This is a genomic window from Streptomyces canus (assembly GCF_001514145.1).
Classification (GTDB): Bacteria; Actinomycetota; Actinomycetes; order Streptomycetales; family Streptomycetaceae; genus Streptomyces; species Streptomyces canus.
Window position 1 is genome coordinate 1 of sequence record NZ_KQ948660.1, and the last position, 57,671, is coordinate 57,671.

Below are 57,671 nucleotides of genomic sequence, written 5' to 3' on the forward strand. Positions count from 1 at the left end.
GGCGCTCCCAACATTATCAGAACTTTCAGACCGGACTGACCGGCCATCTGTTTCCGAATTTCATCGGGAAGGGGCTTCTCTGAAATCGAGATTTCCAGAAGCAGACAGACACTCACTGCTACCGAGCGGGATGGACCCAGCTCCAGGCAACTGTTCGAATCTACCTCCCCACACGCTCCGTGTCAACGGCTCCTGTGGGGCGAAGGAGACAGTAGCAGTTCAGCAGGGTCCCCTGCACATCAGGCGGCGGTAGGGACAGTGGCGCTGCGTTCAGCAGCCTCGACGTCGCCCGTGTCACCCGCACGCGCCGCTCGTCCGCCCAGGACGAAGACGTAGGCGAGGAAGGCCAGCTCGGCAACGACCCCGATGGTGATGCGAGCCCAAGTGGGCAGGCCCGAGGGGGTGACGAAGCCTTCTATGGCGCCGGAGATGAACAGGATCAGCGCGAGGCCTATCGCCATGCCCACCGCAGCTCTGCCCTCCTCCGCAAGCGCCGTGCGCCGGGAGCGAGGGCCGGGATCGATCAGGGTCCAGCCGAGACGCAGGCCTGTGCCGGCCGCGACGAAGACCGCCGTGAGTTCGAGGAGGCCGTGCGGGAGCACGAGGCCGAGGAAGGTGTCGAGACGGCCGACCGAAGACATCAGGCCCATGCCGATGCCGAGGTTGAGCATGTTCTGGAACAGGATCCAGAGGACCGGGAGGCCCAGGAAGATCCCCAGGACCAGGCACATGGCGGCTGCCTGGGCGTTGTTCGTCCAGACCTGGGCGGCGAAGGACGCCGCGGGATGGCTCGAGTAGTACGTCTCGTACTGGCCGCCTGGGCGGGTGAGCTCGCGCAGTTCACTGGGGGCCGCGATGGAGGACTGCACCTCGGGGTGGGTGCCGATCCACCAGCCCAGGAGGGCTGCCACGACGGTGGACAGCAGCGCGGTGGGCACCCACCAGTGCCGCGATCGATAGACGGCAGCGGGGAAGCCGTAGGCGAGGAAGCGTGTGACATCGCGCCAGGAGGCGCGGCGGGTTCCTGTGACGGCACTACGCGCGCGTGCCACGAGTTGGCTGAGCCGGCCGGTGAGCTGCGGGTCGGGGGCGCTGGACTGGATCAGCGAGAGGTGGGTGGCGGTGCGCTGGTAGAGGGCGACGAGTTCGTCCGCTTCGGCGCCGTTGAGGCGGCGCTGGCGCCGGAGCAGGGCGTCGAGGCGGTCCCATTCGGCACGGTGGGCGGTGACGAAGACGTCGAGGTCCATCGGTTTGCCTGCTCCTAGGCTGATCGTCGGCGGTCCGTCATGAGTGTCAGCTTGTCGTACTGCGACGCGATGCGCCCTCAGCTTGGCAGACTGGCCGTTGACCAGTCGGGTCAGGGGAAGGACAGCAGGCGTGAGTGAGCTCGTGACGGGCGAGGCGGTGGCGCTTGAGCTGCGCCCTGCGAGGCTGCCCAGCAGGGCGTTGGCCGTGCTGATCGATCTGATCGTGGCCGTGGTCGTGTACATCGCCGTGACCGTCGCCCTGGTGGCCGCTTCCGCTTCTTTGGACGACGCGGCTCAGGTGGCGCTCTCTATCGCCGCGTTCCTGCTCGTACTGGTGGGCGGTCCGATCGCGGTCGAGACGCTCAGCCATGGGCGGTCGCTGGGGAAGCTCGCTGTGGGGCTTCGGGTGGTCCGGGACGACGGCGGGCCCATCCGCTTCCGGCATGCGCTGGTGCGGGGCGCGATCGGTGTGATCGAGATTCTCATGACGTTCGGGGTCGTGGCCTGTATCGCCTCGCTCGTGTCGGCGCGGGGGCGTCGGCTCGGCGACGTGTTCGCGGGGACGCTGGTCGTGCGGGAGCGGATTCCGGTGGGGCCCAGCGGATTCCTGCCGCCGCCTCCGCCCTGGCTGGCCGGCCGGTTCTCCGGGCTCGACCTCTCGGCGGTTCCCGATGGCCTGTGGCTTGCCATCCGTCAGTACCTGACGCGGATGCACCAACTCGACCCGCAGGTTGGCTGGGCCATGGCCGAGCGGCTGGCGTCCGATCTCGCGGCGCATACGGGAACTCCCGCGCCGCAGGACGTGCCGCCGGGCGCGTATCTGGCGGCGGTGGTGCAGGAACGGCAGGCCCGCGAGGCCCGGCGGGCCTACGGCAGCGCCACGACGGCGACCGGGCCGTCTCCTGCGTCGAGGCCGCCCGGCCCTGTGGTCGGACCGCAGGGCGGTTACCCGTATCCCGGGGCGCACGCTGCTCCGTTGGCTCCTCAGCCGCCTGTCCCCTACGACGTCGAGGCGGCTCCGGGCGTGGCGCGCCCTGGGGTTCCGGTGGATGGAGTCTCGTCCGAGAAGTCCTCCGAGGGGCCCCGGCCCGCCGTGCCGCCGGAGGGCAGGCCCGCGTCCGGGTTCGTTCCGCCGGCGTGATTCCGCGGGTCATCGGGCGCCGCTGATGTCAGGTGCGGGAGCGGACACCCGCTGAAGTCTGAGGTCGCTTCAGTCCAGTGGCGGTGCCGGGAACGTCGACGGCGGTGATTCGAGGTCCTCCAGCTCGATCCCCGGGGCCGCGAGGACCACGTCGCCGGCGATGTGCACGGTGTGCTGTTCGCCCGTGTCCAAGGCTGTGACCTGGTATTCCTCCACGGCCAGCGGGCCGTTGTCAGTGGCGTGTGTTTCTCTTTTCAGCAAGGTCCAGGACTGGTCCACGGTGCGCGGGGCGAGGACGGGGTCCGTGAAGGCCACGAGGCGTACGCGGGTTGCTGATGCGGAGGGGGTGAGGCGCAGGAGACGGGTGGTGGCGACCAGGAACGCGGGGGATGTGCCGGTGAAGGCATGGGCGGCGACATTGCCTTCCGTGGCGTGGGCCCCGGTGGGGTCTGTGCGGACCCAGGTGACGCCGTCGAGCGCGGCACCGCGCACCTGCCAGCTCCCGGCGTGCAGTTCGAGGCGGAGAGGGCGGCCGAGTTCGTCGAGGGTGAGGTCGACCGAACCGCTGTGATCACCCGCGGGGGTGGTCAGTTGGGAGACGTAGCGCCAGCCGGACGGGCCGGGGGCGCACTGGAAGTGTTCTTCTGCGAGGGGGGTGTGATCGTGCGGATCGTGGAGCGAATAACGGCCGCGGGGCATGGGGGTCCTGGGTTCTGACGGGCTGTTCCGGCCTGACGGTCACACGGCGAGGGTCACAAGGCCAAAGGGGCAGGCCCCCGACACGGGGGTGCGGGGGCCTGCCTCGGAGGGTCTGCTGCTGTGCCGTACGGCTCAGTAGCGGTAGTGGTCCGACTTGTACGGGCCGTCGACCTCGACGCCGATGTACGCCGCCTGCTCGGGGCGCAGCTGGGTCAGCTTCACGCCGAGCGCGTCCAGGTGGAGGCGAGCGACCTTCTCGTCAAGGTGCTTGGGCAGCACGTAGACGTCGGTCGGGTACTCGTCGGGCTTGGTGAACAGCTCGATCTGGGCCAGGGTCTGGTCCGCGAAGGAGTTGGACATCACGAACGACGGGTGGCCGGTGGCGTTGCCCAGGTTCAGCAGACGGCCCTCGGACAGCACGATGAGCACCTTGCCGTCGGGGAACTTCCAAGTGTGGACCTGCGGCTTGACCTCGTCCTTGACGATGCCGGGGATCTTGGCGAGGCCGGCCATGTCGATCTCGTTGTCGAAGTGACCGATGTTGCCGACGATCGCCTGGTGCTTCATCTTGGCCATGTCCGAGGCCATGATGATGTCCTTGTTGCCCGTCGTGGTGACGAAGATGTCGGCCTTGTCGACGACCTCGTCGAGGGTCGTGACCTGGTAGCCGTCCATCGCCGCCTGCAGAGCGCAGATCGGGTCGATCTCGGTGACGATGACGCGGGCGCCCTGGCCGCGCAGGGACTCCGCGCAGCCCTTGCCCACGTCGCCGTAGCCCAGGACGACCGCGGTCTTGCCGCCGATGAGGACGTCGGTGGCGCGGTTGATGCCGTCGATCAGGGAGTGGCGGCAGCCGTACTTGTTGTCGAACTTCGACTTGGTGACGGCGTCGTTCACGTTGATCGCCGGGAACAGGAGGGCCCCGTCGCGATGCATCTCGTACAGGCGGTGGACGCCTGTCGTGGTCTCCTCGGTCACGCCGCGGATCTCGGAGGCCAGCTGGGTCCACTTCTGCGAGCCGTCCGTGATGGTGCGGTGCAGGAGTTCGAGGACGCAGCGGTGCTCGTCGGACTCGGCGGTGTCGACGGAGGGAACCTTGCCGGCCTTCTCGTACTCGACGCCCTTGTGGACGAGGAGGGTGGCGTCACCGCCGTCGTCCAGGATCATGTTCGGGCCGCCGGTGGGGGTGTTCGGCCAGGTCAGGGCCTGCTCCGTGCACCACCAGTACTCCTCCAGGGTCTCGCCCTTCCAGGCGAAGACCGGGACGCCCTGGGGGTTGTCCACGGTGCCGTTCGGGCCGACGGCGATGGCGGCGGCCGCGTGGTCCTGGGTGGAGAAGATGTTGCAGGACGCCCAGCGGACCTCGGCGCCCAGGGCGACGAGGGTCTCGATGAGGACGGCGGTCTGCACGGTCATGTGCAGGGACCCGGTGACGCGGGCGCCGGCGAGCGGCTGCGTCTCGGCGTACTCCTTGCGGATCGCCATCAGGCCGGGCATCTCGTGCTCGGCGAGGGTGATCTCCTTGCGGCCGAACTCGGCCAGGGAGAGGTCGGCGACTTTGAAGTCCTGTCGGTTGTCGACAGTCGTCATTACGAGCTGCTCCTCGGGGTTGGGGCGCGGTAGTACTGCTGGTCTGCGCGGCGGCGGACACAGGGGTGCCCGAAGAGGACACAGGCATGCCCGGTGCGCGCAGCGCAGTCCGTCGGAGGCCCTCTCTCCCTCGGCCGGCCCGCGTGCGGACCGCCCGACCGCCATCAGCAGCGACGTCTGGCTCCGTCCCAAGCTACACCGGTCGGCCGGGGCACCCCAGTCCGCCTCCGCATACATCAGGCCGATCATGGGCGGCCGCCCGGGACATCGGCGAGGTGCCGTCAGTCGTCCTGACAGTGTGCCGTGACTGCTTCCTGGGTGGTCTGGGCAGGTGAGGGAGGATGCGAAGAGATCGGAAGACCTGATCGATCTTGCGGGGCGTCCGGGACGGCGTTTCCGCGTGACAAAGGCGTGAGGAGATCGATGTGACCAGTCCGGCCGGACCTCCCCCCACGGGCGGCGGCAGCGAGCAGCAGCGGTTGAAGCTGCTCGCGGTGACCGCGTGCCCGACCGGCATCGCCCATACGTATATGGCCGCGGAGAAGCTCGCGCAGGCCGCCGCGAGCCGTGGCATCGACATGAAGGTGGAGACCCAGGGCTCGATCGGGGCTGAAAACGTCCTCGATGACAACGATGTCAATAGTGCGGACGGCGTCATCGTCGCCGCAGACAAGGACGTGGACCTGAGCCGTTTCGTGGGCAAGCGCGTTCTGACCGTGGGGGTGGCGGAAGGGATCCATCACCCCGAGCAGTTGATCGAACGGGTGCGGTCCGCGCCGGTGCACACAGCGGGCGCCACCCCGGCCGCATCGGCATCGGGCGGCGGCAAAGAGCGGAGCGTCGCATACAAGGCGCTGATGAACGGGGTCAGTTACATGATCCCGTTCGTGGTGGTCGGCGGGCTGCTGATCGCGATCTCGCTCTCGCTCGGCGGTCACACCGACCCGTCCGGCGGCCTGGTCATCCCGAAGGACTCCTTCTGGATGGACGTCAACAACATCGGTGTCATCGGCTTCACGCTGATGGTGCCGATCTTGTCCGGATACATCGCCTACGCCATCGGGGACCGGCCCGCCCTCGTGCCTGGCATGATCGGTGGCTGGATCGCGAACACGGGTGACCTGTACGACTCGAAGGCGGGCGCCGGGTTCATCGGGGCGATCGTGACCGGGTTCCTCGCCGGGTATCTGGTGCTGTGGATCAAGAAGGTCAAGGTCCCGAAGTTCGTGCAGCCGATCATGCCGATCATCGTGATCCCCATCGTGGCGACCACGGCGCTGGGGCTGTTCTTCATCTACGTCATCGGGAAGCCGATCTCCTGGGTGTTCGAGCACCTCACCGACTGGCTCAGCGGAATGACGGGCACGAGCGCGATCCTGCTGGGCGCGATTCTGGGGCTGATGATCGCGTTCGACATGGGCGGGCCGGTCAACAAGACGGCCTTCCTGTTCGGCACGGGGCTGATCGCGACCGGCAACCAGACGGTCATAGGGATGTGTGCGGCCGCGATCCCGGTCATGCCGCTCGGGCAGGGACTGGCGACCTTGATACGGAAGCGGCTCTACAGCGAGCAGGAGCGGGAGACCGGTCTGGCCGCACTGTTCATGGGCTGTTTCGGCATCTCCGAGGGTGCGATCCCCTTCGCCGCGGCCCGGCCAGCACAGGTGATTCCGGCCAACATGCTCGGCGGAGCGGTGGCCGGCGCGATCGCCGGTGTCGCCGGGGTCGAGGACGCGGTGCCGCACGGCGGGCCGATCGTCGCGGTGTTGGGCGCGGTGAGCGGGGTGCCGATGTTCTTCGTGGCCGTGTTGATCGGCACCGCGGTCACCGCCCTGACGACGGTCACGTTGGTCGACGTCAGCGAGCGGAGGCGCAAGGGTGCGGCGCCGGTGCCCGGACTGGGCGTGGTCGGGCCGCTCGAGCCCGCGCTGGTCGGGGTGGGCTCCGGTGCGGCGGCCGGTGGAGCCGCCGGTGCCGTGGTGGCGCAGCGGATGGTGGCCTCGCCGAGCGCGCCCGCCGCGGAGGCGGCACCGACCGGGACGCCGAACGTCGGGGGCACCGGCGCCGACAAAAGGGCCACCGCCGACGCTGACACCAAACCCGGCGCCACCCCCACCGCCGAAGCCGACGGCGAAGTCCTCTCCGGCTATCTCACCGAACGGACCGTGAAGGTCGCCCTCGACGCCCATGACAAGGAGGCCGCCGTCCGGGAGATGGCCGAGCTGCTCGCCCGGACCGGCAAGGTGGCCGACCTGGACGAACTGGTCGCCACCGCCTTGCGGCGGGAGGAGCAGGGAACCACCGGGCTCGGGGAGGAGATCGCGATTCCGCATGCCAAGACGGATGCGGTGACCGCGCCTGTCGTCGGGTTCGCGCGGTCCGCAGAGGGTGTCGAGTGGGGTTCGCTGGACGGTACGAAGGCCAGGCTGATCTTCATGATCTCCGTGCCGGAGGCAGCCGCGGGCGATGAACACCTACGGATCCTGGCGCTGCTGTCGCGCAAGTTGATGGACCCCGGGTTCCGGGAGCGACTCATCGCGGCGCCGGACGAGGGGGCGGTACTGGAGGTGCTGAGCGAGGTGCAGTAGCTGCCGGAGCCCCGAGAACCGACGGGGCCCGCCGAGAGAGTCGGCGGGCCCCGTCCTCGTACAGCACTGAAGCCGTAACGCGGCAGACCTCAGTGGCCGGGCGTCGGCTGCTGTGCCGGTCCGCCGGGGGTCGCCTCCCGGTCGGCGCCCTTGGCGGCCTCGGTCTCGCTGTAGATGTCCGGCTCCAGGTAGATGACGCGGGCGATCGGGACGGCCTCGCGGATGCGCGACTCGGCGGCGTTGATCGCGGAGGCGACCTCGGCGGCCGTGTCGTCGTGCTGGACGGCGATCTTGGCGGCGATGAGCAGCTCCTCGGGGCCGAGGTGGAGCGTGCGCATGTGGATGATGCCGGTGACGGTGTGGCCGTCGACGATCGCGGCCTCGATCTTCTGGACCGCCTCGATGCCGGCGGCCTCGCCGAGCAGCAGGGACTTGGTCTCCGCCGCCAGGACGAGGGCGATCAGGATGAGCAGGATGCCGATGCAGAGGGTGCCGATGCCGTCCCAGACGCCGTCGCCGGTGAGCAGGGCCAGGCCGACGCCGCCGAGGGCGAGGACCAGGCCGACGAGTGCGCCGAAGTCCTCCAGGAGGACGACCGGGAGCTCGGGTGCCTTGGCGCGGCGCACGAACTCCTTCCAGGAGAGGTTGCCGCGCAGCGGGTTGGACTCCCTGATGGCCGTCCGGAAGGAGAAGCCCTCGGCGATGATCGCGAAGACGAGGACGCCCACCGGCCAGTACCAGTGCTCGATCTCGTGCGGGTGCTTGATCTTCTCGTAGCCCTCGTAGACGGCGAACATGCCGCCGACCGAGAAGAGGACGATCGAGACCAGGAAGGCGTAGATGTAACGCTCGCGGCCGTACCCGAAGGGGTGTTGCGGGGTGGCCTCGCGCTGGGCCTTCTTGCCGCCGACCAGCAGCAGGAACTGGTTTCCGGAGTCGGCGAGGGAGTGCACGCCCTCGGCGAGCATCGACGAGGAGCCGCTGAACGCGAACGCCACGAACTTCGATGCCGCGATCGCGAGGTTGGCGCCGAGTGCCGCCACGATCGCCTTGGTTCCGCCTGACGCGCTCATCTGCTCGCGTTGTCCCTTCGCCTCAAGTGCCTTTACGCCCGTCCAGGCCTTTGCTCGTCCTTTGCCGGGGCCATTCTTGCAGCCCCGCCCGGCACGGACGTCTCAGCCGTCCACAGGCCCGGTCATACGATCACACGTCACGGTCACACGATCACCGTTGCCCGGAAGACCGTGCCCGTGCCGGCCACCTCGGCCCTCTCGCCCGCCGGTACGAACACCGACTGGCCGGGGCCCAGTTCGTGTTCCCCGGCTCGCACGGAACCTGCCGTGCAGAGCAGGATCTGTGGCGTCGGGCGGGTCAGGTCGTGAGTGGCGCCGCCTTCGGGAAGGACGTAGCGGGAGAGCCGGAACTCGTCGATGGGGGTCTCGTAGACCTCCTCGCCGTCGGGGGACGCTTCGGGGCGCAGGACGCCCGGGTCGGCGGCTTCGAAGCGGACGATGCGCAGGAGTTCGGGGACGTCGACGTGCTTGGGGGTCAGGCCGCAGCGCAGGACGTTGTCGGAGTTGGCCATGATCTCGACGCCGAGGCCGCTCAGGTAGGCGTGCGGGATGCCCGCGCCGAGGAACAGGGCCTCGCCGGGCTGGAGTCGGACGTGGTTGAGGAGCATCGCGGCGATGACGCCCGGGTCGCCGGGGTAGTGGTGGGCGATGTCGGCGTACGGGGCGTGGTCGCCGCCGAGGCGGGCGCAGGCGGCCGCGGCCTCGGTGACCGTGTGGGCCATCTCCGCGCGGTCGGCGGTCAGGACGGCCGTCAGGACCTCCCGCAGGGCCGCCTCCTCGGGGCGGGCGTGCAGGAGGTCGACGTACGGCTTGAGGGAGTCGACGCCGAGCGCGTCGAGCAGTTCGGCCGCGCGCGCGGGTTCGCGGAAGCCGCACAGGCCGTCGAACTCGGTGAGGGCGCAGATCAGTTCGGGCTTGTGGTTGGCGTCCTTATAGTTGCGGTGGCCGGCGTCCACGGGGATGCCGCGGCGCTCCTCGTCGTCGTAGCCCTCTTTCGCCTGGGCGAGGTCGGGGTGTACCTGGAGGGAGAGCGGGGCGCCCGCGGCGAGGATCTTGAGCAGGAAGGGCAGCCGGGGGCCGAACTTGGCGACGGCCTCGGCACCGAGTTCCTTCGCCGGGTCCGCGGCGATGACCTCGACGAGCGTGCCCCGGCCGGTGCGTGAGGGGGCTCCCGGGTGGGCGCCCATCCACATCTCCGCCTGCGGTTCACCGGTCGGCCGGACGCCGAGGAGTTCGGGGATGGCGGTGGGGGAACCCCAGGCGTAGGGGCGGATGGTGTTGTCGAGGCGGTCCATCAGGCTCTTTCCGTACGTACGACTTTCAGGGCGTCCTGGGCAACGTCAGGCCCCCGAGGCGAGCGCCAGGTAAACGGCGGCGAAATCCGTGACGGCGATCAGTTCCGCGAGGGTCTCGATCTCGCCGCCGGACTCCGGTTCCAGCTCGCTGATCGGCGTGTCGTGGTTGAGGGCCAGGTCACGGGCGGCCGGAGCGGCGCTGAGACCGCCGATCGGACGGTCGCGAAGGAGCACCACGCGCGCGTGCAGCGCGGGAGCTTCCTCGACGCGGTCGCGGAAGAAGTCGTCCGGGTCGGCGCTGGCGGCCAGCGGCCCGGCGAGCAGCGTGCTGTGCGCGGCGAGGGCCTCGGGCAGTTCGGAGACCACGGCGGGGCGTCCGGAGAGCTCGGCGAGAGCGGCGGCGAAACGGCGGCCCGCGGGCCCTGCGGAGGTGCCCTCGGTCCAGATCACCGGGAGCGCGTCGGCGAGTTCGGCGGCGAGGGTCTTGGCCGCGTTGCTGTAGGTCGCGATGGCGGGGCCGCAGCGCTCGGCGATGTGGTCGAGGCGGTCGGCGATCTTCTCGAGCGTTTCAGGCGGGGCGGTGAGCAGGCCGGTGCGGTCGAGGATCGCGAGGAGCGGCGTGAGCAGGGCCCACAGGACGCCGGGGGCGGATGCGGTGAGGGGGGTGGCCTGCTCGTAAGGGGCCGTGGCCATGGGCACGAACAGGCCGTGCGCGCCCTCGACCGCCTCGCTGAGCGGGGTGCGGGCGGGCGCCACCGCGACGACCGTGCAGCCGCGGCGATAGGCCTGGTCGGCGAGCAGGGACAGGCCTGGTTCGGTGCCGTCGGGGGTGGCGATCAGAAGCAGGTCGACCGAGCCCGCCCAACCGGGGAGTTCCCAGCGCAGGGCGCCCGCGGCGGGGGCGACTCCGGTGGGGGCGAGGCGGGTGACGGGGCTGCCGGCGCCGGCGAGTGTGCCGAGGAGGTCGGCGGCGCAGGTGGCGGCGGCGCCGGGCCCTGCGATGAGGACGGCACGGGGGCGGCCGTCGGGCTTGAGGTCGTTCACCCCCGCTTCGGCTGCGTGCCGGGCTGCTGTGCGGACGCGGGCGCCGGCCTCTGCGGCGCCGCGGAGCAGGCCTCGGCGGTCGGCCTCCGAGAGGGCCTCGGGGGTGTCTAGCAGCGATTCGTCGAGCATGGGGCGGCAGCCTCCGATCGCCGGGTCTCCGGGGACGCCGGGTTGTCGCTTCGCCGGGTCGTCGGTCGCGCGGGCCGGGACACCGGTGGTCGCTGTGTCGTTGTCGCTCTTACGGCAGCTGGGGCGCTGTCTCGCCTACGGCGGCAGCGGGGCGCTCACGCGGGGCGGCGGGCCTCATCGACGAGGAGGACGGGGATGCCGTCGCGGACCGGGTATGCCAGGCCGCAGTCCTGGCCGGTGCAGATCAGCTCGGTGTCCTGCTCCTTGAGGGGGGCGTGACAGGCCGGGCAGGCGAGGATCTCCAGGAGGCCGGCTTCGAGCGGCATGGGGGTTCCCTTCGGGGGCGTTACGGCTGCATGTGCGGATGTGCCTGGTCAGGGTACCGCCGGGGAGAGGGGGGCGCCGGGGTTGGGGCGAGTCGCGGTTTTCGGCCCAACCCCGCGTCCCGTCAGGCTCTGATGATCGCCAGTACCTCGTCGCGTATCTTCGCCGTCGTCGCCTCGTCCCTCGCCTCCGCGTTGAGGCGCAGGAGGGGTTCCGTGTTGGAGGGGCGGACGTTGAACCACCAGTCGGACGTGGTGACTGTGAGGCCGTCGAGCTCGTCGAGTTGTACGCCCTCCCGGCCCTCGTAGGCCGCCTTGATCGCGGCCAGGCGGTCCGTCTGGTCGGCGACCGTGGAGTTGATCTCGCCGGAGCCGACGTAACGGTCGTACTGGGCAACCAGGGACGAGAGCGGGCCTTCCTGGCCGCCCAGTGCGGCGAGGACGTGGAGGGCCGCCAGCATGCCCGTGTCCGCGTTCCAGAAGTCCTTGAAGTAGTAGTGCGCCGAGTGCTCGCCGCCGAAGATCGCGCCGGTCCTCGCCATCTCGGCCTTGATGAAGGAGTGGCCCACGCGCGTGCGTACCGGTGTGCCGCCGTTCTCCTTGACGACCTCCGGGACCGACCAGGACGTGATCAGGTTGTGGATGACCGTGCCCTTGCCGCCGTGCCGGGCGAGCTCGCGGGAGGCCACCAGGGCGGTGATGGCGGACGGGGAGACCGGGTTTCCGCGCTCGTCGACGACGAAGCAGCGGTCGGCGTCGCCGTCGAAGGCTATGCCGAGGTCGGCCCCCTCCTCGCGGACCCGCTTCTGGAGGTCGACGATGTTCGCCGGGTCGAGGGGGTTGGCCTCGTGGTTCGGGAACGTGCCGTCCAGTTCGAAGTACATCGGGACGACGTCCAGAGGCAGGCCCGCGAACACCGTCGGGACGGTGTGGCCGCCCATGCCGTTGCCCGCGTCCACGACGACCTTCAGGGGGCGGATGGAGGTCAGGTCGACGAGGGAGCGCAGGTGGGCCGCGTAGTCGTCCAGCGTGTCCCGCTGCGTGATCGTGCCGGTCCCCGCGGCCGCTTCCGGGGCGCCCGCCTCGCTCCACCGCTCGACCAGTTCGCGGATCTCGGCGAGGCCGGTGTCCTGGCCGACCGGGGCCGCGCCGGCCCGGGACATCTTGATGCCGTTGTACTGGGCGGGGTTGTGGGAGGCCGTGAACATCGCGCCCGGAAGGTTCAGCGCGCCGGAGGCGTAGTACAGCTGGTCGGTCGAGCAGAGGCCGATCTCGGTGACGTCCACGCCGCGGGCGGCCGCTCCGCGCGCGAAGGCCCGCGACAGTCCCGGGGACGTGGGCCGCATGTCGTGGCCGGTCACGATCGCGCTCGCCCCGGTCACCTGGACGAAGGCGGCGCCGAAAAGCTCGGCCAGCTTCTCGTCCCACTGGTCGGGAACGACCCCGCGCACGTCGTACGCCTTCACGAGCTGTGACAGATCAGCCACGGCCAACCCTTCTGAAAGTCCTGTCGGTCACCACAAACTACCCGTAGCCACTGACAGTGGGTGGTGCGGGAGCCGAGCCGTTACCTGAGGTCAGACGGCGCTGAGGGCGTCAGGGCAGCATCCAGCCCAGCACCGGTGAGCTCTGTCCGACCACGATCAGGCACATCACCAGCAGCAGTCCGAGACTCCAGGGCAGCACCTTGCGCAGCAGGTCCCCCTCGCGGCCCGCGAGCCCGACGGCCGCGCAGGCGATGGTGAGGTTCTGCGGCGAGAGCATCTTGCCGAGCACCCCGCCCGAGCTGTTGGCGGCGGCCAGCAGCTCCGGGGAGAGCCCGGACTCCCGCGCGGCGGTCACCTGCAACGCCCCGAACAGCGCGTTGGCCGAGGTGTCAGAACCGGAGACGGCCACTCCGAACCAGCCCAGTACCGGTGACAGGAAGGCCAGTCCGGCGCCCGCGGCCGCCACGAAGTGGCCGATGGTGGCGGCCTGTCCGGAGAGGTTCATGACATACGCGAGCGCCGGCACGGACGTCACGGTCAGGATCGCGAACCTCAACTCATGGACGGTCGCCACCCATTCACGGACCGCCACGCGCGCGTGCACGCCGAGCACGAGGGCCGTCAGGATCCCCGCGAGCAGCACGAGGGTGCCACCGGTGGAGACGATCGGCCAGGTGAAGAGGTTGCCGCCGACCGGATCCCCGTCGGGATTCAGGACGTTGAGGAAGGGCCAGTCGTACGTCCGGGTCGCTTTCGCCAGCCAGTCCTTGACGGCCGGGATCTGGGCGACGGAGAAGATCACGACGATCAGCGCGTACGGGGCGTAGGCGCGCAGGACTTCACCGCGCGGGTCCGCCTCGTCGAGGTCCTCGCTGCGCGCGCCGGTCAGCACGGACGCGCGTACGGACTCGTCGGCCGGTACGCGCGCGTGCGGTACGGCGACCAGGGCACCCGCTCCGGCCAAGGCGGCCCCGATGTCGGCGAGTTGCGCGGAGACGTAGTTGGAGGCCGCGAACTGGGCGACGGCGAAGGCGATTCCGCAGACCAGGGCGGGTACCCAGGTCTCGCGCAGGCCCCGTTTGCCGTCGACCAGGAAGACCAGCACCAGGGGCACCACGAGGGCCAGCAAGGGCGTCTGACGGCCCACCACGGACGCCACGTTGTCCAACGGCAGCCCGGTGACCTGCGCGAGGGTCACGACCGGTGTGCCCATCGCGCCGAAGGCCACCGGGGCGGTGTTGGCGACCAGCGCGACAACCGCCGCGCGCACCGGGTCGAAGCCGAGGGCGACGAGCATGACCGAGCAGATCGCGACCGGTGCGCCGAACCCGGCGAGGGCCTCCAGGAGCGCGCCGAAGCAGAAGGCGACGACGAGGGCCTGGATGCGGACGGTCATCCGGTACACCCACAGGGCGTTGACGACGATCCACAGGATGGGGAAGAGCCCGAAGGCGGCCCCCTGTGCGGCGCTGGAGACGGTCTGGCCCAGCGGCATGCGTAGCGAGCCAGGTGACCAGAGCGGCCGCCAGAAGGCCGGTGAGGCCCGCCAGGTGCGCCTTCATGCGGACGCCGCCGAGCAGGACGAGGACGATCACCAGGGGCAGAGCCGCCACCAGGGCGGACAGCCCGAGCGAGTCGGCTACGGGGTCGAGTTCCTGGACGTACACGGGCGCCTCCCCGATTCCGTCACGTGGAAAGCGATTTCTCACTGCGCCGCACGGAATGGTCGTGTTCGCGCCAAGTCCACGTCAATGGGCGTGCGTCACCGAGCGAAGAGAGCGCCGAACGCGCCCAGAAGACGGGTCAGTTGTCGGGAGAGCGCAGGACCCGCAGATGGCCGCGGCGCGCGACCTCCATCGGGTCGGCCGCGCGAGCTCCGCCACCGGCTTGGCCGGCACGCTCCTGCGGACGGGCCGCCTCGCGCACGGCGTTGGCAAGCGCTTCCAGGTCGTCCCCGCTGGGCCGGGCCGGGGCCGAGGCGTCGAGGAGCCTGACGACCTCCCAGCCGCGCGGGGCGGTGAGGCGCTCGGAGTGCTCGGCGCACAGGTCGTAGCAGTGGGGTTCGGCGTAGGTGGCGAGCGGGCCGAGGACCGCGGTCGAGTCGGCGTAGACGTACGTCAGCGTCGCGACGGCGGGACGGCCGCAAGCGGTGCGCGAACAGCGACGTACAGGGCTCACGACGTTGGACGGTACCGCACTCTTGAACGGGCCGCGACGACTCTCCCCCAGGTCACCCCACCGTGTCGTGCTGTGAAACGCCCCACACGGCACTTCCGTCACACCGCGATGACCTGCATGGACACCCGCTTTCGAGGGGCCGAACACACCTGAAACCGATCATCAGTTGGTACAAACCATGTCAATTGCCTTGAGATCGACGGTCTCGCAGAGCTACGGATTCGAGCCCAACCTTGGCTGGAATGGTCAACTGCCGACATGCCGTACGAGGTGGCCGTACGTCGTTTCGGGCCGCTTCCGGGGTACCGCGTGGGCGGCGGGCGCGGGGGTGCGGCGAGGATTACCCTTCACCAGTGATGGACAACCCTGTACCGCCCCGCGCCACCGGCCCCGGGCCCCGCCGCCGTGATCGCCACGGACGGGGCATGCGCGGCCCGATCGCCCCGCCGCAGGTGCCGCTCGCCGCGAGTCGAGCCGAGGCGTTCGCGGATCTGGTGCAGGACTCCGTGGAGCGCCTGGAGCGGCGCTGGCCGCAGCTCGCCGAGATCGATTTCCTGGTCCTGGAGGTGCCTCGGCTGGACGGACAGTCCTGGAACGACGAGGCGGTGCCGCTCGGCGGGACGATTCCGGCGCGTGAGGGACGCCCCGCGCGCGTGGTCGTCTACCGGCGGCCGGTGGAGATCCGCACCAAGGGGCGCGACGAGCGGGCGGCGCTGGTCCACGAGATCGTCGTGGAGCAGGTGGCCGAGCTGCTGGGGCTCACTCCGGAGACGGTGGATCCGCGGTACGGCGAGGACTGAACCGCCCGCGGATCACCCCGGGCTACTTCTGCAGCACCGACAGGTCCTGGTCCGCCTCCGGCACCGCCACCATGCCCCGGTCGTCCGGGAGCGCCTGGATGGTGAAGCCCGGCACTCCGTCGGCGTTGGCCGCCAAGGTGCGGGCGCCGTAGACCGGGCCTCCTGAGACATGCTCGACCGTGAGGGCGTACGTGCCCTTGAGGCCGGTCGGGGTCGGGGCTTCCACGTTCTCGGTGGTGCCCGCCTTGAGGGTGAACGTCTTCGAGACGGCCTCACCGCCCTTGCTGCCCGCTGAGGCCGTGACCTTGACGGTGGCCGCCCGGGTCGGGGCGGTCAGCGAGAGCGTGGTGCCTTTGGCCCTGTTGTCGGCGACCGTCGCGCGCGTGCCGACCGGACGCGTGGCCGGGATGAACGCCGTCTCCTGGTCGTCGCCCTTGCCGCGGACGACCCGCAGGGCGGCGACCACCGGCACGGATGCGTCGGTGGGGGTCAGGACCAGCGAACCGGCCTCCCCGCGTGTGACGTCGCCGAGGTCGGCGGAGGTGGTCATGCCCGCCTTCACGTGCAGCGTCTCGTTCCCGGCGGGGGTGATCAGGCCGGAGGGGGACGCGAGCTGCACCTTCAGGTCGGCGTCGGAGTCGCTGGGCGTGAAGGCGACCAGGCGCACGGCGGTGGCGTCCTTCGGGATACCGGGCAGCACCAGGCTGCCGGACGGATCCGTCGACGCGGCCAGCCAGTCGCCGCCGAGCTTGTCGTCCAGCGCCTGCACGGCCGCGCCCACGCGTCCGCTGCGGACGTTCACATGGACGGTGAGGTTCTCCTGCTTCTCCTCGGTGAGTGTGGACAGCAGGATCGGGTCGCTGGAGTGCGGCGCGACGGTGATGCCCTCCCCGAGCGTGGAGTCCAGGGCGCCGTCCTTGCCGTAGAGCTCGATGTCGACGACGGCGGCGGAGTCGTCTGGGTTGGTCAGATGGACGTAGTCGGTGCGGTCTGCGGCCGTGCTCGCGCCCGGGAACCAGAACTCGGTGTCGGGGGCGGAGCAGTTGACGCCCTGCAGCCCGCGTCCTGAGCCCGCGGCGACCTCCGTGGTCTCCTGGACGGTCCAGCCGGGCGCGAACTTCCCCTCGGCTGTGCCGACGAGGGCCGACGCGTCACCGCCGGAGGTCTCCCCGGTGGCGGGCTTGCCGGGCTCCTCGGGTTCGAGGACCGGCTTGCCGGCCTTCTTGCTCTTGCCCGCGCTCTTGCCGTCCGACTGTGCGGCGGCCGCCTGGAGTTCGGCCTTGCCGCCGCTGTCCGCGTCCTTGGTGACGGGCGTGAAGGACGTGTACGACGTCTCCGCGATGTCGGAGGTGCTGGGCGCCGGGCACAGCAGGCTGGTGCGCTCCACCGGCAGCTCGGCGGCTGTCCTGGCGGTGCCGGCGGCCTGCGGTGAGCTGAGCGTGGCGAACCCGGTGACGGCGGCGAGCGCGGCGGTGCCGGCGATGAGGGACACGGTGGTGCGGTTCACTGCTGACTCCCGTCGGGGCGCTCACTGCCGGTGGCGTCCGGGTGCTGCTGCGCCGGGTCGTACGCGGGGTCGTAGCCCTGGTCGTACTGCTGCTCGTACTGGCCGCCGTACGTCTGGTCGTACGGCGCCTGCTGGTTCTGGCCGCCGTAGGCGTACGGGTCGTACTGGCCGCCCTGGTAGGGGTCCGCCTGGTACGGCTGCTGGTCGTAGCCGCCCGTCGGGTACTGCTGGGCGGTGCCCTGGTACTGCTCGCCGCCGTAGGCGCCGTACTCGGCGTTCGCGTAGGTCGGGGCGTCCCAGTCGCCGTAGGACTGCTGCTGCGGGACCGCGGCGGGGGCCTCCTGCGGAGGAGGGGGGACGTCGTCGGGGCGCGCGGCCTCCTCGGCCTGGGCGCGCAGACGGCGGGCGCGGCGGCCCTCGCCCGCCACGGCCTGGGCGGGGATCGACGGCTCCTCGGGGAGGTCGTCGTCGACGTCGCGGCGGCGGCCGGGCAGGGCCATGACCACGAGGACGACGGCGAGGAAGCCCTGGATCCACAGCCACAGGGTGTGGGTGAAGGGGTCGTCGAAGGTGACGTCCAGCTTGCCGCCGGAGGCGGGCAGTTCGAAGCCCTGCGCCCAGCCGTCGACGGTGGTGCGGGTCAGCGGCCTGCCGTCCAGGGTCGCGGTCCAGCCCTCGTCGGCGGTGTCGGCGAGGCGCAGGATCCTGCCGTCGGCGCCGGACGGGACCGTGGTGTGGATGTCCACGGGGCCCGCGGCCACCGGCTGCGCGGTACCGGATCCGGACTTGGTGACGACGGTGGCGCGCGCGACCTCCTGGTCGACCCGCCACAGTCCGCTGCCGTCCTGCTGGCTGAGCCGGGTCAGGCCGGGCGTGGCGTCCAGCACGCGTGTGACCTCGCGGGGCGCGCCCTTGTGGACGAGGACGTAGCGCACGGCGAAGCCGCCGAGCTGGTTCGCCTGGTCGGCGCCGGAGCCGGCGACGAGGTTGGCGACGACCTTGTCCAGGTTGTCGTTCTCACCGTCGGCCGCGGCGAGTTCGGCGTCACCGAGGCGGGCGCCGGAACCGCGCACCAGCATGTAGCCGACGTGCGCCGCGGAGTCGCTGTCGAGGACGAGGGTGCGGGCCTGGTCGCGGGTGCCGCTCTCCTCGGCGACGAACGCGGGCACCTGGACGGGGTCGCGGCGCTCCAGCGGTCCGTCGGCGCCGCCGATCATCCAGCCCGCGGCGACGAGCAGCGGGCCCGCGGCGGAGGCGAAGGCGATCAGGGCGGCGACCGGCTGGCGCCAGCCGAAGCTCTGCTCGGCCACGCGTGCGCGTGCCCCGTCGGCGCCGAGCACGGCGGCGGCCAGCAGGGCGAGGCCGTAGACGAGGGTGGCGGGGCCCGCCCAGGTCGAGTCGTTGGACAGGACCGCGAAGACGAGGCCCACCAGGGCCACCGCCCAGGCCGTCCAGATGCCGAACTGACGCTCGGTGCGCAGCAGGGCGGCCAGGGCGGCCAGGACCACGCCGATGAGCATCAGCCCGTCGACCGTGCCGGGGCCGCCGGGGCTCGCGCCGAGCAGGTCGAGGGCGGAGGCGGCCGAGGAGCCGTACTCGAGGCCCGCCTGCTCGAAGAAGCCGAACGGGAGCAGCGTCAGCGACCAAGGGGCCAGGACCAGCAGGGGGGTGCCGAACTGGGCCAGGAAGCGGAGGCCGTACGCGGTGATGTCGGTGCGGCGCACGACCAGCAGGCCGATGCCGAGGAGCAGCGCGATCGGCCAGATGATCGGCGTGAACGCGGTGGTGATCGTGAGCAGGAGCGCGAACGCCCAGGTGGCACGCCAACTGCCGCGCGTCCCCGTGGTGTTCGTCAGGCCGCCGGCCGCGACACCCGCGCGCGCGATGAGCGGCAGCAGGACGGCGAGGACGGCGGTGCCGACGCGGCCGCCGGCGAGAGCGCCGGTGGCCGCGGGCAGGAAGGCGTAGACGACGGCCGCCCATGCGCGCAGGAGGCGGGACTCGACGAGCGGGCGGGAGGCGAAGTAGGCCGTGAAGCCGGCCAGCGGCACCGAGCAGACCAGCAGGACCGTCAGTGCGAGACCGGTCGAGCCGAACAGTACGGAGGACAGCGCGGCGATGATTGCCAGATACGGCGGCGCGGACGGGGTGCCGCCGGCGCCCACCGCGTGCCACGCGTCCGCGTAACGCGACCACAGCTCGCTCGCGTCGGCCGGGGCGGGCAGCAGGGCGCCGCCCGCGAGCGCGCCGCCGCCCAGAAGGTTGCGGCAGGCGACCAGGGCGACGAGCAGCAGCGCCAGGAAGAGCACCGGTCCCGGCTTGCGGGCGACGCGCTTGAGGCGGGCGAACTGCTCGATCTCCAGGAAGTCCGCGTCGTCGCCGCCGGGCCCGGACTCGATGCCGCCGCCATGGCGTCCGGCCGCGGAGGCCTCGGCGTCGGAGCCGCCGAACAAGTTGCCCGCGACCTGTTCCACGGTGGCCCGGACGGTCGCGCCGGGCGGCGGGAACAGTTGCCTGAGTTCGTCCTTGTCGACGACGGGCGTGCCCCGCTTGCTCCGCCCGGCGATGATCCGCTCGGGCCGCAGCAGGGTGCCCAGGAGGCCGCGGATCTCGTCGAGGGCCTGTCCGGGGACCTTGCCGACGAGGTAGGCGACGGTCCGCAGCAGGGTGCCCAGGACCAGGCGCACGAGCACCCAGGGCAGCGCGGCCGTACGCGTGTTGACGAGCAGGGTGTAGGCGGCTCCGGCCTTGTCGACCTTGTGCGGGGACGCGGTGGTGCGGCCCGCGCAGTCGACGGTGCGGCGCTCCCGGGAGGCCGCCTCGGCGTGGCGTACGACGGCTTCGGGAGCGATGAGGACGCGGTGGCCGGCGGACTGGGCGCGCCAGCACAGGTCGACGTCGTCCCGCATGAGGGGCAGGCGCCGGTCGAAGCCACCGAGCTGCTCGAACAGGTCGCGGCGGATCAGCATGCCCGCGGTGGACACGGACAGCACGGACCGGACGTGGTCGTGCTGGCCCTGGTCCTGTTCGCGGCGGTCCAGGCCCGTCCAGCGGCGGCCGGAGTGGGCGATGGAGACGCCGACCTCCAAGAGCTGCCGCTTGTCGTACCAGCCGCGGAGCTTGGGGCCCACGACGGCGACGTCGTCCCGGCCGAGCTCCAGTTCGTTCTCCACGACGCGCAGCAGCTGGGCCAGGGCGTCGGGCTCGGGGGCGCAGTCGTCGTGCAGCAGCCAGAGCCACTGGACCGGCTCGCCGTGCGGCAGCTCCGGCAGGTCGTAGGCGTCGTCGCGCCACGTGCGCGTGACCGGGTCCCAGCCGCTGGGCCGCTTCAGATACGGCAGCTCGTCCGGGGTCAGGACGGGAGCGGTGCGGGCAGCCTCCTCGACGGCCTGGCCGAAGCCGGTGCGCCGGGCGAGGTGCAGGACCCGGTCGGCTCCGAGGGCCTCGGTGACCAGCTGCGCGGAGTCGTCCGCGCTGCCGGTGTCGGCGGCCATGGCGAACTGCACGGGGCGCTCCTGGCCGAGCAGCCCGGCGAGCGCGTCGGGCAGCCAGCGGGCGCCGTCGTGGGAGACGAGCACCGCGGTCACCACATGACGCGGGAACTCAGGAGTGGCAGCGTGATCTTGGGCTGCCGTGTGGCTGTGCACGGACATCGAGGTACGGGCCCCGGTTCGGTGGACTGCGGTGGGCGCCTGTGCCCTGAGGGGGCGGCGAGGCGTCTCGGACGAGCGCCCACACTATCGGCTGGGCAAGACGGCGGCCCGCCGCCTGTGGATAACCCACGTGCGACGGGCCGTTCGGTTGCGTGCGAAAAGTGCGGCGAAGCGTGCCTCGCGTCAGACGGCGGCCTTCTTCAGCCTGCGGCGTTCGCGTTCCGACAGGCCGCCCCAGATACCGAAGCGCTCGTCGTTGGCGAGGGCGTATTCGAGGCACTCGGAGCGGACCTCGCAGGAGAGGCAGACCTTCTTGGCCTCGCGGGTGGAGCCGCCCTTCTCCGGGAAGAAGGACTCGGGGTCGGTCTGGGCGCACAGCGCGCGCTCCTGCCAGCCGAGTTCCTCGTCCGCGTCGTCGACCAGCAGTTGCTGCACCGTCTCGGTCATGTGCGCCCCTCGTCTGTCTTTCGCGTCCCCGTGTGACGGCCGTTACCGATTTCGGCTGAACGACACGAGTGAAATTACAAGTGTGCTGCTCCGGGCGAGTCAAGCCGAGATCTGCTATTGAGCCCCTTATTCACTCTGCGGAACCAAGGCCTTGCAGAAAGTGTTCAAATCGGCATAAACCTTGACAAGCAGACGAGACCCGAGAGGGCTGCCGAGCCGTGCCGGCCCTTTCGGACCTGTACGGGGAAGGACGCCCATCAGTTCGAACTCGTTCCGTGTGCGCCCGTGGAAGTCGTGCGAAGACGTGGCCCGTGCGCCCGGTTGTGCGCCATGTGTCCCGGTAGACGCGTGAACAAACCTTTCATCACGGAGATGGACCGGATGAGGTGAAACATGTCCCACTTCCGGGGTGTCGAGTTGACAGTGAACGTGTGACCCGGTGTCCTTGTGGGCATGCTCGCGAACTTGGCATTCACCTCGACCCGCACGGCCGGGTCCCACGGTGCTGCCCGCGCTCGCTGTAGCTGTTGTTGCTGTTCCAGCTGTTGAGCCCAACGCGCTCCGGCTGCTCCTGAGTCCACCGTGACTCGGCTGCTTGTTCCCCGCCCGCACCTGGGCATTCCTGTCTTCCCGTGACCCGGGCGGACGGTACGCGACACCCAGCCAGCCCCCACACTCTTCGCCGAGGACCCATCGCACCCCATGAACAGCGACAACGACCTCCAGATCGCCGGCGACCTCCTCGAGGTCCCGCACCTCCTCCAGGCCCCCCGCGAGCACCCGGCCACCGTCGCGGACTTCGTCGGTATGGCACGCTCCATCGCCGCCGACCGCTCGCAGTGGGCGCACCTCGTCCAGTACGACGCGACGAGCCGCTGGTACCACCGGCTGCGCACCGGGCCCGGCTACGAGGTGTGGCTGCTGTCCTGGGTCCCCGGTCAGGGCAGCGGGCTGCACGACCACGGCCGCTCCTCCGGGGTCCTCACCGTCCTGGAGGGCACGCTGACCGAGCGCACCGAGCGGGGCACGCGCGCGCTGAGGGCGGGGGCACAGCGGGTGTTCGCGCCGGGGTACGTGCACGAGGTCGTCAACGACGCGCTGGAGCCGGCGGTGAGTCTGCACGTCTACTACCCGGGGCTGACCGAGATGCCGATGTACACCGCCTGCACCGCCCGCGAGTCCCACGGCGAGGTCGACGTCGTAACCGCATGACGCGTTGTCCTACCCGCCTGTAAGACTTGCTCCCATGCGCATTGTGGTTCTGGCAGGCGGCATCGGCGGTGCCCGGTTCCTGCGCGGTCTCAAGCAGGCCGCGCAGGACGCGGACATCACGGTCATCGGTAACACCGGGGACGACATCCACCTCTTCGGGCTGAAAGTCTGCCCGGATCTCGACACGGTGATGTACACGCTCGGCGGCGGTATCAACGAGGAGCAGGGCTGGGGGCGGGCCGACGAGACCTTCCATCTCAAGGAGGAGCTCGCGGCGTACGGCGTCGGACCCGAGTGGTTCGGGCTCGGGGACCGGGACTTCGCCACGCACATCGTGCGGACGCAGATGATCGGTGCCGGGTATCCGCTGAGCGCGGTGACCGAGGCGCTGTGCGACCGGTGGAAGCCGGGGGTGCGGCTGATCCCGATGACCGACGACCGGGTCGAGACGCATGTGGCCGTGGAGGTCGACGGCGAGCGCAAGGCCGTTCACTTCCAGGAGTACTGGGTGCGGCTGCGGGCGTCCGTTCCGGCCCACGCGGTCGTGCCGGTGGGTGCGGAGCAGGCCAAGCCGGCGCCGGGGGTGCTGGAGGCGATCGCGGAGGCGGACGTCGTGCTGTTCCCGCCGTCCAACCCGGTGGTGTCCGTCGGCACGATCCTCGCCGTGCCCGGCATCCGCGAGGCGATCGCCGAGGCCGGAGTGCCGGTGGTGGGCCTGTCCCCCATCGTCGGGGACGCGCCCGTGCGCGGCATGGCCGACAAGGTGCTGGCGGCGGTCGGCGTCGAGTCCACGGCCGCGGCGGTCGCCGAGCACTACGGCTCGGGGCTGCTGGACGGCTGGCTCGTCGACACCGTGGACGCCGGAGCGGTCGAGCGGATCGAGTCGGCCGGCATCCGCTGCCGGGCCGTACCCCTGATGATGACCGACCTGGACGCGACCACGCGGATGGCCCAGGAGGCGCTGGAGCTGGCGGAGGAGGTGGGCGGAGCTTGAGCGGCGAGGTGGCGGGTGAGGCACGGGGCTCTGCGGAAGCACCGGGAGCGGTGGCCGGGAGCCGGGGCGGCGCGCATGCTGCCGACGGCGAGTCGATGCACGACGGCGCTGCCGCGAGCGGCGGGCCCGGGGGTGCGGGGGGCGCGGTGACCGGGTCCGGTCGGGGGTCGGTGGGCAGCACGGCGGATGGATCCGGTCACGGGACGGTGGGCAGCACGGCGGGTGGGTCCGGTCAGGGAATGGCGGGCGGACCGGTGAAACCGTCCGGCCAGGGAACGGCAGACAGCACCGCCACCCCGTCCGGACACGAGACAGCAGACGGCATGGCGCACCCGCCCGGTCACGGGACGGCGGGCAGCACGACGAACCCGTCCGGCCACGGAACAGCAGGCGGAACGGCAAGCAGTACGGCGAAGCCGCCCGGCCACGAGTCCGTGAAGGGCATGGCGGGGGGCGGTTTCCGTGTGTGGGCCGTCTCCGGGATGCCCGAGGTCGCGCGGGGGGACGACCTCGCCAAGTTGATCGCCGCCGCCGAGCCGGGGCTCGTCGACGGGGACGTGCTGCTCGTCACCTCGAAGATCGTGTCCAAGGCGGAGGGGCGGGTCGTCGAGGCGAGCGACCGGGAGGCCGCGATCGATGCCGAGACCGTACGGGTCGTGGCGCGGCGCGGGGCGCTCAGGATCGTCGAGAACCGGCAGGGACTCGTGATGGCCGCCGCCGGGGTCGACGCCTCCAACACCCCTTCGGGGACCGTGCTGTTGCTGCCCGAGGACCCCGACGCGTCGGCGCGGACGATCCGGGACGGGCTGCGGGACTCCCTCGGGGTCGACGTCGGGGTCGTCGTCACCGACACCTTCGGGCGGCCCTGGCGCGCCGGGCTGACCGATGTCGCGATCGGCGCCGCCGGGGTGCGGGTGCTGGACGATCTGCGGGGCGGCACGGACGCGTACGGCAATCCGCTCAGCGCGACCGTCGTGGCGACGGCCGACGAACTGGCCGCCGCCGGTGATCTCGTCAAGGGCAAGGCCGCAGGTCTGCCCGTCGCCGTCGTACGCGGGCTGGCGCACGTCGTGGCCGAGGAGCACGGGGAGGGGGCGCGGGCCATGGTGCGTCACGCGCGCGACGACATGTTCCGGCTGGGCACCTCGGAGGCCGTCCGGGAGGCGGTCACCCAGCGCCGTACCGTACGGGCCTTCACGGACGAGCCCGTCGACCCCGGAGCCGTACGACGGGCCGTCGCCGCGGCCGTCACCGCGCCGGCGCCGCATCACACGACGCCGTGGCGGTTCGTGCTGCTGGAGTCCGAGGCCTCGCGGACCGGGCTGCTGGACGCCATGCGGGACGCCTGGATCGACGATCTGCGGCGGGACGGGAAGTCCGAGGAGTCGATAGCCAAGCGGGTGCGGCGCGGGGACGTGCTGCGGAACGCGCCGTATCTCGTCGTGCCCTGTCTGGTGATGGACGGATCGCACACCTACGGCGATGTGCGGCGGGACGCGGCCGAGCGGGAGATGTTCGTCGTCGCCGCGGGGGCCGGGGTGCAGAACTTCCTCGTCGCGCTGGCCGGGGAGCGACTGGGGTCGGCGTGGGTGTCGTCCACCATGTTCTGCCGCGAGGTGGTGCGGGAGGTGCTGGGGCTGCCGGAGGACTGGGATCCGATGGGGGCCGTCGCGGTGGGGCATCCGGCGGAGGAGCCCCGGCCCCGGCCGGACCGGGATGCGGGGAGTTTCATCGAGGTGCGGTGATGTGCGCCGGTTCGGTCGGGGTGCGGTGGTGGGCCTCGGCTTGCACTTAGTCTCGTAGGGCTTCTTCCGGTTCCTCTCGTACCCCGGGTCCCGGTCCCTCTCGTACCTCAGGACTTCACTCGTGGCAGGACGTTTCGCTCCCCGGCCCACGCGTACGACCGTGCGCGGCGGGGAGGTTGTCGTGCCCGCCGCGCGGCGGGAGGCGCCGCGAGTGAAGGCCCCGCTGGTGCGGAAGTGGGCGCCGGGGTGGCCCGTCGATCTCGGGCTGGTGCTCGGGGCGCTCAGGCGGGGGCCCGGCGACCCCACGTTCCGGGCGCTTCCGGACGGGTCCGTGTGGCGGGCCAGTCGTACGCCTGTCGGTCCCGGGACCCTGCGGGTCTGCGTGTACGGCGGTGAGGTGCGCGGCGAGGCGTGGGGGCCCGGCGGTGAGTGGCTGCTCTCGCGGTTGCCGGAGCTGCTCGGGGCCGCGGACGATCCTTCTGTCTTCGTGCCCCGGCATCGGGTGGTGGCTCATTCCTGGCATCGGCGGCCGGGGCTGCGGCTGACGCGGACCGGGCTGGTGCTGGAGTCGTTGATTCCTTCCGTGCTGGAGCAGAAGGTCACCACGGATGAGGCGTACCGGGCGTGGCGGTTGCTGGTGCGGAAGTTCGGGGAGCCGGCGCCGGGGCCTGCGGCGGGTGGGCGGTTGTGGGTGATGCCGTCGCCCCGGACGTGGGCGTTGATTCCGTCGTGGGAGTGGCATCGGGCCGGGGTGGACAACAAGCGGGCCTCGACGATTCTGCGGGCCGTGCGGGTGGCCGCGCGGCTGGAGGAGGCGGTGGGGATGTCTCCGGCGGCCGCGCAGGCTCGGTTGGAGGTGGTGCCGGGGGTGGGGCCGTGGACGTCCGCGGAGGTGGTGCAGCGCAGTCATGGGGCGGCGGACGCGGTGACCGTGGGGGATCTGCATCTGCCGGGGATCGTGGGGTTCGCGCTGGCGGGGGATCGTGATGCGGATGATGCGGCGATGTTGTCGCTGCTGGAGCCGTATGCGGGGCAGCGGCATCGGGCGGCTCGGTTGATCCTGTTGAGTGGGCGGGTTCCGGGGCGGCGGGCGCCGCGGATGACTCGGGGGGATATCGGGCGGTTGTGACGGTGCGGCGGGTGGGGTTGGCGTCGCGGTTTTCGCCCCCGCCGCCCCTACCCGTCCTTCCCCCAGAGGGAGCACCCCCACCAGGGGCTGCCGCCCCTTCGACCCCGCCCAGGGGGCTCCGCCCCCTGCACCCCCGCCCCCGTCGGCCCTGAACGGGCCTCGTCCTCAAACGCCGGACAGGCTGAAAGAAGCCGACAGACAGCCCCGGCCGGAACCTCTCCTCACTGGTCCGATGAGAAGCGAACCGCTCCCGCCGGGATCTTCGCGTCGCACCAGACGCGCGCGCCGTGGCGCAGTTCGTTGTCGGCGCCGATGATCGCGCCGTCGCCGATGACCGTGCCGGTGAGGATGGAGCGTTCGCCCACGCGGGCCCTCGTGCCGATCAGGGAGTCGGTGATGACGGCACCGGGTTCGACCACCGCGCCCGGAAGGATCGTCGAGCCGGAGACCCTGGCGCCTTCCGCGATGTACGCGCCTTCGCCGACCACCGTGCCGTCGGTCAGTTTCGCGTCCGGGGCGACCCTGGCCGTGGGGAGTATCAGGCGGTCGCCGCAGCGGCCGGGGATCGCGGGGGACGGGGCCCGGCCCAGGACCAGGTCGGCCGAGCCGCGGACGAAGGCGGCGGGGGTGCCGAGGTCCAGCCAGTACGTCGAGTCGACCATGCCCTGGAGGTGGGCTCCGGCCGACAGGAGTTCGGGGAAGGTCTCGCGTTCCACCGAGACCGGGCGGCCTTGCGGGATCGCGTCGATGACCGAACGGCGGAAGACGTACGCCCCCGCGTTGATCTGGTCGGTGACGATCTCCTCCGGGGTCTGGGGCTTCTCCAGGAACGCCAGGACCCTGCCCGTCTCGTCCGTGGGGACCAGTCCGTAGGCCCGCGGGTCCGTCACCTTCGTGAGATGCAGGGAGACGTCCGCGCCCGTTGTCTCGTGCGTGCGCACCAGCGCCCTGATGTCCAGACCCGTCAGGATGTCGCCGTTGAAGACCAGGACCGGCTCGTCGGGGGCGGAGTGCAGACGGGCGGCCACGTTGCGGATCGCGCCGCCCGTGCCGAGGGGCTCCACCTCGGTGACGTACTCGAGGTGAAGCCCCAGGGACGAGCCGTCGCCGAAGTGCGGTTCGAAGACCTCCGCGAGGTAGCTCGTGGCGAGGACGATGTGGTCGACGCCCGCGGCTCTCGCTCTGGCCAGCTGGTGCGTGAGGAAGGGGACACCGGCCGCGCGGACCATGGGCTTCGGGGTGTGCACCGTGAGGGGTCGCAGTCTCGTGCCCTTGCCGCCGACCAGGAGGATCGCTTCTGTCACCTGTTGTCTCCGCTTCCTGCCGGGACCGGCCCGAACTGTCTTTCGACCGGCCAGTGTATGCAGACCGTTGTGCGGCACCTTCGGCGGCCGTGCGGCATTCGCGCCTGCCCCCCGACGGCGGTGAAACGGGTGGTACGAACTCTCCCCGGTCCTCAGCGACCGTCAACGACCTTGGAGACGGGCGGCTGTCGTGCGGGTGGAGCCGAGTTTGCGGTAGAGCTGCCGTCCGGGGCACTCCGTGGCGAAGCCGTCCCGGTGGCCGGAGATCACGTTCAGTCGTACCTTCTTACCCTTCGGATAGCGGTTGCCACCGCCCGACTTCAGATACGTCTTCCCCCTCGGGTTTGCGCCGTACAGGCCGAGCTTCCACGCGGCGAGCCGAGCGACGGCGTTCGTCACGGCGGCGGGCGGCTTCTTGGAGCCGTAGCTGCCGACGACGGCGATCCCCATGCTGTTGGTGTTGAACCCGAGGGTGTGAGCGCCGAGGACCGCCCTCGCGACGCCGCCCGCCCGGCCCTCGTAGATGTTTCCGCACTTGTCGACGAGGAAGTTGTAGCCGATGTCACGCCAGCCCATGCTCTTGACGTGGTAGCGGTAGATACCGCGAATGAGCGAGGACACCTGCGTACAGCGGTACCCGTTGCCGGACGCGGTGTGGTGCACGAAGGCCGCCTTGACCTTCTTCGTGTAGACGAACCTCCGCTCGCGCAGCCCCTCGTCGGCGCCCCAGCCGCGCCGGGTGACGATGCGCGGGCGCGCTCCGATGTACGGCTTCGTCCGCTGCCGCTCCGTCAACTCCCCCGCGCGCAGGGCGAACAGCTCCTGTTCGGTCTGCTGCCGGTCCAGCGCCGGGATCTCGATGGCGCCGGGAGCGGCCAGACCGGCGTTGGCGGCGGACGCGTCCATCTCGGTGGCGTCTTCGGGCGGTTCCGCGGCAGGGGCGGACGTGTCCATCGTGGCGGGATCCTCGGCCGGTTCGGGGGTGGGGGCCGAGCGCGCGACGGCGCGGTGGGGGCCGTCTGCCGCCGCGGCTTCCTGCCGGGTGGACGACGGTGCGCTCTCCCCCGGGTCCACCAGTTCCACACGCAGCCCCGCCGGGAGAGGAGCGGCCGTGGTCACCGTACGGGAGCCGCGGGCCATGTCCTCGGCCCTGCGGTCGGCTTCGGCCCGGACCCTCACCTCCACGCCGTCCGAGTCGCCCACCCACAGCGGTGCAGTGGCGCCGTGGACGCGGCCGGAGATGCGCTCGGCCGCGCCGGGGTCGGCGGTGTCGTCGTTGTGGGCCTCCAGGTCCTGCCAGCCGGACCAGGTGTCGGTGCCGGCCGCACGGGTGCGGATCTGGACGCGGCCGTGCAGCTCGGTGTCCGGGTCGTCCCAGATCACTCCTGCGAGGGAGAAGTGCCGAACGTCCCGGCGGGGCAGGCCCTGTTCGTCGGCCGGGGCGAGGGTGACGTCACGGGAGGCGAGGGGCGCGAGGGGCAGCGACTGGGTGCTGCCGGGGGCTTCCGCGCCCGACGCCGGTCTCACGGCCGCCGGGGACACCGGTCTCGCCGCGATCGCGGGCGAGGTGAGGGACAGGGCGAGGGCGGTCGCACAGGTGACGCCGACCGAGGAAGCAAGTAGTCCACGCATGCTCCCGATCCTGGACATAGTCATATAAATCTGTCCATCGGGAAACTGACGGACCGTCGGGTCCTGTTGCGCCGAACCGGTGGCCCCGCTCGGGGGCGCCGGGCCACGTGCCCGCGTACGCTTCTGCGGATGAACGCCACCGATCGCACCCCTGCCGACCTGCTGCGTTCCGCGCTCGCCGCGGATCCCGGACGCCCCCTGGTGACCTTCTACGACGACGCCACGGGTGAACGTGTCGAATTGTCCGTGGCCACCTTCGCCAATTGGGTGGCCAAGACCTCGAACCTCCTCCAGGGCGACCTCGCCGCGGCGCCCGGTGACCGGGTGACGCTGCTGCTGCCCGCGCACTGGCAGACGGCGGTCTGGTTGCTGGCCTGCGCGTCGGTGGGGGTGGTCGCGGATGTCGGCGGAGATCCGGCCGCGGCCGACGTGGTCGTGAGCGGGCCGGACACGCTGGAGACGGCGCGGGCGTGTTCCGGGGAGCGGGTCGCGCTGGCCCTGCGGCCGCTGGGCGGGCGCTTTCCGCAGCCGCCGGACGGCTTCGTGGACTATGCCGTGGAGGTGCCGGGCCAGGGGGACCGGTTTGTTCCGTTCGCTCCGGTGGACCCTGATGAACCCGCGTTGATCGTGGCGGGGCGGGAGTTCAGCGCGGCGGAGGTCGTCGAGCGGGCTCGGGCCGAGGGGACGGGGGATCGCGTGTTGTCGGGACTGCCGTACGACACGTGGGACGGGTTGAACGCCGGGCTGTACGGGGCGCTCGCCACCGGGGGGTCCGTGGTGCTGTGCCGTCATCTGGAGCGGTTGGACGAGGAGGGGCTCGCCAAGCGGATCGAGAGTGAGCGGGTCACGGCCGTTCGTCGCTGACCGGGCGGTCGCACGCCGGGGGCGGTCACCCGAGTGGAGCAGTACCGGCCGCCCTCGGGAACCGGTCCGCGTCATGGTCGTAGGTACAGATCCGTACGCCATGAGGGGTGGGCCGACTCGTGATGGACAGCGCTCGCACCCTCGGACCCGGCCTCGGGGCGTCGGCCGGTGGTGAAGGGCTCATACGCCGCCGGCGGCGGCGGTGGCTGCGCGGTGCCGGGCTCGCCGTCGCCGTGGCCGTGGCCGCCACCGCCGGTGCCGCATGGGCCCTCTACGCCAAGCTCGACGGGAACATCACCCCGGACGACGCGGCCGCAGCCGAGCTCGCCCGGTACGAGAAGGAGCGGCCCACCTCGCTCGTCAAGGACGCGCAGAACATTCTGCTGATCGGGTCCGACTCACGGTCGGGGGACGAGAACGCGCGGTACGGGCGGGACTCGGGGACCGAGCGGTCGGACACCACGATCCTGTTGCATCTGTCCGCGGGACGGCGCACCGCGACGGCCGTGTCGCTGCCGCGGGACCTGATGGTGGAGGTGCCGGCCTGTCTGGGGTCGGACGGGACCCGTGGTGAGCCCGCGTTCACGATGTTCAACAGCGCCTTCCAGAAGGGCGGTTCGGCCTGCACGATCCGAACCGTCGAGAAACTCACGAACATTCGCGTGGACCATCACATGGTCGTCGACTTCCACGGGTTCAAGGACATGGTGGACGCCGTCGACGGAGTGACGGTCTGCCTCGACGAACCGATCAACGACAAGGCGGCCAAGCTGCGGCTTCCGGCGGGGCGGGTGACGCTGAACGGCGAGGAGGCGCTCGGCTATGTGCGGGCCCGCAAGTCCCTCGGCGACGGCAGCGACACCGAGCGGATGGACCGTCAGCAGAGTTTTCTCGGGGCGCTCGTGCACAAGGTGCAGAGCAATGACGTACTGCTGAATCCGGTGAAGCTCTATCCCGTGCTGGACGCGGCGACTTCCTCACTCACCACCGATCCCGGTCTGGCGAGTCTGCGCGGGCTCTACGAACTCGTGCGCGGCTTGCGGCACATCCCTACGGAGCGTGTGCAATTCCTTACCGTGCCGCGGGAGCCGTACGTCGGCGACGCCAATCGTGATCAACTCGCGGAACCCGAGGCCCGGCGGCTTTTCGAACGGTTGCGCAAGGATGCGCCGGTGAAGGTGACAGAGAAAGCCCCGAAGTTTTCAGAACATTCTCAGAGCGAAGAACCCTATGGAGAATCTGAGAACGAGAGCGGGGCGCCCACCTTCCGGGGCAACACGGCCGCCCAGGACAGCTGCGGGTAAAGCGTTTCCCAAGGCGGTGAACCGGTGTCCGGGCAAATGGGCGGATTGCCCGGTTGTAGGGGCGTGGAATTTGTCACCGTCGTAACCTGTCGGCGAATCGGACGGCTAGTGTGAGCGCTCCGGTGCATCCGGCCGACGGAGGATTCAGCAACCGTGGACGCACAAGGCCGTGGGCAGGCGGGCGACATCGACCCCGCAGACCAGTGGGTACTCAACCCGCACACCGGTGAATACGAACTGCGACTGACCCCTTCCGCACCGCAGTCGGGTATTCCCGGTCCCCGTAGAGCCGCGCCCTCCCCGAACAGGGCGGGCGCACCCGCCGGTCGTACGGCCAGTCCTGTGGCGCCGGGCCGTACGGTGCCGCCTCCGCGCAGGCGGGGCGCACCGCCCGAGGAGCCGCTGCCGGGGCGCCGTGGGCGCCGGCCGGTCAAGAAGAAGTCGACGGCGAAGAAGGCCCTGCTGTGGACCGGCGGCACCATGGCGTTCGTGCTGGTCGCGGCGGCGGGCGGCGGCTATCTCTACATCCGGCACCTGAACGGCAACATCACCTCCGTCTCCGACGACGGCGCGAGCACCGGTGGCTTCCAGACCGACAAGGCGATCAACATCCTGCTGATCGGCACCGACAAGCGCACCGGCGCGGGCAACGGGAGCTACGGCGACAAGGACAGCGTGGGGCACGCGGACACCACGATCCTGCTGCACGTCTCGAAGGACCGTACGAACGCGACCGCGCTGAGCATCCCGCGCGACCTGATCGTGGACGTCCCCGACTGCGAGACCACGCAGTCGGACGGCACCACCAAGGTCATCCCGGGCACGGACGACGTCCGCTTCAACACGAGCCTGGGCCAGGACGAACGCACCGCCAGCTGCACCGTGCGGACCGTCACCGAGCTCACCGGCATCCAGGCCGACAACTTCATGGTGGCCGACTTCAACGCGGTCAAGACGCTGACCACGGCGGTCGGCGGGGTCGAGGTCTGTCTGGCCAAGGACATCGACGACGAGGACTCGAAGCTCAAGCTGTCGAAGGGCACGCACACCATCTCGGGCGAGCAGGCTCTCGCGTTCGTGCGGACCCGGCACTCCGTCGGCTTCGGCGGTGACCTGAGCCGGATCGGGCTGCAGCAGCAGTTCCTGAGCGCGCTGATGCGCAAGCTGAAGTCGAACGACACGCTCACCAACCCGGCGAAGATGATCAAGCTGGCGGAGGCGGGCACCAAGGCGCTGACCGTCGACTCCAACCTCGACAGCATCGGCAAGCTGAAGGACCTCGGTCTGGAGCTGGGCAAGCTGAACGTGAAGAACCTGACGTTCACCACCGTGCCGGTCGTCGACAACCCGACGGAGAAGGTCAAGGCGACGGTCGTGCTCAACAACGCGACGGCTCCCACCGTCTTCGACATGATCAAGAACGACGTGTCCTTCACCGAGGTGAAGAAGAAGGCGAGCGCGTCCAAGAGCGCCGAGGCGGCCGAGGAGGCGGCCCGGCTCAAGGGCACCAAGTCGGCCGCGTCCGAGGTACGGGTGCGCATCCTCAACGGCGGTGCGGTGGCGGGCGGCGCGCAGGCCGAGCTGGAGTACCTGCAGAACGAAGAGGGCGTACTGAAGTCGGAGAACGCGGGCAACGCGGACGCGGCGCTCAGCAAGACCACGCTGGAGTACGCCCCCGACCAGGCCGACCAGGCACGCAGGCTCGCGGCCATCCTGGGCCTGTCCGGGGCCCAGCTGAAGCCCGGCAAGAGCGTCACCAACTCCCAGGGCCTGCCCACCATGACGCTCACCCTCGGCAAGGACTTCAAGGGCGCCGGGGTGTCCTTCACCACGGCGACGAAGGCACCCGAGGGGGTGCAGCAGTCCACGGCCGACAAGGTCGAGTGCGCCAAGTGAGGTGACCTAAGAGGCCTGCCGTGCGTCTAACAAGTCGTACGGCAGGTCTTTTCGTTCGTTCCGCGTGAGGGTGGGGAGACAGGGGATGGGGCACAGCAGTGTGCACGAGGAGGGGGCGCGGCCGGATGTACGGCCGGCCGCGGCGCCTGGTCCGGACAGACCCGGGCGGCACGGGCGGCGACGGGCCAGGGCCCAGCGCAAGCACCGGGTGCTCAGATGGTCGGCGACCACGCTCGCCGTGCTGATACTTGGCAGCGCCGGCGCGGGATACCTCTACTACCAGCATCTGAACGGCAACATCCGCAAGGGAGAGCGCAGCAGCGGCGACTCCAAGGCGCGAAAGGCCGAGGCCAACGCGGCCGGGCAGACGCCGTTGAACATCCTGCTGATCGGCTCGGACAGCCGTAACTCCGACGAGAACGTGAAGCTCGGCGGCAGCAGGGACAACCGCGGCAACCCGCCGCTGGGCGATGTGCAGATGCTCATCCACCTGTCCGCCGACCGCAAGAGCGCCGCGATGGTGACCATCCCGCGCGACACCCGGGTCGACATCCCCAAGTGCACGGACCCGGACACCGGGAAGACGTACCCGCCGACCACCGAGATCATCAACTACTCCCTGGCGCGCGGCGGCGCCGGATGCACGCTCGCCACCTGGCAGAACCTCACCGGGGTCTACATCGACCACTGGATGACGATCGACTTCTCGGGCGTGGTGAGGATGGCGGACGCCATCGGCGGTGTCTCCGTCTGTGTGAAGCAGAACGTGTGGGACCACCCGACTGCCCGGGTGCCCGGCGGCTCCGGGCTGAAGATGACGGCGGGCAGGCACAAGGTCCAGGGCAAGGAGGCCCTGCAGTGGCTGCGCACCCGGCACGCCTGGGGCAGCGACCTGATGCGGGCCAGGGCTCAGCACATGTATCTGAACTCGATGATCCGGACGCTGAAGGGGCAGAACGTCTTCACCGACACCCCGCGGCTGATGGGCCTCGCCGAGGCGGCCACGAAGTCCCTCAAGGTGTCCGAGGAGATCGGCTCGGTCAAGGAGCTCTACGACCTGGGCATGCAGCTCAAGTCGGTGCCGCCGGACCGCATCACCTCGGTGACGATGCCGAACGTCCAGGACCCGAAGAACAAGGAACACGTCGTACCCGACGGCGCGAACGCCGACAAGCTCTGGGAGATGCTCCGCGACGACGTGTCCCTCGACAAGAAGGGCAAGGCCTCGAAGGGGAAGAAGACCGTCGCGGCCACCAAAACGCCTTCCGCGCCGGACGACGAGATCGGCGTCCTCGTGCAGAACGCGACGGCGACCTCCACCCTCGCCCCGGTGGGCGGACGCGCCGGCACGATCGCCGAGGAGCTCGTGCAGAAAGGTTTCTCGCAGGCGTCCAAGGACGCGACGGCGGGCCTCTCCGAGGACCGCACGGTCGTGCGCTACCCGAGCGCCGACCTGGAGGGCGACGCCCAGCGCGTCGCCAAGTCCCTGGGAATCCCCATGAGTTCGGTGAAGAAGTCGACCGAGGTCTCCGGGGTCACCCTCGTCGTGGGCGCCGACTGGCGTACCGGGACGGCGTATCCGAAGCAGTCCGAGGCCAAGGCCGGTGACCTGCCGGGCAACTCGGACGCCATCAACGGCTCGGACACCGGTCAGTGCATGGACGTGTACTCGGTCTACCAGTGGTAGGCGAACCGGACGGCCGGGGGCCGAACGGAGGGGGCCGGGCGTACGTACATACTTACAGAATCGGCGCAGGAACAACTCACGTCGCTCAAGGCCCAACCGGGCGGATAGTGTGAGCGATCCAGCGATCGCCGCGTGGCCCTGACGGAGGATTCGGACAACCGTGGACGCACAAGGCCGTGGGCGGGCGGACGACGTCGACCCCGCAGACCAGTGGGTGCTCAATCCGACCACCGGTGAATACGAACTGCGACTGAGTCCTTCCGCACCGCAGTCGGGCATTCCCGGTGCGCGTAGAGCCGCGGCCGCGCCCTCGCCGAGCAGGATGGGTGCACCCGCCGGTCGTACGACCACCCCCGTGGCCCCCGGCCGGGACGTACCGCCGCCGCGCAGGCGCCGGAGCGCACCGCCCGAGGAGCCGCTGCCGGGGCGGCGCGGACGGCGGCCGGTCAAGCAGAAGTCGAAGGCGAAGAAGGCCCTGCTGTGGACCGGCGGCACGATGGCGTTCGTCCTGGTCGCCGGTGCCACGACGGGCTACTTCTACCTCAAGCACCTCGAGGGCAACGTCGGCACGACCGACGTCGGCGACGCGGCCGCGAGCAGCTTCAGCAAGGACGAGGCCTTCAACATCCTCATCATCGGCACCGACAAGCGCACCGGTGAGGGCAACGAGGGCTACGGCGACGCGGGCAGCGTGGGCCACGCCGACACCAACATCCTGCTGCACGTCGCCAAGGACCGGACGAACGCGACCGCGCTCAGCATCCCGCGCGACCTGATCGTCGACATACCGGACTGCCGGACCAAGCAGGAGGACGGCACCGAGACGGTCGTCGCGGGACAGGAGGACGTCCGCTTCAACCGGAGCCTCGGTGAGAGCGGCCGGGACGCGGGCTGCACGATGCGCACGGTCGAGACGGCCACCGGCATCAAGCCCGACCACTTCGTGATGGCCGACTTCAACGCGGTGAAGACCCTCACCACGGCGGTGGACGGGGTCGAGGTCTGTGTGGAGAAGGCCGTCGACGACGAGAAGTCGAAGCTCGTCCTGCCCGCGGGCAAGTCGAAGGTGGAGGGCGAGCGGGCCCTCGCCTTCGTGCGCACCCGGCACGCCTTCGGCAACGAGGGAGACCTGGACCGGATCAAGGTGCAGCAGCAGTTCCTGGGATCGCTGATGCGCAAGATGACCTCCGGCGACACCCTCACCAGCCCCACCAAGCTGCTGAAGCTGGCGGAGGCCGCGACCAACGCGCTGACCGTGGACAAGGCGATCGGCAAGGTCGGCACGCTCAAGGACATCGCCCTGGAGCTGAAGAAGGTGCCGACGAAGAACATCAGCTTCATGACGATCCCGGTCAAGGACAATCCCGCCGAGACGGTCAAGGCCACGGTGGTCGTCGAAGAGACGCAAGCCCCCGCCATTTTCGACGCGATCAAGAACGACGTCTCCTTCACCGAGGTCAAGAAGCAGGAGAAGAAGGAGAAGGCGGAGGTCGCGGCCCGGCTCAAGGGCACCAAGTCCGCCGCGTCCGACGTGCGTGTGCGCATCCTCAACGGCGGTGCGGCGGGGGGCAGCGCGCAGCAGCAGCTCTCTTACCTCCAGACCGAGGAAGGTGTGACCAAGTCCGAGAACGCGGGCAACGCCGAGGCGGCGCTGGCGAAGACGACCCTGGAGTACGCCCCCGACCAGGCCGACCAGGCGCGCAGGCTGGCGGACATCATGGGGCTTTCCGGCTCGGCGATGAAGCCGGGCAAGAGCGTCACCAACGCGCAGGGCCTGCCGACCATGACCCTCACCCTGGGCAAGGACTTCAAGGGCGCGGGCGTGAAGCTCAACTCCTCCACGGCGGCCGCACCGGGCGTGGACAAGTCCACGGCGGACAAGGCGCAGTGCGCGAGTTGAGGTCCCCCGGGGCAGGACCCAGGTCTCACACAGCTTCGTAGGGCAACCTCACGGGCCCGTCGTATGTCTAAGACGTGCGGCGGGCCCGACGCATGGCGTGCGGGTCCGGTGGGGTGGGTGGGGAGGACGGAAACGTTGACAACGCAATACAGCGTGCAGGAAGTCGCGCCGGGGACCGAGGCGGAGTCCGGGCACGGCAGCCGCAGGGCGCCACGCAAGCACCGGATGCTCAGATGGTCCGCGACGACGCTCGCGGTGCTGATACTCGCGGTGGCCGGGACCGGCTACCTCTACTACCGGCACCTGAACTCCAACATCGAGCAGGACGACCTGAACCTGGGCGACAACAAGGTCGCCGAGCCCACGCCGAACGCGGCGGGCCAGACCCCGCTGAACATCCTGGTCATCGGTTCCGACGCGCGGGACAACGAGGAGAACCAGAAGCTGGGCGGCGCCAAGGAGACGTTCGGCTCCACTCCGCTCGCGGACGTGCAGATGCTGCTGCACCTGTCCGCCGACCGCAGCAACCTCTCGGTCGTCAGCATGCCGCGCGACACCCTCGTGAAGATCCCCAAGTGCACGGATCCGGACGACGGCAAGGTGTACGCGGCGAGCGACGGCCGGGCGATGACCAACCAGAGCCTCGGCCACGGCGGCCCGGGCTGCACGGTGGCCACCTGGCAGGAGCTCACCGGTATCCACATCGACCACTTCATGATGGTCGACTTCTCGGGCGTGGTGTCCATGGCCGATGCCATCGGCGGCGTCCCGGTCTGCGTGGACGCCAACATCCACTCGCGGGACAGCCAGGGGCACGGCTCCGGCCTGAAGCTGGAGAAGGGCACCACCTCCATCAAGGGCGAGCAGGCCCTGCAGTGGCTGCGCACCCGTTACGGCTTCGAGGACGGCAGTGACCTGGCCCGCGCCAAGGCCCAGCACATGTACATGAACTCGATGGTCCGCGAGCTGCGCGCCAACGCCACCCTGAGCAGCCCGAACAAGCTGCGCAAGCTGGCCGAGCAGGCCACGAGCGCGATCACGGTCGACTCCGGGCTCGGCACCGTGAAGAAGCTCTACGACCTCAGCAACGAGCTGCGGAAGGTGGAGCCGGAGCGCATCACCATGACCACGATGCCCAACCGGTACGTGGGCGCCCGGGTGGAGCCCACCGAGGACGCCGAGAAGCTCTTCCGGCTGGTGCGCGAGGACATCGCGCTGGACGGCAAGGACGCGAAGAAGGCGACCGCCGAGAAGGCCGGGGCGGCCTCCGACGATCCGGCAGCCGCGAAGGACGAGATCGGGGTCGTGGTCCAGAACGGCACCCGCACCAACGCCCTGGCCGCGGCGAGCGGCCGCGCGAGCACCGTGGCCGGACTGCTGGTGGAGAAGGGCTACGACAAGGCGGTCTCCGACCGGACGGGGTCCCTGAGCGAGGCGACGACGCTGGTGCGCTACCCGAGCGCCGAACTGGAGGGCGACGCCCAGGCGGTCGCCAAGTCCCTGGGGATTCCCATGAGTTCGGTGAAGAAGTCGACGGACGTCTCCGGGGTCACCCTCGTCGTCGGCGCCGACTGGCGCGAGGGCACGACGTACAAGGCACCCCAGCAGGACGACACGACCCCGAAGACCGCGGAGGCCCTCAACGGCGCGGACGACACGGCCTGTATGCACGTGAACCCGGGCTTCACCTGGTGAGCGAGGGTGCCCCCGGGCGGGGCACCCTCCTTCACACCTTGTTCAGCACCGCGGGCCGCCGCGAGGCGATGACCCGCCTGGCCAGCGAGCGCGGGCTGGTCAGGAAGCCGTAGCCCCAGCACATGTGCATGGTGGCGAGCGCCACAGGTATCTGGAGCCGTGCCTTCAGCGGGAGCCCCTTGCCCGCGGGCAGCGAGCCGAGGACGATCGCCGCGAGGTAGCCGCCGGGGACGACGAAGCCGAGCGGGGTCAGCGCGGCGCCGACCACGACTCCGGCCACGATCGCGCACACCGCGGTCGGCGGGGCGAGGTAGCGCAGGTTGATGGAGCCCTCGTGGTAGCGGGCCACGACGTGCCGCCAGCGGCCGTAGTCCTTGTACTGCTTGGCGAGGGCCTTCACGCTCGGCCTCGGGCGGTACGACACCCTGAGCTCCGGCGAGAACCAGATCAGCCCGCCCGCCTCACGGATCCGGAAGTTGAGCTCCCAGTCCTGGGCGCGGATGAACTCCTCGTTGTAGCCGCCCTGTTGCTCCAGCGCCTCGCGCCGGAAGACACCGAGGTAGACGGTCTGGGCCGCCTGTGCCTCGCCACCGGTGTGGAAGGCCGCGTTGCCCACCCCGATCTTCGAGGTCATCGCGGCGGCGACCGCGCGCTCCCAGTCGTTCTCGCCCTCGGCGTGCATGATGCCGCCGACGTTCTGCGCGCCGGTCTCCTCCAGGAGCCGTACGGCGGTCGCGATGTAGTTCGGCGAGAGCATGCCGTGCCCGTCGACGCGGACGACGATCGGGTGGCGGGATGCCTTGATCGCGGCGTTGAGGGCGGCGGGGGTGCGGCCGGTGGGGTTCGGGACGGTGTGGACGCGGGAGTCCTCCGCTACGAGCTGAGCCGCGATCTCGTCCGTGCGGTCCGTGGACGGACCGAGGGCGATCACGACCTCCATCTCGCCGGCGTACTCCTGCGCGAGGATCGCTTGGACGGCTCCGCGCAGATGCCGCTCCTCGTCGAGGACGGGCATGATCACAGATACGGCGGGGAGCTGCACGTCGGGCTTGGCGTTCATAGGGGGCTCACGTTACCGCGAACGGGGGACACCGCCGCGCCCCGCCCGGGGCGGTGCCGGTCGTCGCAGATCGTATGGGCCTACGGTGCTCATGATCCCTCGTTCGGCTGCCCTCGCGGAGGTGTCCCCCCATGCCCAGCACGCCGCCCCGCCCCTCCGCCGCCCGCCCTCGCCCCCCGCAGCGCCGGCCCTCCCGGCCGCCCGTGCGACGCAAGCGGCCCCGCTGGGGCATGCGGGCGGCGACCACGCTGTCCGTCGTCGTGCTCGCCTCCGCCGGGATCGGGCACGCGGTCGTCACCAGCCTCGACGCGGACATCGCGCGCGTGGACCCCTTCAAGGACATGAAGAACCGGCCGCGCGCCGGAGACGGCATGAACGTGCTGCTGGTCGGCACCGACGGCCGCGACAAGATCACCGAGGCCGAGCGGCTGAAGTACCGGCTGGGCGGCGAGCCCTGCCACTGCACCGACACGATCATGATCGTGCACATCTCGGAGGACCGGGAGCGGGCGAGCGTGGTGAGCCTGCCGCGCGACTCGTACGCGATGACGCCCGAGCACGTCGACGTGACCACGGGGGAACGCCACCACGGGCACCCCCTCAAGATCAACGCGGCTTACGCGGAAGGCGGGCCCCAGCTGACGGTCCGGACCGTCGAGAACATGACCCACGTGAAGATCGACCACTATCTGGAGGTCGACTTCACCAGCTTCATGAGGACGGTCGACGTGCTCGGCGGCGTCGAGATCTGCAACGCCGACCCGCTCAAGGACACGTACACCGGCCTCGACCTGGCGGCCGGCCGGCATCGGCTGATGGGCGGGCAGGCCCTGCAGTACGTCCGCTCCCGGCACGCCGACGGCTCCTCCGACCTCGGCCGGATGAAGCGGCAGCAGCGCTTCCTCGCGGCGCTGATCGACCGGGCGACCTCGTCCGGCATCCTCCTGAACCCGATGAGGTTCCGCGACGTGACCCGGGCCGTCCTCGGCTCCGTACGCGCCGACAAGGGCTTCGGCACGGACGAACTGCTCGGTCTGGGCCGGGCGATGCGCAACTTCTCCCCCTCCTCCTCGGAGTTCACGACCGTGCCGATCGGGCAGATGGGATACGTCGTCAAGGGCGTGGGGTCGACCTTGAAGTGGGACCCGGTGAAGTCGTCGCGGCTCTTCAAGTCCCTGCGCGACGACCAGCCGCTGGCCGCGGACAAGCCGAAGAACAAGGCGCTGCTGGTCCCGGTGGCCCCGCAGCAGATCCGCGTCCAGGTCGAGAACGGCACGGCGGCGGGCGGGCTCGGCAAGCGCGTGGACGCGGCGCTGGCGGCGACGGGGTTCCGTACGACGGGGTTCCCGGTGAACGCCGCCGACCGGACGCTGAAGCGCACGGTCGTCGCCTACGACCCCCGCTGGGACCGCTCCGCCCGCTCCCTGGCGGCGGCCCTGCCCGGCAGCGAGCTGCGGGCGGTGAAGGGCCAGGGGGCGGTGCTGAAGGTGATCGCGGGCGCGGACTTCGAGCGGGTGCGCAAGGTACGGGCCGAGGACGAGCTCCAGGGGGAGTTCGGGGTGGTCACGGGGGACGAGGTGGGGTGCGTGTAGGCGGAGCGCTGCCCGTGAGCTTCCTCACGGGGGCGGGCTCAGTCCTCGAAGCCCTCCGCCGCCCGCTTCTCCCGCAGTTCCATGATCGCCCGGCGTCGCGCGAGGCGGTGGGTGCGGCGGATCTGGGCCTCCTGGTAGCGGCGCTCGTCCCGTTCCGTCTCCGGGAGCACCGGAGGGACCCGGCGTGGCTTGCCGTCGGCGTCGACCGCGGCGAAGACGAGGTAGGCGGAGCCGACCTGGGTGGCGGGCGTGGACTCGTTCCAGCGCTCCGCGAGGACCCGCACACCGACCTCCATCGAGGTGCGGCCGGTCCAGTTGACCTGGGCCTTCACATGGACGAGGTCACCCACCCTGACCGGCTCCAGGAACGCCATCTCGTCCATGGAGGCGGTGACGGCGGGCCCACCGCTGTGCCGCCCGGCCACCGCGCCCGCCGCGTCGTCCACCAGCTTCATGATCACGCCGCCGTGCACGGTACCGAGAAGGTTGGTGTCGGCCTGGGTCATGATGTGGCTCAGCGTGGTGCGGGACGCCGAGGTGAGCTTGCCCGGGATCTCCGGAGTACCCGGTTGCGCGAGGGTGGCCTGGTCTGTCATGGCCTCCACCTTATGCCGTGATGACAATCGCGGAATTTGTGTCAGCTTGGCAACAGCGCTGCTCTGATTTTCCGACGACCCTTGTATAGGGCACAGCCGGTACCGGCACACTGGGCCCCATGAACGATTGGCCCGAGGGATGGTCCGGCGACGACCGCGACCGGTACGGACGCGGCAGCGCGAGCGCACAGCCCGAGAGCGCCCGCGTGATGCGGCAGGTCCGCCGCGATCAGGGGGCGCCCGGGCAGGGCGCGTACGGCCGTCAGGGCCCGTCCGCGCCGCCGTACGGCAACGGCGTGCCCCAGCAGCCGTCGTACGTCGACGGCCAGGGCCACGGCGGTGGCTATGACAGCGGCTACAACACCGGCCAGGTCTACGGCGCCCCCGGCGGGGGCGGTGGCTACGGCGGCCCCGGCGAGCCGGGCGGCGGCGGCCGTGGTCCGCGGCCCGCGCCGAACTGGCGCAAGCGGATCAAGTGGACCGCGATCGTCGTGATCACCGGGCTGATCGTGACGACCGTCGCCACCTACTTCTGGGCCGACTCCAAGCTCAACCGCGAGGTCGACCTGTCCAAGGTCATCGACCGGCCGGAGCAGGGCGACGGCACCAACTACCTGATCGTCGGCTCCGACAGCCGCGCCGGGCTCTCCTCGGAGCAGAAGAAGCAGCTGCACACCGGCTCCGCCGCGGGCAAGCGCACCGACTCGATGATGATCCTGCACACCGGCAGCAACGGCGACACGCTGATCTCGCTGCCGCGTGACTCGGACGTGGAGATCCCGACCTTCGTGGGCTCCGAGTCCGGCAAGACCTACAAGGGCACGGGCCGGCACGTGAAGCTGAACGCCGCCTACGCCGAGGACGGCCCCGAACTGCTGGTGCGCACGGTCGAGTTCAACACCGGCCTGAAGATCGACCACTACGTCGAGATCGGCTTCGCCGGCTTCGCGAACATCGTGGACGCGGTCGGCGGGGTCGAGATCGACATCCCGAAGGGCGGCATGAAGGACACCAAGTCCGGTGCCGACTTCACGGCCGGCAAGCAGACCCTGAACGGCGACCAGGCCCTCGCCTTCGTCCGCACCCGGTACGCCCTCGCGGGCTCCGACCTGGACCGCACGAAGAACCAGCAGAAGTTCCTGAACGCGCTCGCCAACCAGGTCGCCACCCCGAGCACCATCCTGAACCCGTTCAAGCTCTACCCGACGATGGGCGCGGGCCTGGACTCGCTGATCGTCGACAAGGACATGGGCCTGTACGACCTGGCCAAGATGTTCTGGGCGATGAAGGGCGTCAACGGCGGTGACGGCACGTCCATGAACATGCCGATCTCCGGCTCCACGGGCGGCAACCTGCTGTGGGACAAGGCCAAGGTGAAGACCCTGGTCGACGAGCTGAAGAACGACGAGAAGGTCACGGTCTCGGGCAACTGAGGGCCAGGGTCCTCAAGCCCGCCGTCCCGAGCCGAGCAGCGCGATGTGCGGAAGGGCCAACTGCCCTTCCGCCACCGTGTGTTCGGCGCTCAGACGCTCGTACTCCCGCCGGATCCGTACGACGGTCCCCGGGTCCTGCGAGGTGACGATCAGTCCGATCGTGGCGACCCCGCCTGCGGCGGCGCTCCACCACTCCTCGACTCCGGCCCGGTGCTCCCACGTGAGTTCGGCCGCCTCCGCCTCGATGAATCCGGCCCCTGCGAGCAGTTCGGTGAGGCCGTCCGCCGTACGGGTCCAGTCCTGCACCGGATCCAGCCGCGGGAGGTAGGCCGGCGGTACGGCCCCGCCCGCCTCACAGGCCCGGCCCAGCAGGTCCTGTCCCGCGCCGCGCCGTGCGCTCCACGTCGTGAGGGCGATCCGGCCGCCGGGGCGCAGAAGACGGTGGAGTTCGGCGAGGGCGGCGCGGGGGCGGCCGACGTGGTTGACGACGAAGTTGCCGACGACGGCATCGAACTCGCCGTCACCATAAGGAAGTTCGGGCAGTACACCGGTACGCGCGTCGAGCCCGCGGGCACGCGCCGCCGCCACCATCCCGGCGTCGGCGTCCACGGCCCTCACCCGGGCACCGCGCTCGCGCGCCGCCGCGGCCACCGTACCGGTGCCGGTCCCGACGTCGAGGACCCGTGTCCCCTCGCCGACTCCGGCCGCGTCGAGCAGGGCCCCGACCGGGTGGGCGCACAGCCGCGCGAAACTCCCGGCGTAGGCCTCGGTCCGCCCTTGCCACATGTCGCGCTCGGCGGCGTCGAAGGCTTCGGTGGCGTCCGTCGCCGGGGGCAGCGGCGGCGGCTGGAAGAGCCGGTCCGCGGGCCGTCCCCGCTCATCCGTGTAGGGCGGCGTCGTGTTCTCGGGCGAGGTCATGCCCAGCAGTCTGCACCCCCGGTGATCAAGGACACCCCGGCGGGTGCCCTTGATCAGTCAGCCGGCAGGCGTCACATCGCCATCCCCGACATCGCTCGACAGGTCTGCACGCAGCGACGACACGCCTCCGCGCAGCGCATCATCTGGGCATCGTCCGGCATGGACATACACGCCTCGGCGCACATCTCGCACGCCTTGGCGCACATCGCGCACATCTCCGCCGACAGGGGCGAGCGGCGCATCATCATGTCCGCGCACATGCGGGTCATCTCGGCGCAGTCGATGAGCGCGCGCATGATCTGCATCTGCGCCTGGCCGCCCATCTGCATGCAGGAGCTCATCGTCTCCTCGCAGACACTGTGGCACTCCATGCACGCCGCCACGCAGTCCTGCATCTCCTTGCTCATCGTGGACATGCTCTCGGCCTGGGTCATGGCTCCTCCTGGGGGATGCGGGAACCCGGGGCGGGCCCCGTGCTCTTCCGTCCTACGCCCCTGTCTCGCGCGGCGCCATCGGGCGGACACGAACAATCCACCCCGAAATGCCCCAGCCGCGGTACGACAAAAGCCCCCGGAACGCATCCGGGGGCTCGGTCGTCGCCGGTCGGACCGGCTACGGCAGGTTGCGCGCCATGACGATGCGCTGCACCTGATTCGTGCCTTCATATATCTGCGTGATCTTCGCGTCGCGCATCATGCGCTCCACCGGGTAGTCCCGGGTGTAGCCGTACCCGCCCAGCAGCTGGACCGCGTCCGTGGTGACCTCCATCGCCACGTCCGAGGCGAAGCACTTGGCGGCGGCGCCCTGGAAGGTGAGGTCCGCTTCTCGACCTCCGGCGGCGACGCGTTCCGACTTCGCCGCCGCCTGGTACGTCAGGGCGCGGGCGGCCTCGATCTTCATGGCCATGTCGGCGAGCATGAACTGGATGCCCTGGAAGTCGGCGATGGCCTTGCCGAACTGCTTGCGCTCCTGGACGTAGCCCTTGGCGTAGTCGAGGGCGCCCTGAGCGACGCCGAGGGCCTGGGCGGCGATGGTGATGCGGGTGTGGTCCAGGGTCTTCATCGCGGTGGCGAAGCCGGTGCCCTCGTCGCCGATCATGCGGTCGGCGGGGATGCGGACGTTGTCGAGGTAGACCTCGCGGGTCGGGGAGCCCTTGATGCCGAGCTTCTTCTCCGGAGCGCCGAAGGAGACCCCCTCGTCGGACTTCTCGACGACGAACGCCGAGATGCCCTTGGAGCGCTTGGTCGGGTCCGTGACCGCCATGACCGTGTAGTACTCGGACTCGCCCGCGTTGGTGATCCAGCGCTTCACGCCGTTGAGGATCCAGTGGTCGCCGTCGCGGACGGCCTTGGTCTTCATGCCGGCCGCGTCGGAGCCGGCGTCCGGCTCGGAGAGGGCGTACGAGAACATCGCGTCGCCCTTGGCGAGCGGGCCGAGGTACTTCTTCTTCAGGTCCTCGGAGCCGGAGAGGATCACCGGGAGCGAGCCCAGCTTGTTCACGGCGGGGATGAGGGAGGAGGACACGCAGGCGCGCGCGACCTCCTCGATCACGATCACCGTGGCCAGCGCGTCGGCGCCCGCGCCGCCGTACTCCTCGGGGACGTGCACGGCGTGCAGGTCGCCCGCGACCAGCGCGTTCAGCGCCTCGCGCGGGAAGCGGGCCTCTTCGTCGACGGCGGCGGCGTAGGGCGCGATCTTCGCCTCCGCCAGCGAGCGGATGGCGTCCCGGAGCATGTCGTGCTCCTCGGACGGGCGGTACAGGTCGAAGTCAGCCGATCCGGCCAAGGTCTCTCACGCTCCAAGGACGCTGCAATGCCTGTGCTAATTACCGTTAAGTAACTCAAATTTTAGGGCCCGGCCCACGGGAGTGATACGTGAGCTTGGCGACAGCGGGAAAAATGCCCGTCAGACCCTCCGACTATGCTCGGGCGCGCACTGGCCCGTCCCCCTTTTCTGGAGTCTCCATGGCCCTCAAGATCACCGTGATCGGCACCGGCTACCTCGGCGCCACCCACGCCGCGGCCATGGCCGAGCTCGGTTTCGAGGTGCTGGGGCTCGATGTGGTGCCCGAGAAGATCGAGAAGCTGGAGCGGGGCGAGGCCCCGATGTACGAGCCCGGCCTCGACGAACTGCTGCGCAAGCATGTCGCCGGGATCGAGGGTTCCACCGGGCGCCTCCGCTTCACCATGGACTGGGCCGAGGTCGCCGCCTTCGGTGACGTCCACTTCGTCTGCGTGACGACCCCGCAGAAGCACGGCGAGTACGCCTGCGACATGTCGTACGTCGACTCCGCGATCGCCTCCCTGGCCCCGCACCTGACCCGCCCGGCCCTCGTCGTCGGCAAGTCGACGGTGCCCGTCGGCTCCGCCGACCGGCTGGCCCGCTACCTGGCCGACCACTCCCCCGTCGGCGCGGACGCCGAGCTGGCCTGGAACCCCGAGTTCCTGCGTGAGGGCTTCGCGGTGGACGACACGCTGCACCCGGACCGGATCGTCGTCGGTGTGCGCAGCGAGCGCGCGGAGAAGCTGCTGCGCGAGGTGTACGCGACCCCGCTCGGCGAGGGCACGCCGTTCGTGGTGACCGACTTCCCGACCGCCGAGCTGGTGAAGACGTCCGCGAACTCCTTCCTGGCGACCAAGATCTCGTTCATCAACGCGATGGCGGAGGTGTGCGAGGCCGCGGACGGCGATGTGGCGAAGCTGGCGGAGGCCATCGGCTACGACGACCGGATCGGGAAGAAGTTCCTGCGGGCCGGGATCGGCTTCGGCGGCGGCTGTCTGCCGAAGGACATCCGGGCCTTCATGGCCCGTGCGGGTGAGCTCGGCGCCGACCAGGCGCTGACCTTCCTGCGCGAGATCGACTCGATCAACATGCGCCAGCGGGGCCAGATGGTGGAACTGGCCCGGCAGATACTGGGCGGCGGCCCGTTCCTGGGCAAGCGGGTCGCGGTGCTCGGCGCCACCTTCAAGCCCGACTCGGACGATGTCCGGGACTCGCCCGCGCTGAACGTCGCCGGGCAGATCCACCTCCAGGGCGGCCAGGTCACGGTCTACGACCCGAAGGGCATGGACAACGCCCGCCGCCTCTTCCCGACCCTCGGCTACGCCGACACCGCCGTGGACGCGGTCCGGGGCGCCGACGTCGTACTCCACCTGACCGAGTGGCGGGAGTTCCGCGAACTGGACCCTGCGGCCCTCGGCGAGGTGGCGGCTGCAAAGGTCGTCCTGGACGGCCGCAACGCGCTGGACCCGGTGCTGTGGCGGAAGGCCGGGTGGACCTACCGGGCGATGGGGCGGCCGACCGCCTGACCCCGGAGACAGCTCGTACAGGGCCCCGGCGCGTTCCAGCGCCGGGGCTCTGTCGTGCGCCGACCTGGCATATGCCCGCCCTCCCCGGAATCCTCAACACGAGTTCGATTTGCATTCGAGCACAGTGCGGAATCGACCGTTCTCACAGACCACACCCCCGTTATGGAGAGGTAGGCAACCATCGGTTAACCGGTGCGTAGTGATGCGGAATCCGCGCTCCACTCCACTGTTCGTCATCGGCCGCGTTCTTCGGTCGGATTGACCTGAGCATGTCAGGAGTGAGTCATGCCCTTGTTCCGCAGGGCGACGGGTGTCCCGCGTGACCACCGCGACGAACTGGTCGCCGGGGCACTCGTCGGCACCGTGGTGATCGTGCTGGGCTACGCGTCGGGCATCGGCGCCCCCGCCTCCGGCGCGGCCGAGGCCGCTCCCCCGGTCACCCCGCCCGCGGCCGCGGCACCGGCGACGACCTCCCCGGGGGCCGGTCAAGCCCCGGTGGGCTCCGGGGAGTTGCCGTCGTACGGCGGAGCCGGCGGGGGCCTCGGATACGGCGGCGGATACGGCACCGGCGGCGGGGGCGTGGTGACCGGTCCCGTCCCCATCGGCTCCGGTGGCGGCCAGGGCGGCGGACACGCCGGCCACGGGACCACGCCGGTCCCGGGCACCGGTTCCCCCACGCCCGCGCCCACCACCCCCACGCCCTCCCCCTCGGGCACGGACAGCTGCACGGACGGCGAGGTCAAGCTCGTACAGCCGCTGCTCGTCGGGGTCACCGACTCCGTCCTCGGCCTCCTGGACGGCCCGGCGGCGACCCCCTCGCCCTCGCCGACCGCCTCCCCCTGCGTCGGACTCGCCCCCGCTGCCGGCCTCCTCGGTGGCATCCTCACCCCCGCCTCCGCCCCCGCCTCCGCCTCCCCGCAGCCGGAGGCGACCCCGTGAGGACCCTGCGCCGGACCCTGCTCCTCCTCGCCGCCCTGCTCTGCGCCCTGTTCGGCGCGGTCCAGCCCGCCTTTGCCCACACCGGGTTGGTGAGCTCCTCCCCCAAGGACGGGGCCGACCTGGCGAAGGCCCCAGACCGGCTCACCCTCACCTTCGACGAGGCCGTCGACCTGGCCGACGTACGGGTGCTGACGGTGGACGGCGACCGGCTGCCGGTGTCGCGTACCGCGAAGAAGAGTGTCGTGCGAGTCGCTCTCAACAGCCCGGCGGACGGGAGGTTCGCCGTCGTCTGGTCCGTCGTGGACGAGGAGGACGGGCACGCCTCCTCCGGCCGGATCGCCTTCACCGCCGGCACTGCCGCCACCAAGACCGACGGCGACGAGGCCCCGGCTGCCGCTCCCGCACCGTCCCCCTCGGTGCGCAAGGGCCTCGTCGCCGTCCGCTGGGCCGGATACCTCGCGCTGGCCCTGTTCGTCGGCGGGCTCGCGTTCGTCGCGCTGCTGTGGCCTGGCGGCACCCACGAACCGCGGGCCCGGGCGCTGCTGGGGCTGGCCTGGACGGGCGGGCTGCCGGCGACCGTGGCGGCCATCGGGCTCCAGGGGGCCTACACCTCCTTCGGCGGGCTGCGGGACGCGCTGCGCCCGGCGACCTACGCGGACATCCTGGCCACCGAACCCGGCATCGTGCTCGCCGCACGGGGACTGATGTGGGTGCTCGCGGCCGTGGTGCTCAGCGCCCTGCTCCAGGGCGGCGCTGCCACCTCCCGCTCGCCGGGCTGGCGGGTGGGCGCCCTCGCCGTGACCTTCGGGCTGCTGCGCACGACCGGGATGACGGGCCACAACTCCGAGGGCAGCGAGCCCACTTGGGGTGCCGTCGCCGACTTCGTGCACCTGCTCGGGGCCGCGCTGTGGATCGGCGGGCTCGCCATGCTCGCGCTGGCCGTACTGCCGCGCCGCCAAGCCGGGGAGCTGGCGCGGGTCGTGCCGGGCTACTCGAAGCTCGCGGCCGTGAGCGTCACGGGCATCGTCGGCGCCGGGCTGGTGCTCGCCTGGCAGGTGGTGGGGTCGTACGGCGCGCTGCTGCACACCTCGTACGGGCATCTGCTGCTCGTCAAGACAGCCGTCCTCGGGGGCGTCCTGGTGGCCGCGTACGCGAGCCGTCAGTGGGTGCGCACCCGTCTCGATCTCGCCGTGCTGCTGCGCGGCGACGCCGCCACCGTGCGGCCCTTCGGTTACTCGGTCGCGGTCGAGACGGGGCTGGTCCTCGTCGTCCTCGCCGTGACGAGTCTGCTGGTCACGGCCGATCCTGGCCGCTGAACTCCATGGGAAACAACTCCCTGGGAAACAATAGGAGTTGAAGTGAATAGAAGCGATGAGACCGGCGAACGGCGGCTCGAGCCGCCGACGGCCAAGGCCGGTAGGTCCGGGGGCCGGTCCCTGCTGTTCGTGGGGCTCGGTGCGGCACTCGCGGCCGTGCTCAGCCTCGGACTGCTGAACGCGGCCTCGGGTTCCACCAGTTCCTCGCAGCAGACTGCGGGCGCGGCTCAGGCGCCCGCTGCCGCCGCTGCCGAGGTCCAGCCCGCCGCGGCCGCCAAGGCGGACTACCAGGTCGACATCATGAGCTACAAGTTCGGCGACGGTAAGCAGCTCGTCGTCGAGGCCGGCCAGACCGTCCAGTGGACCAACCACGACAGCGCACCGCACACGGTGACCACGACCAAGGCCCCGGTGGCCTTCGACTCGGGGACGCTGAAGCAGGGCCAGTCGTGGTCGTACACCTTCACCAAGGTGGGGACGTACGAGTACTACTGCGCGGTGCACCCGGACATGGTGTCGTCCGTGAAGGTCGTCGCCGCGTCCGGTGGCGGCGGTGGCGGTACGACGCCTGCGCCCACCCCGACCGCGACGCCGACCGGCACGCCCACGGCCACTCCGACGGCCACCCCCACCTCGACGCCGCCCGCCGGTACGCCCACCGCGGCCCCGACGGCCACGCCGACCTCCGGTGGCGGCTCCGGCTCCGGGGAGCAGTGCGCCAGCATCAACAACGAGCTGCTGCCGATCCTCCAGCACCTCTACGCGGCGCACCTGTCGGAGTCGCCGGGTCAGCAGGTACAGGACGCGCTGGCGCTCGACTCGTACCTCAAGATGCACACGGTGTGGATCGAGTCCATCCTCAAGCCGGCCGTCAGTGACGGTGGTTCGGTGGCCGACGACACCCTCACCGTGCTGCTCCAGCACATCTACTCGGCACACCTGGAGGAATCGCTCGGACAGCAGGTCACCGACCTGCTCGACGTCGACGGCTACGTGAAGATGCACACCGTCTGGGCCGGGCACATGCTCCAGCCCACCACGGACTTCCTCACCGCCAGCTGCTGACGCGTCCCGCGCAAGGGTGGACGCCGCTCCGGCCGGGGCTCAGCCGGCCGGAGCGGCGTCCACGACCCATTCTCCACACCCCCGCCACATTTCGGGAACCGCTTTCCAAGGAGTTCGGGATGACAACCGTCACCCTGCCCACCGTTCCTCCGCCCCAGCGCTACACCGTGGCCCCCGGCCGCTCGCTCGCCGAACTCACGGCCTGGTACGGACCGTTGCCGCTGCGGCGACGGCGGGTACCGCTCGCCGAGGCGTCCATGGAGATGTCCCCGGACGCCGCACAGCCCGCCTTTCGCTTCTCGTTCGACCACCGTGAACTGCGGGCCGTCCTCACCTCCGAGCGGGTCGACACCGTGCCCGGCGACCGGCTCCAGCTCACCGGCGACCTCGACCTGAACGGCGTCGCCTTTCCCGTCCTGCTGCGGCTACGGGTGGTCGAGCGGGCCGAGGACCGGCTGCTCGTGGTGGGCGCGGCCAAGCTGCCGTACCGGCTGCTGCGCCGGGCCACCGGGTTCCGGCTGCCGTGGCGGCTTCCGGCCACGCGCCTCAGGCTGCTCGTCGCGGCGGAGTTCGCATGAGGGGGGTACTGCGGGCCGCGGCGGTGCTCACGCTGCTCGTCGTGGGGATGCTGCCGTACGGTCACGAGGCGTCGGCGGCGACATTCCAGGTGGCGATGAAGGGGTACGCGTTCTCGCCGGCGTCTTTGAGTGTGCCCGCCGGGTCCACGGTGACGTGGACCAACTACGACACGGCACCGCACGACGTGAAGACCACCTCCGGCCCGCTCGCGATCCACTCCCCCATGCTGAACAAGGGCGAGAGCTGGAGCTTCACGTTCACCACGGCCGGTGCCTACGGCTACGTCTGCACGGTCCACCCGGACATGACGGCGGGCATCACGGTCCGGGCGGCGGCTCCGGCGCCGACCCCGGCGGCACCGACGCGGCACGAGCACACGCAGCCTTCGACGAGTCAGCAGCAGCACTCGACGATGCCGGGCATGACGACCGGCCGCAGCCCCGCGGCGACCCGTGCCGGCTCGTCTCCCTCACCCACGGCGTCCCAGGCCGCCGTACCGCAGACGGCGCCGTCGCCGCAGGTCTCGCAGGCGGCGCAGCCGGCCGCGACCCAGGCGGCCGCGTCCACGGCCCGGCCGCTGGATCCGTTGCTGGTCCTGGCCGGTCTGGTCGCGGGGGTCGCGGTGCTGTGCCTGCTTCTGGTGGGGTCGCGGGCCGCGGCTTCGGCTCCGCGGGGAGGAGACGAGGGCGTGTAGGTCGGGTGCGGCACCGTCGTGGCCGCACCCGCACCCCTAGGACGCCGCCTTCCCCCGATACCTCCGCATCTTCGCCCGCGCGCCGCACACCTGCATGGAGCACCAGCGCCCCCGGCCCGCCGGGCTGCGGTCGTAGTACGCCCAGTGGCAGTCCGCCGCCTCGCAGGCCTTCAGCCGCATCCAGGTGCCGTCGATCAGGGAGTCCGCGACGGCGGCGGCGACACGGGAGAGGAGCGGGCGGGGGTCGGCGGGGGCGAGGGCGGCCGAGCCGTCCGACGCGGTCACCGTCAGGACCAGGGGCGCCGCCGCCAGCAATTCCCCCAGCGGTGTCACCGCGCGATGGGGCGGATGCCCCGCGTGGGCCAGCAGGGTGACCCGCAACGACTCCCGCAGCTCACACGCCTCCGCGACCTGGCCCTCGGCGATCCCGAAGCGCGCCCGGCCCTCCGCCGTGTCCAGCGCATCGGCACCCGACTCCAGATCCACCGTGTTGACCAGGGCCTGGACCAGGTCCAGCCCCCCGGGCGCGGGCGATCGTTCACTCATGGCTGCACGCTACCTAGCTAATGAATCCCCTTGCGAGGTTACCCCCAATACGGGAGCATGCAGTAACGGTTACTGGTTACCCAACTCTACGGGTAACACCGCTTCAAGGAGGAAGCCATGGCCATCGCCGAACTCGGAGTCGTCGTAATGGACTGTCCGGACCCCCGCGCGCTCGCCGGTTTCTACGCCGGCGTCCTCGGCGGCAGCGTCGAGGGCGAGGGGGACTGGGTGGACCTCAGGACCCCCGGCGGAGCGTCGCTGGCCTTCCAGGCCGCCCCCGGTTTCGTACCGCCGAAGTGGCCCGCCCCCGACGCCTCGCAGCAGTTCCATCTGGACCTGACCGTCGAGGACCTGGACGCGGCCGAGAAGGAGGTGCTGGCGCTCGGGGCGAAGCCGTTGGACGCCGAGGACCGCTCCCGCACCTTCCGCGTGTACGCGGACCCGGCGGGGCACCCGTTCTGTCTCTGCGCCTGCTGAACCGCCGGTCGAACCAGGAGGATCCCCAGTGACTGTCGCACGCTTCCGTTCCGTCGTGATCGACTGCCCCGACCCCCGCGCGCTCGCCCGGTTCTACGCCGGGATCGTGGGCGGCACCCCGGAGGACGACGACCCCGAGTGGGTGGTCCTGCGCGTCCCCGGCGGCCCCCGGCTGGCCTTCCAGAGCGCACCGGGGCTCACCCCGCCGGAGTGGCCGCGGGCGGACCGCAACTCCCAGCAGTTCCACCTCGACTTCGACGGTGGGACCACCTGGGAGGAGATCGACGCGGCCGAGGCCCGGGTGCTGGAGCTGGGTGGACGGCCGCTGCACGCGGAGGACAAGGAGGACTTCCGGGTGTACGCCGACCCTGCGGGACACCCCTTCTGCCTCTGCCGCATCGACCCGGTGTAGCGCCGTCGGCGAGGCCGCCTCCGCCGGAGCGGCCCGGTGTGGCGCCGCCCGCTATCCGTCGAGCTCGGCGATCTTCGCCGTCGACGGCTCGCGCCGTAGCTGCGCCGCGCGCGCGGTGAAGTCGGACTCGCGCAGTACCCGCTGGACGTTCCCCCAGGTCAGCAGCGCGAGGTCGGCCTCCTCCCAGCCACGGCGCAGCAACTCGGCGATGAGATGGGGGTAGCAGGCGGCGTCGTCCAGTTCCTGGGGGTGGGCGATGCCGGCGTCGTAGGTGCCGGACAGGCCCACGCTCTCGGCGCCCGCGACCGCCCGCAGATGGTCGAGGTGGTCGGCAACGTCCCGGACCGTCGGGCCGGTCTGCTCGGCGGTCAGCGGCACCATGCACAGGCCCCGGGCGGCGCCCAGCTCGGCGAGCAGGTCGTCGGGAAGGTTGGCCGGGTGGGGGCGCAGGGCGCGGGCGGCCGAACGGGTGAAGAGCACGGGCGCCTTGGCCACCGCCAGGGTCCGCCGGACGGTGGCCTCGGAGGCGCCGGAGAGATCGGCGAGGACTCCGAGCCGGTTCATCTCGCGCAGCACCTCCTCGCCGAACCGGGTGAGCCCCGCCTCGCTAGCCCAGGACACCCCGGACAGGGTGAGGACGCGCAGGCCGAGGGTGTGCAGGGAGCGCAGGATGCCGAGCGAGTCGCCGAGGGCGGCGGCTCCGGCGGGGCCGAGCAGGACGGCGACGCGGCCGCAGTTGCGGGCGTCGGTGGTCTGTCCGGCGGTGCAGGCCAGACGCAGGCCCTCCGGATGATTCCGTACGACCGTCTTCACCAGGTCCAGCTGTTCCAGGGTGGCGCCGACGGCACGGTCCCCGTCGAGCCCCTCGGGCAGGTGCAGCGACCACATCAGGGCGCCGACGTGGCCCTCCCGGAGCCGGGGCACATCCGTGTCCACGGCGCTCTCGCCGACCTCCAGGTCGAACCAGGGCAGGTGTCTCAGGGCCCACGGCAGTCCGCTGTAGCCGTCGGCGACGGGGTGCGCGGCCAGGATCGCGCGAGCACGGTCCGAAGGCTCGCTGTCCGGGTCGGAGACGGGCGTGTACAGCTCCGGCACGGCCTCGAAGAGCCGGGGCAGCTCACCCACCTCGGCCGTGGGGGGCAGTTCGTCCTGGAGGTCTGCCATGACGGGCTCCGTACGTCGTGATCTTCCTCATCGCCGTACGGCCACCGTCGCACGGAGCGCGGGGGGCTTCCTGGTGGGCGGGGCGTTCGGGGGTACGGCGGCGTCAGGTGTCGCGTGCCGCCTCGATGACGTCGTCGAGGGTGTCCCGGGACCGCTTCAGATCGGCGATCATCCGGTCGATACGGGCGCGTTCCTCGGTGAGGTCGGCGACCAGGCGCGGGGTGGCGGTCGCGGACGGCCCGCCGTCCTGGTCGCGCATGCACGGCAGCAGCTGCCGGATCCTGTCGCTGTGCAGCCCGGCGGCGTACAGCTCCTGGATGCGCACGACCCGGTCCACGGCCGCCTCCGGGTAGTCGCGGTGTCCGCCGGGCGTACGGTCGGCCGCCAGCAGCCCCTGGGTCTCGTAGTAGCGCAGCGACCGCTCGCTCACGTTCGTCCGCCCCGCCAGTTCACCGATCCGCACGGACAGCCACCCCCAGGGCTTGAATCTGACATCAGTGTCAGGTTCTAGCGTGCGGTCATGACGAAGACACCGGACTTCCTGGCACCGTCCCGGCTCGGCCGGCTCGAACTTCCCCATCGCCTGGTGATGGCTCCGCTCACCCGCAACCGCGCGGAGGCCGACGGCACCCCGACCGACCTCATGGTCACCTACTACGCCCAGCGCGCCTCCGCCGGCCTGATCATCGGCGAGGCCGCCACACCGAACGCGGTCGGGCAGACGTATCCGAACATCACCGCGCTCCACACCGACCGGCACACGGCCGGCTGGCGGCGGGTGACCGAGGCCGTGCGGGCGCGCGGCGGGCGGATGTTCCTCCAGCTCCAGCACGGCGGCCGGGTCTCCCACCCGGCGACCACGGGCCTGACGCCCGTCGCGCCCTCCGCCGTGCCGCTTCCGGAGACGATCTTCACTCCGGGCGGACACCGGGCGGCCGTCGTGCCCCGGGAGATGACCGCGGCCGACATCCGGTCCACCGTCGCCGACTTCGCCGCCGCCGCCCGCCGGGCCGTCGAAGCGGGCTTCGAGGGCGTCGAGGTGCACTCGGCCAACGGGCATCTGCTGCACCAGTTCCTCGCCGGGAACACCAATCGCAGGACGGACGGCTACGGCGGGCCGGTGGAGCGGCGGGTGCGGTTCACGACGGAGGTCACCGAGGCGGTGGCCGACGCGATCGGCGCGGACCGGGTGGGCGTACGCATCTCTCCCGGGAGCACGGTCAACGGTGTCGAGGAGGACGACACCGAGGACCTCTACCCGGCTCTGCTGGCCCGGCTGAAGGGCCTGGACCTGGCCTACCTGCACCTCGTGCACGCCGACCCCGGCACATGGTGGTACCGCGGGATCCGCGCCGACTGGCCCGGCGTCCTGATCGGCAACCCGGTGCTGTCCGGCCTCACCACCCAGGCCGTCACCCGGGCGGCCCACGACATGCTGGCCGCCGGGGCCGACCTGGTCGCCCTCGGCCGGCCGTTCCTCGCCAACCCGGATCTGGTGGACCGGCTGCGGCGGGGCGCGCCCCTCAATCCGGTCCGGGACCGGTACCTGATGTACGTGGGCGGGGCGGACGGCTACACCGACTACCCCGCCCTGGAGACCGAGGGCGGTCAGCCGTCCAGCGACTCGATGGTCGCGTTGGACGGCGCACGGGTCGCCTGAAGGCCCCGGGCCACGTCCTCCGCCGCGCCCAGCACCCGTACCGCGTTCTGCCAGGTCAGCTTGGCGAGGTCGGGCTTCGACCAGCCGCGGTCCAGGAGTTCGGCGATGAGGTTGGGGTAGCCGGAGACGTCGCTGAGGCCGTCGGGGGTGAAGGCCGTGCCGTCGTAGTCGCCGCCGATGCCGAGGTGGTCCACGCCGGCGACCTCGCGCATGTGGTCCAGGTGGTCGGCCACCGTCGAGACCGTGGCGACCGGGCGCGGGGTGCGCTCCTCGAAGGCGCGGTGCACCTTCATCGCCTCCGGGGTGGTCGCGAGGTGATGGAAGCCGTGCTCGCGCATGTTCTCGTCGGCCGCGGCCGTCCAGTCGACGGCGGCCTGGAGGACGAACTTCGGGACGAAGGTCACCATCGCCATGCCCCCGTTGGACGGCAGACGTTCCAGCACGTCGTCCGGGACGTTGCGCGGGTGGTCGCACACCGCCCGCGAGGAGGAGTGCGAGAAGATCACCGGTGCCTCGCTCGTGTCCAGCGCGTCCCGCATGGTCGTCGCCGCCACGTGCGAGAGGTCCACCAGCATGCCCTCGCGGTTCATCTCCCGGACGACCTCCCGGCCGAAGGCCGACAGCCCTCCGACGCCGGGTTCGTCCGTCGCCGAGTCCGCCCAGTCCACGTTGTCGTTGTGGGTGAGGGTCATGTAGCGCACTCCGAGCGCGTACAACGCGCGGAGCGTGGCGAGGGAGTTGGCGATGGAGTGGCCGCCCTCGGCGCCCATGAGGGAGGCGATACGGCCCTGGGAGCGCGCCGCCTCCATGTCGGCGGCCGTCAGCGCGGGCGCCAGCGTCTGCGGGTACCGCGCCAGCAACTGCCGTACGCAGTCGATCTGTTCCAGCGTCGCCGGCACCGCGTCGGGCAGGTCCGAGCGGACGTACACCGACCAGTATTGCGCCCCGACCCCGCCCGCCCTGAGCCGCGCCAGGTCGGTGTGCAGGTGAGCCGACTGGTCCGTGGCGATGTCCCGCGCGTCGAGGTCGTAGCGGACCTGTTCACGCAGCGCCCACGGCAGGTCGTTGTGGCCGTCGACGACCGGGAACTCGCGCAGGAGTTCCCGGGCCGTCTCCAGCGGTCCCACGGCCGTCACTTGCCGAAACCGAAACCGCTGGAACCCTCGACCTTGGACCGCAGGCGCTTGCCCTTCTCGGTGGCCTGGTCGTTGAGCTCCTGCTGGAACTCCCGCATCCGGCCGAGGAGTTCCTCGTCGTGGGCGGCGAGGATCCGGGCCGCGAGCAGACCGGCGTTGCGGGCGCCGCCGACGGAGACGGTCGCGACCGGGACGCCGGCCGGCATCTGCACG

General features: G+C 71.0%; 48 protein-coding genes and 1 pseudogene (1 of these 49 running past the window's edge). 24 read left to right on the forward strand and 25 right to left on the reverse strand.

Features of this window, described 5'->3' with window-relative positions:
* Positions 1-239: 239 nt before the first annotated feature.
* Positions 240-1,247 carry a stage II sporulation protein M gene (locus tag AQJ46_RS16790; RefSeq protein ID WP_059206369.1) on the reverse strand — a complete coding sequence of 336 codons (1,008 nt, stop codon included), beginning with the start codon at positions 1,245-1,247 and terminating at the stop codon, positions 240-242.
* Positions 1,248-1,377: 130 nt separating this feature from the next.
* Between AQJ46_RS16790 and AQJ46_RS16795 the strand changes: the two genes are divergently transcribed.
* Positions 1,378-2,388: an RDD family protein gene (locus AQJ46_RS16795; RefSeq protein ID WP_059206370.1), complete on the forward strand. Its 1,011-nt coding sequence runs from the start codon at positions 1,378-1,380 to the stop codon at positions 2,386-2,388.
* A 69-nt stretch (positions 2,389-2,457) separates the two neighbouring features.
* Here the strand turns inward: AQJ46_RS16795 and AQJ46_RS16800 are convergent, their stop codons facing one another.
* Together AQJ46_RS16800 and ahcY are read right to left on the reverse strand one after the other, a co-directional pair.
* A complete protein-coding gene (locus tag AQJ46_RS16800; protein ID WP_059206371.1) occupies positions 2,458-3,087 on the reverse strand; it encodes a hypothetical protein in 630 nt (209 codons plus the stop codon).
* Between the two features lie 132 nt (positions 3,088-3,219).
* Positions 3,220-4,677 (reverse strand): adenosylhomocysteinase, encoded by a 1,458-nt coding sequence (gene ahcY / locus AQJ46_RS16805; protein ID WP_059206372.1) that lies wholly within the window; start codon positions 4,675-4,677, stop codon positions 3,220-3,222.
* 425 nt (positions 4,678-5,102) lie between these two features.
* Between ahcY and AQJ46_RS16810 the strand changes: the two genes are divergently transcribed.
* The gene (locus AQJ46_RS16810; RefSeq protein ID WP_059206373.1) at positions 5,103-7,265 is read left to right on the forward strand and encodes a fructose-specific PTS transporter subunit EIIC; all 2,163 of its coding nucleotides are present in this window, start codon (positions 5,103-5,105) and stop codon (positions 7,263-7,265) included.
* Positions 7,266-7,354: 89 nt separating this feature from the next.
* On the opposite strand, the gene AQJ46_RS16815 is transcribed toward AQJ46_RS16810, so the two are convergent.
* The 7 genes and pseudogenes from AQJ46_RS16815 to AQJ46_RS16840 form a co-directional block, all read right to left on the reverse strand.
* Positions 7,355-8,338 carry a cation diffusion facilitator family transporter gene (locus tag AQJ46_RS16815; RefSeq protein WP_057611538.1) on the reverse strand — a complete coding sequence of 328 codons (984 nt, stop codon included), beginning with the start codon at positions 8,336-8,338 and terminating at the stop codon, positions 7,355-7,357.
* Positions 8,339-8,481: 143 nt separating this feature from the next.
* Positions 8,482-9,633: a mannose-6-phosphate isomerase, class I gene (manA, locus tag AQJ46_RS16820; RefSeq protein WP_059206374.1), complete on the reverse strand. Its 1,152-nt coding sequence runs from the start codon at positions 9,631-9,633 to the stop codon at positions 8,482-8,484.
* Between the two features lie 45 nt (positions 9,634-9,678).
* Complete coding sequence (locus tag AQJ46_RS16825; protein ID WP_059206375.1) at positions 9,679-10,806, reverse strand: SIS domain-containing protein; 1,128 nt, start codon at positions 10,804-10,806, stop codon at positions 9,679-9,681.
* 155 nt (positions 10,807-10,961) lie between these two features.
* A complete protein-coding gene (locus AQJ46_RS52200) occupies positions 10,962-11,132 on the reverse strand; it encodes a Trm112 family protein (RefSeq protein WP_007382472.1) in 171 nt (56 codons plus the stop codon).
* Between the two features lie 122 nt (positions 11,133-11,254).
* Positions 11,255-12,622 (reverse strand): phosphomannomutase/phosphoglucomutase, encoded by a 1,368-nt coding sequence (locus AQJ46_RS16830; RefSeq protein ID WP_199873741.1) that lies wholly within the window; start codon positions 12,620-12,622, stop codon positions 11,255-11,257.
* Between the two features lie 103 nt (positions 12,623-12,725).
* Positions 12,726-14,283: pseudogene (locus AQJ46_RS16835) on the reverse strand (L-lactate permease).
* A 136-nt stretch (positions 14,284-14,419) separates the two neighbouring features.
* Complete coding sequence (locus AQJ46_RS16840) at positions 14,420-14,794, reverse strand: DUF3499 domain-containing protein (RefSeq protein ID WP_057611542.1); 375 nt, start codon at positions 14,792-14,794, stop codon at positions 14,420-14,422.
* Between the two features lie 356 nt (positions 14,795-15,150).
* On the opposite strand from AQJ46_RS16840, the gene AQJ46_RS16845 reads away from it, so the two are divergent.
* Complete coding sequence (locus AQJ46_RS16845; RefSeq protein WP_079072306.1) at positions 15,151-15,594, forward strand: metallopeptidase family protein; 444 nt, start codon at positions 15,151-15,153, stop codon at positions 15,592-15,594.
* A gap of 22 nt (positions 15,595-15,616) precedes the next feature.
* Here the strand turns inward: AQJ46_RS16845 and AQJ46_RS16850 are convergent, their stop codons facing one another.
* The 3 genes from AQJ46_RS16850 to AQJ46_RS16860 form a co-directional block, all read right to left on the reverse strand.
* Positions 15,617-17,101, reverse strand: coding sequence for a DUF5719 family protein (locus AQJ46_RS16850; protein WP_059206376.1), 1,485 nt, complete (start codon positions 17,099-17,101; stop codon positions 15,617-15,619).
* Complete coding sequence (locus AQJ46_RS16855; protein ID WP_079072307.1) at positions 17,098-20,754, reverse strand: glycosyltransferase family 2 protein; 3,657 nt, start codon at positions 20,752-20,754, stop codon at positions 17,098-17,100. Before AQJ46_RS16855 ends, AQJ46_RS16850 begins: the two co-directional genes overlap by 4 nt.
* 183 nt (positions 20,755-20,937) lie before the next feature.
* Entirely contained in the window at positions 20,938-21,201 is a 264-nt protein-coding gene (locus tag AQJ46_RS16860; RefSeq protein ID WP_020137941.1) for a WhiB family transcriptional regulator, read from the reverse strand.
* A 702-nt stretch (positions 21,202-21,903) separates the two neighbouring features.
* On the opposite strand from AQJ46_RS16860, the gene AQJ46_RS16865 reads away from it, so the two are divergent.
* The 4 genes from AQJ46_RS16865 (at position 21,904) to AQJ46_RS16880 (ending at position 26,281) form a co-directional block, all read left to right on the forward strand.
* Entirely contained in the window at positions 21,904-22,413 is a 510-nt protein-coding gene (locus tag AQJ46_RS16865) for a cysteine dioxygenase (RefSeq protein ID WP_059206378.1), read from the forward strand.
* 34 nt (positions 22,414-22,447) lie between these two features.
* Complete coding sequence (gene cofD, locus AQJ46_RS16870) at positions 22,448-23,407, forward strand: 2-phospho-L-lactate transferase (RefSeq protein WP_059206379.1); 960 nt, start codon at positions 22,448-22,450, stop codon at positions 23,405-23,407.
* A gap of 443 nt (positions 23,408-23,850) precedes the next feature.
* The gene (locus AQJ46_RS16875) at positions 23,851-25,152 is read left to right on the forward strand and encodes a coenzyme F420-0:L-glutamate ligase (RefSeq protein WP_059206380.1); all 1,302 of its coding nucleotides are present in this window, start codon (positions 23,851-23,853) and stop codon (positions 25,150-25,152) included.
* Between the two features lie 121 nt (positions 25,153-25,273).
* Positions 25,274-26,281, forward strand: coding sequence for a DNA-3-methyladenine glycosylase family protein (locus tag AQJ46_RS16880; RefSeq protein WP_059206381.1), 1,008 nt, complete (start codon positions 25,274-25,276; stop codon positions 26,279-26,281).
* A gap of 221 nt (positions 26,282-26,502) precedes the next feature.
* Here AQJ46_RS16880 and manB read toward each other — a convergent pair whose 3' ends face one another.
* Both manB and AQJ46_RS16890 read right to left on the reverse strand, forming a co-directional pair.
* Positions 26,503-27,585 (reverse strand): mannose-1-phosphate guanylyltransferase, encoded by a 1,083-nt coding sequence (gene manB / locus AQJ46_RS16885; protein WP_059206382.1) that lies wholly within the window; start codon positions 27,583-27,585, stop codon positions 26,503-26,505.
* A 162-nt stretch (positions 27,586-27,747) separates the two neighbouring features.
* Positions 27,748-29,217, reverse strand: a complete 1,470-nt coding sequence (locus AQJ46_RS16890) for an N-acetylmuramoyl-L-alanine amidase (protein WP_063803816.1) — start codon at positions 29,215-29,217, stop codon at positions 27,748-27,750.
* A 129-nt stretch (positions 29,218-29,346) separates the two neighbouring features.
* Between AQJ46_RS16890 and AQJ46_RS16895 the strand changes: the two genes are divergently transcribed.
* The 6 genes from AQJ46_RS16895 to AQJ46_RS16920 all read left to right on the forward strand — a co-directional run bounded on the left by AQJ46_RS16895 (position 29,347) and on the right by AQJ46_RS16920 (position 38,563).
* The gene (locus AQJ46_RS16895) at positions 29,347-30,081 is read left to right on the forward strand and encodes a TIGR03089 family protein (protein WP_059206384.1); all 735 of its coding nucleotides are present in this window, start codon (positions 29,347-29,349) and stop codon (positions 30,079-30,081) included.
* Between the two features lie 122 nt (positions 30,082-30,203).
* On the forward strand, positions 30,204-31,385 hold the full coding sequence (locus AQJ46_RS16900) for an LCP family protein (RefSeq protein WP_059206385.1): 1,182 nt from the start codon (positions 30,204-30,206) through the stop codon (positions 31,383-31,385).
* Positions 31,386-31,538: 153 nt separating this feature from the next.
* Entirely contained in the window at positions 31,539-33,281 is a 1,743-nt protein-coding gene (locus AQJ46_RS16905) for an LCP family protein (protein ID WP_059206386.1), read from the forward strand.
* An 85-nt stretch (positions 33,282-33,366) separates the two neighbouring features.
* Positions 33,367-34,968, forward strand: coding sequence for an LCP family protein (locus AQJ46_RS16910; RefSeq protein ID WP_079072309.1), 1,602 nt, complete (start codon positions 33,367-33,369; stop codon positions 34,966-34,968).
* A gap of 160 nt (positions 34,969-35,128) precedes the next feature.
* Complete coding sequence (locus AQJ46_RS16915) at positions 35,129-36,868, forward strand: LCP family protein (RefSeq protein ID WP_079072310.1); 1,740 nt, start codon at positions 35,129-35,131, stop codon at positions 36,866-36,868.
* A 153-nt stretch (positions 36,869-37,021) separates the two neighbouring features.
* Positions 37,022-38,563 carry an LCP family protein gene (locus tag AQJ46_RS16920; RefSeq protein WP_059206389.1) on the forward strand — a complete coding sequence of 514 codons (1,542 nt, stop codon included), beginning with the start codon at positions 37,022-37,024 and terminating at the stop codon, positions 38,561-38,563.
* A gap of 31 nt (positions 38,564-38,594) precedes the next feature.
* Here the strand turns inward: AQJ46_RS16920 and AQJ46_RS16925 are convergent, their stop codons facing one another.
* On the reverse strand, positions 38,595-39,623 hold the full coding sequence (locus AQJ46_RS16925; RefSeq protein WP_059206390.1) for a glycosyltransferase family 2 protein: 1,029 nt from the start codon (positions 39,621-39,623) through the stop codon (positions 38,595-38,597).
* 131 nt (positions 39,624-39,754) lie between these two features.
* Here AQJ46_RS16925 and AQJ46_RS16930 point away from each other — a divergent pair, with 131 nt between their 5' ends.
* A complete protein-coding gene (locus AQJ46_RS16930) occupies positions 39,755-41,215 on the forward strand; it encodes an LCP family protein (protein ID WP_079072311.1) in 1,461 nt (486 codons plus the stop codon).
* Positions 41,216-41,253: 38 nt separating this feature from the next.
* Here AQJ46_RS16930 and AQJ46_RS16935 read toward each other — a convergent pair whose 3' ends face one another.
* Positions 41,254-41,811: an acyl-CoA thioesterase gene (locus AQJ46_RS16935; protein WP_059206392.1), complete on the reverse strand. Its 558-nt coding sequence runs from the start codon at positions 41,809-41,811 to the stop codon at positions 41,254-41,256.
* A 119-nt stretch (positions 41,812-41,930) separates the two neighbouring features.
* Here AQJ46_RS16935 and AQJ46_RS16940 point away from each other — a divergent pair, with 119 nt between their 5' ends.
* Positions 41,931-43,244, forward strand: a complete 1,314-nt coding sequence (locus AQJ46_RS16940) for an LCP family protein (protein ID WP_059206393.1) — start codon at positions 41,931-41,933, stop codon at positions 43,242-43,244.
* Positions 43,245-43,256: 12 nt separating this feature from the next.
* Here AQJ46_RS16940 and AQJ46_RS16945 read toward each other — a convergent pair whose 3' ends face one another.
* The 3 genes from AQJ46_RS16945 to AQJ46_RS16955 all read right to left on the reverse strand — a co-directional run bounded on the left by AQJ46_RS16945 (position 43,257) and on the right by AQJ46_RS16955 (position 45,947).
* Entirely contained in the window at positions 43,257-44,030 is a 774-nt protein-coding gene (locus AQJ46_RS16945) for a class I SAM-dependent methyltransferase (RefSeq protein ID WP_059206841.1), read from the reverse strand.
* 203 nt (positions 44,031-44,233) lie between these two features.
* Entirely contained in the window at positions 44,234-44,596 is a 363-nt protein-coding gene (locus tag AQJ46_RS16950) for a four-helix bundle copper-binding protein (RefSeq protein WP_057611561.1), read from the reverse strand.
* Positions 44,597-44,774: 178 nt separating this feature from the next.
* Positions 44,775-45,947, reverse strand: coding sequence for an acyl-CoA dehydrogenase family protein (locus AQJ46_RS16955; RefSeq protein ID WP_059206394.1), 1,173 nt, complete (start codon positions 45,945-45,947; stop codon positions 44,775-44,777).
* 179 nt (positions 45,948-46,126) lie between these two features.
* On the opposite strand from AQJ46_RS16955, the gene AQJ46_RS16960 reads away from it, so the two are divergent.
* The 6 genes from AQJ46_RS16960 to AQJ46_RS16985 all read left to right on the forward strand — a co-directional run bounded on the left by AQJ46_RS16960 (position 46,127) and on the right by AQJ46_RS16985 (position 52,063).
* The gene (locus AQJ46_RS16960) at positions 46,127-47,470 is read left to right on the forward strand and encodes a UDP-glucose dehydrogenase family protein (protein WP_059206395.1); all 1,344 of its coding nucleotides are present in this window, start codon (positions 46,127-46,129) and stop codon (positions 47,468-47,470) included.
* Positions 47,471-47,755: 285 nt separating this feature from the next.
* The gene (locus AQJ46_RS16965; protein WP_059206396.1) at positions 47,756-48,409 is read left to right on the forward strand and encodes a hypothetical protein; all 654 of its coding nucleotides are present in this window, start codon (positions 47,756-47,758) and stop codon (positions 48,407-48,409) included.
* Positions 48,406-49,725 carry a copper resistance CopC/CopD family protein gene (locus AQJ46_RS16970; protein WP_079072313.1) on the forward strand — a complete coding sequence of 440 codons (1,320 nt, stop codon included), beginning with the start codon at positions 48,406-48,408 and terminating at the stop codon, positions 49,723-49,725. Before AQJ46_RS16965 ends, AQJ46_RS16970 begins: the two co-directional genes overlap by 4 nt.
* Before the next feature lie 42 nt (positions 49,726-49,767).
* On the forward strand, positions 49,768-50,790 hold the full coding sequence (locus AQJ46_RS16975) for a cupredoxin domain-containing protein (RefSeq protein WP_059206397.1): 1,023 nt from the start codon (positions 49,768-49,770) through the stop codon (positions 50,788-50,790).
* Between the two features lie 119 nt (positions 50,791-50,909).
* The gene (locus tag AQJ46_RS16980) at positions 50,910-51,368 is read left to right on the forward strand and encodes a hypothetical protein (protein ID WP_057611566.1); all 459 of its coding nucleotides are present in this window, start codon (positions 50,910-50,912) and stop codon (positions 51,366-51,368) included.
* Positions 51,365-52,063, forward strand: a complete 699-nt coding sequence (locus AQJ46_RS16985; RefSeq protein WP_059206398.1) for a cupredoxin domain-containing protein — start codon at positions 51,365-51,367, stop codon at positions 52,061-52,063. Before AQJ46_RS16980 ends, AQJ46_RS16985 begins: the two co-directional genes overlap by 4 nt.
* A 36-nt stretch (positions 52,064-52,099) precedes the next feature.
* Here the strand turns inward: AQJ46_RS16985 and AQJ46_RS16990 are convergent, their stop codons facing one another.
* Complete coding sequence (locus tag AQJ46_RS16990; RefSeq protein ID WP_059206399.1) at positions 52,100-52,609, reverse strand: CGNR zinc finger domain-containing protein; 510 nt, start codon at positions 52,607-52,609, stop codon at positions 52,100-52,102.
* Between the two features lie 117 nt (positions 52,610-52,726).
* On the opposite strand from AQJ46_RS16990, the gene AQJ46_RS16995 reads away from it, so the two are divergent.
* Both AQJ46_RS16995 and AQJ46_RS17000 read left to right on the forward strand, forming a co-directional pair.
* The gene (locus AQJ46_RS16995) at positions 52,727-53,086 is read left to right on the forward strand and encodes a VOC family protein (RefSeq protein WP_059206400.1); all 360 of its coding nucleotides are present in this window, start codon (positions 52,727-52,729) and stop codon (positions 53,084-53,086) included.
* A gap of 28 nt (positions 53,087-53,114) precedes the next feature.
* Positions 53,115-53,498, forward strand: coding sequence for a VOC family protein (locus tag AQJ46_RS17000; protein WP_057611570.1), 384 nt, complete (start codon positions 53,115-53,117; stop codon positions 53,496-53,498).
* A gap of 51 nt (positions 53,499-53,549) precedes the next feature.
* On the opposite strand, the gene AQJ46_RS17005 is transcribed toward AQJ46_RS17000, so the two are convergent.
* A complete protein-coding gene (locus AQJ46_RS17005; RefSeq protein WP_059206401.1) occupies positions 53,550-54,662 on the reverse strand; it encodes a dipeptidase in 1,113 nt (370 codons plus the stop codon).
* A 103-nt stretch (positions 54,663-54,765) separates the two neighbouring features.
* Positions 54,766-55,125: a MerR family transcriptional regulator gene (locus tag AQJ46_RS17010; protein ID WP_059206402.1), complete on the reverse strand. Its 360-nt coding sequence runs from the start codon at positions 55,123-55,125 to the stop codon at positions 54,766-54,768.
* Positions 55,126-55,182: 57 nt separating this feature from the next.
* Here AQJ46_RS17010 and AQJ46_RS17015 point away from each other — a divergent pair, with 57 nt between their 5' ends.
* Entirely contained in the window at positions 55,183-56,322 is a 1,140-nt protein-coding gene (locus AQJ46_RS17015; RefSeq protein WP_059206403.1) for an alkene reductase, read from the forward strand.
* On the opposite strand, the gene AQJ46_RS17020 is transcribed toward AQJ46_RS17015, so the two are convergent.
* Both AQJ46_RS17020 and purE read right to left on the reverse strand, forming a co-directional pair.
* Complete coding sequence (locus AQJ46_RS17020) at positions 56,271-57,458, reverse strand: dipeptidase (protein WP_059206404.1); 1,188 nt, start codon at positions 57,456-57,458, stop codon at positions 56,271-56,273. The genes AQJ46_RS17015 and AQJ46_RS17020 overlap by 52 nt on opposite strands.
* Positions 57,455-57,671: the 3' portion of a 5-(carboxyamino)imidazole ribonucleotide mutase gene (gene purE / locus AQJ46_RS17025; protein WP_208612891.1), read on the reverse strand. 305 nt of this gene lie beyond the right edge of the window; 217 of the gene's 522 nt are visible here — the last part of the coding sequence; the start codon falls outside the window, past its right edge — the gene reads right to left on this strand; the stop codon is at positions 57,455-57,457. The genes AQJ46_RS17020 and purE overlap by 4 nt, the downstream gene beginning before the upstream one ends.

Coding starts and splice junctions, on each gene's coding strand:
- AQJ46_RS16790 (WP_059206369.1), bottom strand. CDS start 1,247: ATGGACCTCGACGTCTTCGTCACCGCCCACCGTGCCGAATGGGACCGC.
- AQJ46_RS16800 (WP_059206371.1), bottom strand. CDS start 3,087: ATGCCCCGCGGCCGTTATTCGCTCCACGATCCGCACGATCACACCCCC.
- ahcY (WP_059206372.1), bottom strand. CDS start 4,677: ATGACGACTGTCGACAACCGACAGGACTTCAAAGTCGCCGACCTCTCC.
- AQJ46_RS16815 (WP_057611538.1), bottom strand. CDS start 8,338: ATGAGCGCGTCAGGCGGAACCAAGGCGATCGTGGCGGCACTCGGCGCC.
- manA (WP_059206374.1), bottom strand. CDS start 9,633: ATGGACCGCCTCGACAACACCATCCGCCCCTACGCCTGGGGTTCCCCC.
- AQJ46_RS16825 (WP_059206375.1), bottom strand. CDS start 10,806: ATGCTCGACGAATCGCTGCTAGACACCCCCGAGGCCCTCTCGGAGGCC.
- AQJ46_RS52200 (WP_007382472.1), bottom strand. CDS start 11,132: ATGCCGCTCGAAGCCGGCCTCCTGGAGATCCTCGCCTGCCCGGCCTGT.
- AQJ46_RS16845 (WP_079072306.1), top strand. CDS start 15,151: ATGGACAACCCTGTACCGCCCCGCGCCACCGGCCCCGGGCCCCGCCGC.
- AQJ46_RS16855 (WP_079072307.1), bottom strand. CDS start 20,754: ATGTCCGTGCACAGCCACACGGCAGCCCAAGATCACGCTGCCACTCCT.
- AQJ46_RS16860 (WP_020137941.1), bottom strand. CDS start 21,201: ATGACCGAGACGGTGCAGCAACTGCTGGTCGACGACGCGGACGAGGAA.
- AQJ46_RS16865 (WP_059206378.1), top strand. CDS start 21,904: ATGAACAGCGACAACGACCTCCAGATCGCCGGCGACCTCCTCGAGGTC.
- cofD (WP_059206379.1), top strand. CDS start 22,448: ATGCGCATTGTGGTTCTGGCAGGCGGCATCGGCGGTGCCCGGTTCCTG.
- AQJ46_RS16875 (WP_059206380.1), top strand. CDS start 23,851: ATGGCGGGGGGCGGTTTCCGTGTGTGGGCCGTCTCCGGGATGCCCGAG.
- AQJ46_RS16890 (WP_063803816.1), bottom strand. CDS start 29,217: ATGCGTGGACTACTTGCTTCCTCGGTCGGCGTCACCTGTGCGACCGCC.
- AQJ46_RS16895 (WP_059206384.1), top strand. CDS start 29,347: ATGAACGCCACCGATCGCACCCCTGCCGACCTGCTGCGTTCCGCGCTC.
- AQJ46_RS16900 (WP_059206385.1), top strand. CDS start 30,204: ATGGACAGCGCTCGCACCCTCGGACCCGGCCTCGGGGCGTCGGCCGGT.
- AQJ46_RS16910 (WP_079072309.1), top strand. CDS start 33,367: ATGGGGCACAGCAGTGTGCACGAGGAGGGGGCGCGGCCGGATGTACGG.
- AQJ46_RS16925 (WP_059206390.1), bottom strand. CDS start 39,623: ATGAACGCCAAGCCCGACGTGCAGCTCCCCGCCGTATCTGTGATCATG.
- AQJ46_RS16930 (WP_079072311.1), top strand. CDS start 39,755: ATGCCCAGCACGCCGCCCCGCCCCTCCGCCGCCCGCCCTCGCCCCCCG.
- AQJ46_RS16935 (WP_059206392.1), bottom strand. CDS start 41,811: ATGACAGACCAGGCCACCCTCGCGCAACCGGGTACTCCGGAGATCCCG.
- AQJ46_RS16940 (WP_059206393.1), top strand. CDS start 41,931: ATGAACGATTGGCCCGAGGGATGGTCCGGCGACGACCGCGACCGGTAC.
- AQJ46_RS16945 (WP_059206841.1), bottom strand. CDS start 44,030: ATGTGGCAAGGGCGGACCGAGGCCTACGCCGGGAGTTTCGCGCGGCTG.
- AQJ46_RS16950 (WP_057611561.1), bottom strand. CDS start 44,596: ATGACCCAGGCCGAGAGCATGTCCACGATGAGCAAGGAGATGCAGGAC.
- AQJ46_RS16960 (WP_059206395.1), top strand. CDS start 46,127: ATGGCCCTCAAGATCACCGTGATCGGCACCGGCTACCTCGGCGCCACC.
- AQJ46_RS16965 (WP_059206396.1), top strand. CDS start 47,756: ATGCCCTTGTTCCGCAGGGCGACGGGTGTCCCGCGTGACCACCGCGAC.
- AQJ46_RS16980 (WP_057611566.1), top strand. CDS start 50,910: ATGACAACCGTCACCCTGCCCACCGTTCCTCCGCCCCAGCGCTACACC.
- AQJ46_RS16985 (WP_059206398.1), top strand. CDS start 51,365: ATGAGGGGGGTACTGCGGGCCGCGGCGGTGCTCACGCTGCTCGTCGTG.
- AQJ46_RS16990 (WP_059206399.1), bottom strand. CDS start 52,609: ATGAGTGAACGATCGCCCGCGCCCGGGGGGCTGGACCTGGTCCAGGCC.
- AQJ46_RS16995 (WP_059206400.1), top strand. CDS start 52,727: ATGGCCATCGCCGAACTCGGAGTCGTCGTAATGGACTGTCCGGACCCC.
- AQJ46_RS17005 (WP_059206401.1), bottom strand. CDS start 54,662: ATGGCAGACCTCCAGGACGAACTGCCCCCCACGGCCGAGGTGGGTGAG.
- AQJ46_RS17015 (WP_059206403.1), top strand. CDS start 55,183: ATGACGAAGACACCGGACTTCCTGGCACCGTCCCGGCTCGGCCGGCTC.